Annotated in this window: 54 protein-coding genes and 1 pseudogene (1 of these 55 cut by a window edge); 18 read left to right on the top strand and 37 right to left on the bottom strand. The window is 50.7% G+C overall.

The window, feature by feature from the left end; all coding sequences use genetic code 11:
* The 6 genes from Q4579_RS12925 to Q4579_RS12900 all read right to left on the bottom strand — a co-directional run.
* Window positions 1-664: the beginning of an anti-phage deoxyguanosine triphosphatase gene (locus Q4579_RS12925; protein WP_303564791.1), read on the bottom strand. Its footprint begins 704 nt before the window's first position; the window shows 664 of its 1368 coding nt (coding positions 1-664); the start codon lies at window positions 662-664; its stop codon lies off the left edge, out of view.
* On the bottom strand, window positions 664-1248 hold the full coding sequence (gene yfbR, locus Q4579_RS12920) for a 5'-deoxynucleotidase (protein WP_211647444.1): 585 nt from the start codon (window positions 1246-1248) through the stop codon (window positions 664-666). The genes Q4579_RS12925 and yfbR overlap by 1 nt, the downstream gene beginning before the upstream one ends.
* A gap of 104 nt (window positions 1249-1352) precedes the next feature.
* The gene (locus Q4579_RS12915) at window positions 1353-2567 is read right to left on the bottom strand and encodes a pyridoxal phosphate-dependent aminotransferase (RefSeq protein WP_211647445.1); all 1215 of its coding nucleotides are present in this window, start codon (window positions 2565-2567) and stop codon (window positions 1353-1355) included.
* Window positions 2568-2871: 304 nt separating this feature from the next.
* Window positions 2872-4746 (bottom strand): MFS transporter, encoded by a 1875-nt coding sequence (locus Q4579_RS12910; protein ID WP_303564789.1) that lies wholly within the window; start codon window positions 4744-4746, stop codon window positions 2872-2874.
* 17 nt (window positions 4747-4763) lie between these two features.
* A complete protein-coding gene (locus Q4579_RS12905; protein ID WP_303564787.1) occupies window positions 4764-5360 on the bottom strand; it encodes a TetR/AcrR family transcriptional regulator in 597 nt (198 codons plus the stop codon).
* A gap of 166 nt (window positions 5361-5526) precedes the next feature.
* The gene (locus tag Q4579_RS12900; RefSeq protein ID WP_303564785.1) at window positions 5527-5937 is read right to left on the bottom strand and encodes a TM2 domain-containing protein; all 411 of its coding nucleotides are present in this window, start codon (window positions 5935-5937) and stop codon (window positions 5527-5529) included.
* Between the two features lie 291 nt (window positions 5938-6228).
* Here Q4579_RS12900 and Q4579_RS12895 point away from each other — a divergent pair, with 291 nt between their 5' ends.
* Window positions 6229-7092 carry a Tim44 domain-containing protein gene (locus Q4579_RS12895; protein WP_303564783.1) on the top strand — a complete coding sequence of 288 codons (864 nt, stop codon included), beginning with the start codon at window positions 6229-6231 and terminating at the stop codon, window positions 7090-7092.
* Window positions 7093-7257: 165 nt separating this feature from the next.
* Window positions 7258-7503: a TIGR02647 family protein gene (locus Q4579_RS12890; protein WP_303564781.1), complete on the top strand. Its 246-nt coding sequence runs from the start codon at window positions 7258-7260 to the stop codon at window positions 7501-7503.
* On the opposite strand, the gene Q4579_RS12885 is transcribed toward Q4579_RS12890, so the two are convergent.
* On the bottom strand, window positions 7480-7746 hold the full coding sequence (locus Q4579_RS12885; RefSeq protein WP_303564780.1) for a YkgJ family cysteine cluster protein: 267 nt from the start codon (window positions 7744-7746) through the stop codon (window positions 7480-7482). The genes Q4579_RS12890 and Q4579_RS12885 overlap by 24 nt on opposite strands.
* Before the next feature lie 246 nt (window positions 7747-7992).
* On the opposite strand from Q4579_RS12885, the gene Q4579_RS12880 reads away from it, so the two are divergent.
* Entirely contained in the window at window positions 7993-8430 is a 438-nt protein-coding gene (locus Q4579_RS12880) for a YcgN family cysteine cluster protein (RefSeq protein ID WP_303564778.1), read from the top strand.
* On the opposite strand, the gene Q4579_RS23070 is transcribed toward Q4579_RS12880, so the two are convergent.
* From Q4579_RS23070 to Q4579_RS12870, 3 genes are all read right to left on the bottom strand, one after another.
* Window positions 8315-8923: an arsenate reductase ArsC gene (locus Q4579_RS23070; protein ID WP_368501988.1), complete on the bottom strand. Its 609-nt coding sequence runs from the start codon at window positions 8921-8923 to the stop codon at window positions 8315-8317. The two genes, Q4579_RS12880 and Q4579_RS23070, sit on opposite strands and share 116 nt — an antisense overlap.
* A gap of 80 nt (window positions 8924-9003) precedes the next feature.
* Window positions 9004-9954, bottom strand: a complete 951-nt coding sequence (dusC, locus tag Q4579_RS12875; protein ID WP_303564776.1) for a tRNA dihydrouridine(16) synthase DusC — start codon at window positions 9952-9954, stop codon at window positions 9004-9006.
* A 97-nt stretch (window positions 9955-10051) separates the two neighbouring features.
* The gene (locus Q4579_RS12870; RefSeq protein WP_303564774.1) at window positions 10052-10753 is read right to left on the bottom strand and encodes an NAD(P)H-binding protein; all 702 of its coding nucleotides are present in this window, start codon (window positions 10751-10753) and stop codon (window positions 10052-10054) included.
* Between the two features lie 136 nt (window positions 10754-10889).
* Between Q4579_RS12870 and Q4579_RS12865 the strand changes: the two genes are divergently transcribed.
* Window positions 10890-11546 carry a UPF0149 family protein gene (locus Q4579_RS12865; protein WP_303564772.1) on the top strand — a complete coding sequence of 219 codons (657 nt, stop codon included), beginning with the start codon at window positions 10890-10892 and terminating at the stop codon, window positions 11544-11546.
* A 48-nt stretch (window positions 11547-11594) separates the two neighbouring features.
* Here the strand turns inward: Q4579_RS12865 and dsbB are convergent, their stop codons facing one another.
* On the bottom strand, window positions 11595-12125 hold the full coding sequence (gene dsbB, locus Q4579_RS12860) for a disulfide bond formation protein DsbB (RefSeq protein WP_303564770.1): 531 nt from the start codon (window positions 12123-12125) through the stop codon (window positions 11595-11597).
* A gap of 153 nt (window positions 12126-12278) precedes the next feature.
* Window positions 12279-13868, bottom strand: coding sequence for a Na(+)/H(+) antiporter NhaB (nhaB, locus tag Q4579_RS12855; protein WP_303564769.1), 1590 nt, complete (start codon window positions 13866-13868; stop codon window positions 12279-12281).
* A 438-nt stretch (window positions 13869-14306) separates the two neighbouring features.
* Between nhaB and fadR the strand changes: the two genes are divergently transcribed.
* Window positions 14307-15158 (top strand): fatty acid metabolism transcriptional regulator FadR, encoded by an 852-nt coding sequence (fadR, locus tag Q4579_RS12850; protein WP_211647464.1) that lies wholly within the window; start codon window positions 14307-14309, stop codon window positions 15156-15158.
* Window positions 15159-15262: 104 nt separating this feature from the next.
* On the opposite strand, the gene Q4579_RS12845 is transcribed toward fadR, so the two are convergent.
* The 3 genes from Q4579_RS12845 to Q4579_RS12835 form a co-directional block, all read right to left on the bottom strand.
* The gene (locus Q4579_RS12845) at window positions 15263-16795 is read right to left on the bottom strand and encodes a SpoVR family protein (RefSeq protein ID WP_303564768.1); all 1533 of its coding nucleotides are present in this window, start codon (window positions 16793-16795) and stop codon (window positions 15263-15265) included.
* An 87-nt stretch (window positions 16796-16882) separates the two neighbouring features.
* Entirely contained in the window at window positions 16883-18154 is a 1272-nt protein-coding gene (locus tag Q4579_RS12840) for a YeaH/YhbH family protein (RefSeq protein ID WP_303564766.1), read from the bottom strand.
* Between the two features lie 30 nt (window positions 18155-18184).
* Complete coding sequence (locus Q4579_RS12835; protein WP_303564765.1) at window positions 18185-20119, bottom strand: PrkA family serine protein kinase; 1935 nt, start codon at window positions 20117-20119, stop codon at window positions 18185-18187.
* 541 nt (window positions 20120-20660) lie between these two features.
* Between Q4579_RS12835 and Q4579_RS12830 the strand changes: the two genes are divergently transcribed.
* Window positions 20661-21041 carry a VOC family protein gene (locus Q4579_RS12830; protein WP_211647468.1) on the top strand — a complete coding sequence of 127 codons (381 nt, stop codon included), beginning with the start codon at window positions 20661-20663 and terminating at the stop codon, window positions 21039-21041.
* A 69-nt stretch (window positions 21042-21110) separates the two neighbouring features.
* Here the strand turns inward: Q4579_RS12830 and Q4579_RS12825 are convergent, their stop codons facing one another.
* Window positions 21111-21983, bottom strand: a complete 873-nt coding sequence (locus tag Q4579_RS12825; protein ID WP_303564764.1) for a D-hexose-6-phosphate mutarotase — start codon at window positions 21981-21983, stop codon at window positions 21111-21113.
* A gap of 104 nt (window positions 21984-22087) precedes the next feature.
* Window positions 22088-23083 carry a type I glyceraldehyde-3-phosphate dehydrogenase gene (gap, locus tag Q4579_RS12820; RefSeq protein WP_211647470.1) on the bottom strand — a complete coding sequence of 332 codons (996 nt, stop codon included), beginning with the start codon at window positions 23081-23083 and terminating at the stop codon, window positions 22088-22090.
* 345 nt (window positions 23084-23428) lie between these two features.
* Here gap and msrB point away from each other — a divergent pair, with 345 nt between their 5' ends.
* The gene (msrB, locus tag Q4579_RS12815; RefSeq protein ID WP_303564761.1) at window positions 23429-23818 is read left to right on the top strand and encodes a peptide-methionine (R)-S-oxide reductase MsrB; all 390 of its coding nucleotides are present in this window, start codon (window positions 23429-23431) and stop codon (window positions 23816-23818) included.
* Between the two features lie 41 nt (window positions 23819-23859).
* Here the strand turns inward: msrB and Q4579_RS12810 are convergent, their stop codons facing one another.
* Window positions 23860-24729, bottom strand: coding sequence for a DUF2989 domain-containing protein (locus tag Q4579_RS12810; protein ID WP_303564874.1), 870 nt, complete (start codon window positions 24727-24729; stop codon window positions 23860-23862).
* Window positions 24730-24983: 254 nt separating this feature from the next.
* Between Q4579_RS12810 and Q4579_RS12805 the strand changes: the two genes are divergently transcribed.
* Window positions 24984-25280, top strand: coding sequence for a YeaC family protein (locus tag Q4579_RS12805; protein WP_211647472.1), 297 nt, complete (start codon window positions 24984-24986; stop codon window positions 25278-25280).
* 34 nt (window positions 25281-25314) lie between these two features.
* Here Q4579_RS12805 and Q4579_RS12800 read toward each other — a convergent pair whose 3' ends face one another.
* The 3 genes from Q4579_RS12800 to sppA form a co-directional block, all read right to left on the bottom strand.
* Window positions 25315-25995 (bottom strand): glutathione S-transferase family protein, encoded by a 681-nt coding sequence (locus Q4579_RS12800; RefSeq protein WP_303564759.1) that lies wholly within the window; start codon window positions 25993-25995, stop codon window positions 25315-25317.
* A 106-nt stretch (window positions 25996-26101) separates the two neighbouring features.
* Window positions 26102-27115, bottom strand: a complete 1014-nt coding sequence (ansA, locus tag Q4579_RS12795) for an asparaginase (protein ID WP_303564757.1) — start codon at window positions 27113-27115, stop codon at window positions 26102-26104.
* Between the two features lie 119 nt (window positions 27116-27234).
* Complete coding sequence (gene sppA / locus Q4579_RS12790; protein ID WP_303564756.1) at window positions 27235-29088, bottom strand: signal peptide peptidase SppA; 1854 nt, start codon at window positions 29086-29088, stop codon at window positions 27235-27237.
* A 271-nt stretch (window positions 29089-29359) separates the two neighbouring features.
* On the opposite strand from sppA, the gene Q4579_RS12785 reads away from it, so the two are divergent.
* From Q4579_RS12785 to Q4579_RS12770, 4 genes are all read left to right on the top strand, one after another.
* On the top strand, window positions 29360-31375 hold the full coding sequence (locus tag Q4579_RS12785) for an NADPH-dependent 2,4-dienoyl-CoA reductase (RefSeq protein WP_303564754.1): 2016 nt from the start codon (window positions 29360-29362) through the stop codon (window positions 31373-31375).
* A gap of 285 nt (window positions 31376-31660) precedes the next feature.
* Window positions 31661-32209, top strand: coding sequence for an NAD(P)H nitroreductase (locus tag Q4579_RS12780; RefSeq protein ID WP_303564753.1), 549 nt, complete (start codon window positions 31661-31663; stop codon window positions 32207-32209).
* Window positions 32210-32328: 119 nt separating this feature from the next.
* Window positions 32329-33267 carry a sulfotransferase gene (locus Q4579_RS12775; protein WP_303564751.1) on the top strand — a complete coding sequence of 313 codons (939 nt, stop codon included), beginning with the start codon at window positions 32329-32331 and terminating at the stop codon, window positions 33265-33267.
* A 149-nt stretch (window positions 33268-33416) separates the two neighbouring features.
* Window positions 33417-35393: a DNA topoisomerase III gene (locus tag Q4579_RS12770; protein ID WP_303564749.1), complete on the top strand. Its 1977-nt coding sequence runs from the start codon at window positions 33417-33419 to the stop codon at window positions 35391-35393.
* Here Q4579_RS12770 and Q4579_RS12765 read toward each other — a convergent pair.
* Complete coding sequence (locus Q4579_RS12765) at window positions 35380-36762, bottom strand: sensor domain-containing diguanylate cyclase (protein ID WP_303564747.1); 1383 nt, start codon at window positions 36760-36762, stop codon at window positions 35380-35382. The two genes, Q4579_RS12770 and Q4579_RS12765, sit on opposite strands and share 14 nt — an antisense overlap.
* A 527-nt stretch (window positions 36763-37289) precedes the next feature.
* On the opposite strand from Q4579_RS12765, the gene Q4579_RS12760 reads away from it, so the two are divergent.
* Window positions 37290-37553, top strand: coding sequence for a hypothetical protein (locus Q4579_RS12760; RefSeq protein WP_303564745.1), 264 nt, complete (start codon window positions 37290-37292; stop codon window positions 37551-37553).
* A 51-nt stretch (window positions 37554-37604) separates the two neighbouring features.
* Here the strand turns inward: Q4579_RS12760 and Q4579_RS12755 are convergent, their stop codons facing one another.
* Entirely contained in the window at window positions 37605-39485 is a 1881-nt protein-coding gene (locus Q4579_RS12755) for a DUF3413 domain-containing protein (protein ID WP_303564744.1), read from the bottom strand.
* Between the two features lie 30 nt (window positions 39486-39515).
* Window positions 39516-39734 (bottom strand): YejL family protein, encoded by a 219-nt coding sequence (locus Q4579_RS12750; protein WP_211647482.1) that lies wholly within the window; start codon window positions 39732-39734, stop codon window positions 39516-39518.
* Window positions 39735-39810: 76 nt separating this feature from the next.
* Here Q4579_RS12750 and yejK point away from each other — a divergent pair, with 76 nt between their 5' ends.
* Complete coding sequence (gene yejK, locus Q4579_RS12745; protein WP_303564742.1) at window positions 39811-40824, top strand: nucleoid-associated protein YejK; 1014 nt, start codon at window positions 39811-39813, stop codon at window positions 40822-40824.
* Window positions 40825-41513: 689 nt separating this feature from the next.
* Window positions 41514-42632, top strand: coding sequence for an aspartate-semialdehyde dehydrogenase (gene asd / locus Q4579_RS12740; RefSeq protein WP_303564741.1), 1119 nt, complete (start codon window positions 41514-41516; stop codon window positions 42630-42632).
* Between the two features lie 110 nt (window positions 42633-42742).
* On the opposite strand, the gene sodB is transcribed toward asd, so the two are convergent.
* Complete coding sequence (sodB, locus tag Q4579_RS12735; RefSeq protein ID WP_211647484.1) at window positions 42743-43327, bottom strand: superoxide dismutase [Fe]; 585 nt, start codon at window positions 43325-43327, stop codon at window positions 42743-42745.
* Between the two features lie 424 nt (window positions 43328-43751).
* Here sodB and Q4579_RS12730 point away from each other — a divergent pair, with 424 nt between their 5' ends.
* Entirely contained in the window at window positions 43752-44093 is a 342-nt protein-coding gene (locus Q4579_RS12730) for a Grx4 family monothiol glutaredoxin (RefSeq protein WP_303564740.1), read from the top strand.
* A gap of 56 nt (window positions 44094-44149) precedes the next feature.
* Here Q4579_RS12730 and Q4579_RS12725 read toward each other — a convergent pair whose 3' ends face one another.
* The 4 genes from Q4579_RS12725 to rnt all read right to left on the bottom strand — a co-directional run bounded on the left by Q4579_RS12725 (window position 44150) and on the right by rnt (window position 50410).
* Window positions 44150-45472 (bottom strand): Na+/H+ antiporter family protein, encoded by a 1323-nt coding sequence (locus tag Q4579_RS12725; RefSeq protein ID WP_303564739.1) that lies wholly within the window; start codon window positions 45470-45472, stop codon window positions 44150-44152.
* Window positions 45473-45772: 300 nt separating this feature from the next.
* Complete coding sequence (locus Q4579_RS12720) at window positions 45773-48169, bottom strand: VolA/Pla-1 family phospholipase (RefSeq protein ID WP_303564738.1); 2397 nt, start codon at window positions 48167-48169, stop codon at window positions 45773-45775.
* 39 nt (window positions 48170-48208) lie between these two features.
* Window positions 48209-49456, bottom strand: a complete 1248-nt coding sequence (locus Q4579_RS12715; RefSeq protein ID WP_303564736.1) for an outer membrane protein transport protein — start codon at window positions 49454-49456, stop codon at window positions 48209-48211.
* Between the two features lie 288 nt (window positions 49457-49744).
* Window positions 49745-50410, bottom strand: coding sequence for a ribonuclease T (gene rnt / locus Q4579_RS12710; protein WP_303564734.1), 666 nt, complete (start codon window positions 50408-50410; stop codon window positions 49745-49747).
* 173 nt (window positions 50411-50583) lie between these two features.
* Here rnt and Q4579_RS12705 point away from each other — a divergent pair, with 173 nt between their 5' ends.
* Window positions 50584-51480 (top strand): OmpA family protein, encoded by an 897-nt coding sequence (locus Q4579_RS12705; RefSeq protein WP_303564732.1) that lies wholly within the window; start codon window positions 50584-50586, stop codon window positions 51478-51480.
* Window positions 51481-51536: 56 nt separating this feature from the next.
* On the opposite strand, the gene Q4579_RS12700 is transcribed toward Q4579_RS12705, so the two are convergent.
* Together Q4579_RS12700 and Q4579_RS12695 are read right to left on the bottom strand one after the other, a co-directional pair.
* Entirely contained in the window at window positions 51537-51980 is a 444-nt protein-coding gene (locus Q4579_RS12700) for a DUF2753 family protein (RefSeq protein WP_303564730.1), read from the bottom strand.
* A gap of 14 nt (window positions 51981-51994) precedes the next feature.
* Window positions 51995-52606, bottom strand: a complete 612-nt coding sequence (locus Q4579_RS12695; protein WP_303564728.1) for a superoxide dismutase — start codon at window positions 52604-52606, stop codon at window positions 51995-51997.
* A gap of 183 nt (window positions 52607-52789) precedes the next feature.
* Here Q4579_RS12695 and Q4579_RS12690 point away from each other — a divergent pair, with 183 nt between their 5' ends.
* Entirely contained in the window at window positions 52790-53134 is a 345-nt protein-coding gene (locus tag Q4579_RS12690) for a hypothetical protein (RefSeq protein WP_303564726.1), read from the top strand.
* A gap of 54 nt (window positions 53135-53188) precedes the next feature.
* Here the strand turns inward: Q4579_RS12690 and gloA are convergent, their stop codons facing one another.
* The 6 genes and pseudogenes from gloA to Q4579_RS12660 form a co-directional block, all read right to left on the bottom strand.
* Window positions 53189-53584 carry a lactoylglutathione lyase gene (gene gloA / locus Q4579_RS12685; RefSeq protein WP_303564724.1) on the bottom strand — a complete coding sequence of 132 codons (396 nt, stop codon included), beginning with the start codon at window positions 53582-53584 and terminating at the stop codon, window positions 53189-53191.
* A gap of 16 nt (window positions 53585-53600) precedes the next feature.
* Complete coding sequence (gene nth, locus Q4579_RS12680) at window positions 53601-54242, bottom strand: endonuclease III (protein WP_211647494.1); 642 nt, start codon at window positions 54240-54242, stop codon at window positions 53601-53603.
* A 107-nt stretch (window positions 54243-54349) separates the two neighbouring features.
* Window positions 54350-55054 (bottom strand): electron transport complex subunit E, encoded by a 705-nt coding sequence (locus Q4579_RS12675; protein WP_303564723.1) that lies wholly within the window; start codon window positions 55052-55054, stop codon window positions 54350-54352.
* A gap of 5 nt (window positions 55055-55059) precedes the next feature.
* Complete coding sequence (gene rsxG / locus Q4579_RS12670) at window positions 55060-55692, bottom strand: electron transport complex subunit RsxG (protein ID WP_303564873.1); 633 nt, start codon at window positions 55690-55692, stop codon at window positions 55060-55062.
* 11 nt (window positions 55693-55703) lie between these two features.
* A complete protein-coding gene (gene rsxD / locus Q4579_RS12665; protein ID WP_303564721.1) occupies window positions 55704-56750 on the bottom strand; it encodes an electron transport complex subunit RsxD in 1047 nt (348 codons plus the stop codon).
* A 2-nt stretch (window positions 56751-56752) separates the two neighbouring features.
* Window positions 56753-57025 (bottom strand): annotated as a pseudogene (locus tag Q4579_RS12660) (electron transport complex subunit RsxC); the annotation flags it as partial.

The raw sequence follows: 57025 nt of genomic DNA, 5'->3' as shown, positions 1-57025 counted from the left end.
GCTGACTGTCGGTGTCAGAAAGCACAGCAAGCACCCAGTCAAAGGTTTCCAGATCATCCCGGTACAGCCCTTTGGCTGGATGCCAGTCTTTGGCCCTTAAATGCCTGAACTGACTGATCTCCGGTGGCAGTTCTGTGGCCCGGGTATCGCTGAGAAAAGCCGGATATTTCAGCAAGCCAAGCAGTGTGCGACGCGACAGGTTCATGCCGAAGTTTTCGGTATACGGTTCAAGGAGGGTCACGATTCGGAACGTCTGGGCATTGCCTTCAAAGCCCCCGTGATCACGCATCATGTAGTTCAGCGCGACTTCGCCGCCGTGACCAAAGGGCGGATGGCCGATATCGTGTGCCAGACACAGGCTTTCCATCAGGCTGTTGGAAGGCAGTAAAGGGCGAAACTCAGGTTGTTTGATCTTCAGTTGCGCCACAATGCCGGTGCCAATCTGCGACGCTTCAAGCGAATGGGTCAGACGGGTGCGATAAAAATCGTGGTGGCCAGCACCATGGACCTGCGTTTTTGCCTGCAGGCGCCGAAATGCAGCGGAATGCAGGATTCTTGCCCGGTCCCGCTGATAAGGGGTGCGGTGATCCTGTCGCCGCTCTTTCTGTTCCTGGCTCTTTCGGGTTTGCCAGATTTTGGCGATGGGTTCAAACTTGTCGGGCATCAGCTGATTTCATCCAAAGTCAGGTTAAAGCTGGTGGCAAAAGTGGTCAGGAAATAATCCATTTCCGGCGTTTTTCGTGCTTCGAGTGTTTCTTCTAAGCGCTTCTTTGCCTGTGTAAATTCATGATTGCCAGCACTGAGCTCCTCTAGACATTTCAGATAAGCGCATAGGGTATCGGCTTGTTTGACGATCTGATAGTCCGACTGGTTAATCTGCTCACTCACCAGTAAAGGGGCATAGTCTTCCTGAAATTCTTCCGGCAGCATGGCAATCAACCGGTGTTCGGCGGCACGTTCGATCTTCTTGTATTCTTCGGCAATGGCCGGGTTGAAATATTTGACGGGGGTCGGCATATCGCCGGTCAGGACTTCGCTGGCATCATGAAACATCGCCAGCAGCGCAATCCGCTCCGGGTTCAATTGTCCGTTGAAGTGCCTGTTTTTGATTAAAGAGAGCGCATGGGCGACGAAAGCAACCTGAAGGCTGTGCTCCGAGACATTTTCACTGGCAACGCAGCGCATCAGCGGCCAGCGCTGGATGAGCTTCATTCGTGCCAGATGTGCAAAAAAGTGGCTGGTTTTCATAAGGCTTCCAATTCATCGGTATCTTTTTAAAGCTATCAGATTTTCAGCTGCCTAGAAAACAACAAAGCCCCGAATGTCGGGGCTTGATGGAGAAGTCTGTGAGTTTACTGCCGATAGCTGTGCAGGAAGCGTTCCAGCCGGCTGATAGCCATTTCCAGATCATCGACTCTGGGCAAGGTCACAATTCGGAAGTGGTCCGGCTTTTTCCAGTTGAACCCGGTGCCATGTACCAGCAGTACTTTTTCCTGCTGCAGGAAATCCAGCACCATTTTCTGGTCGTCGACAATATTGAATTTCTTCTGATCCAGTTTCGGGAACAGGTACAGTGCGCCTTTGGGTTTCACGCACGACACGCCTGGAATCTGGGTGAGCATGTCGTAAGCCTTGTTCCGTTGCTCCAGCAAGCGACCACCCGGTAGAATCAGCTCATTGATGCTCTGATAGCCTCCCAGTGCAGTTTGCACGGCATGCTGCATGGGGACGTTTGCACACAGGCGCATGGATGCCAGCATGTCCAGACCTTCGATATAGCGTTTTGCCAGATGACGCGGACCGGACAACAGCATCCAGCCGGCACGGAAACCACACACGCGATAAGACTTGGACAGGCCGTTGAACGTCACGACAAAAACATCTTCCGCCAGGGGAGCAACGGAAGTGTGCTGAGCACCGTCATACAGAATTTTGTCGTAAATCTCGTCTGCAAAAATAATCAGTTTGTGCTGACGGGCAATTTCAATCACTTCCAGCAGAAAATCCCGGCTGTAGACAGCACCGGTCGGGTTGTTTGGATTAATCAGAACGATCCCACGGGTTTTCGGCGTAATTTTACTGCGAATGTCGTCCAGATCCGGATACCAGTCTGATTCTTCATCACAGATGTAGTGCACGGGGTTGCCACCGGAAAGGGAAATCGCTGCCGTCCAGAGCGGATAGTCTGGTGCGGGCACCAGGATCTCATCCGAGTTATCCAGCAGCGCCTGCATCGCCATGACAATCAGTTCTGACACGCCGTTACCGATATAGACATCTTCAACATCAATATCGAGCAGGCCGCGCTTTTGATAGTACTGCACAACTGCTTTCCGGGCTGAATAAATGCCCTTCGAGTCACAGTAGCCTTGTGACGTCGGCAGATTTCGAATCACGTCCACCAGGATTTCATCCGGTGCATCAAAACCGAACGGGGCAGGGTTACCGATATTGAGTTTCAGAATTTTGTGGCCTTCTTCTTCCATGCGCTTGGCATGTTTCAGAACGGGACCCCTAATGTCATAACAAACATTGTTGAGCTTGGTTGACATCCCGATGTTGTGCATGTGGTCATCCTGCAAAAAGTGAACAATTCCGACAAATTACACCAAAACCGAGCTGTAAATAAAGACTAAACAGGAAAAAATTATGTCGATTGGCTTTATTGATGTCTTTTGCAGGATAAAAAACTGAAAGTGTGAAACTTGGAACATGCCGGGAATTCAAGGAAATATCACGCTGAGATTGGGAATAGACCAGGCATTAACTTTGATATTATTAGGTATTTCGGGATAAATGACTATGAAAGTGCGGGTAAAAAGAGAGGGAACGGAAAGCGCGATAGATTGCGCTTTCCGTTTTTCCAGACGATCAGCGCGCTTCTCCCCGCAATGCCATGACGGTTTCACGGAGGTTGCCGCTGGTGGCTTCCTGCGCATTAACAGGCTCGCCGGCAACGATGGTGACACGTGACCAGAATCGCTTCGGCCATTTGACCAGCGCTTTCCCGCCTTCACGACTGAAATAACTCCCCCACAGGCCCTGAAGTGCCATTGGAATGACAGGCGCAGGGGAGCGCCGCAGGATCAGATCAATGCCGCGCATGAAGGGGCCAATCTCACCGTCGTGGGTCAGTTTGCCTTCCGGGAAGATACACACCAGCTCCCCCTGAGAAAGATAGTACTCGACTTCTTCAAAGGCCTTCTGGATGGAGCGTCGGTCTTTTGCGGCAATCGGAATGACTTTACAGGCGCTGCAAAAGGTCTTAATCAGCGGCATCTTAAAAATCGCTTCATCCATAATAAAGCGGATTGGGCGCGGACAGGCACCAGCCAGTAACAGGGCATCCATATAGCTGACATGGTTACAGACAATCAATGCCCCGCCTTCTTTGGGAATATGCTCCAGTTGGCGATGGCTGACGCGGTACATGGTGTGACTGACAATCCACACCAGAAAACGCCAGAAAAAGTCCGGTGCCTGCAGGTAGATATAAACCAACACCAGTAGATTCATACCGGCCAGGAACAGGAAGAAATATGGGATGGACAGTGAAAGCACGGACAGGAAAACAATGGCTGTGATCGCACTGCAAACCATGAAAATCGCATTCCAGATGTTGTTCGCAGCAATCACCTGAGCCCGCTCTTCCGGCGCTGCACGGTTTTGCATCATGGCGTACAGAGGCACAATGTAAATCCCGCCGGATACGCCCAGCATGGTGAGCGAAAAGAACACACGCAGTAAATCCGGCTGGGTCAGAAAGGCCCACAATGAGTCAGACATCGGCGCAATATCCGGTGTGGCTAAGGCCAGATCGGCACCGAAAATCGTGATCCCCAGACAGCCCAGCGGAACAATGCCTGGCTCAATCCGGTGGCCAGACAAGCGATCACACAAGAGCGAGCCGATGGCAATTCCGATAGAAAATAGCGTCAGCAGTACGGAAACCGCCGCCGCATTACCACCCAGATGCAGTTTGGCAAAGTTGGGGAACTGGGTCAGATAGCTGGCGCCGAGGAACCAGAACCAACTGATCCCAAGTACACATTGCAGCACCAGTTTGTCTTTCGCCGCAATTGAAAGTGTTTTTTTGGTCTGGCGAATGGGTTGCCAGCGAAATGGTGCTGGTGTGCCGCTGGGTTTCGCATCCGGGATAAAGCGTGAACTGAAGTATCCGAGTACTGCAAAGGAAACCACGGCGACCGCCGCAATGATTCTGGCTTGTTCCTGATTGGCAATGATACCGGCAAGCAGTGTCCCCAGCAGAATGGCCAGAAATGTCCCGGTTTCCACCAGTGCATTGCCGGAAACCAATTCTTCTTTTTTCAGGTGCTGAGGCAGCAGGGCATATTTGGCCGGACCAAAGAAGGCAGACTGTGCACCCATCAGAAAAAGCAGCAGGAGCAGAACGAGATAATTTTCTGCCCAAAATGCGATGGCAGCCATCGACATAATCAGGATTTCTGCCAGTTTGACTTTTCGCATGATGAAGGCTTTGTCGTAGGTATCTGCCAGCACCCCTGCGGTGGCCGAGAAGAGAAAGAAGGGCAGAATGAATATACCGGCAGCAAGATTAATCGCGAAATCTGATTCAAACGGTAAAGCGTTCGGTGCAGCAAAGGCAATGAGAATCAGCAAGACATTTTTATAGATATTGTCGTTGAATGCCCCCAGTGCTTGCGTCAGAAAATAAGGGAAAAAACGGCGCTTTGATAGCAGCGCAGCCTGAGACTGACTGACCATGTTCCTGAAATTCCTCTTTAGACTTGCCAGACACTGAGATAGGTGTCGAGCAGGTTATCAATCAGTGCTTTGCCATCCACAGGGGATGACGTGAACAGTTTATCGTCAACGGTCAGCAGTGTGATACCGTGGACTCCGGCCCACAGGACCCGGCTGGCTTCCGTGACGGCTTTTTCCGACTGATCAGGAATCAATTGACGAATCAGCCCTTCCAGCATGCTGGTCATGCTATTGATACGTTCGCTTTGCCAGTCGGGCAGTTCTTCCCCATTCATGGTGTGCTGAAAAATGAGTTGCCAGCGATACGGATGGGCTGAGGCAAAATTCAGATAGCAATATGCCAGCTTGCGCAGGGCATCTTTGGTTGAATTTGCTTTTTGCATTTCTTTTTCAGCTTCGGCAAAAAGCTCATCCAGTGTTTGAGCGACCGAATGGAGAAGCAGCAGGTTGTAATTGCCGAATACGTTGACTAAAGTGCTGGGCACGTAGCCGATCATTGCTGCGATTTTTCTTAAACTCAGCTCGTGATGCGGATGTTCACTCAGGAATTTTTTGACTTGCTCCAGCGTCATGCTGATCAGTTCTTCCCGTGTGTGGTCGTTTCGTCTTGCCATGATCTTCCCTACATGGTACTTGGTTTGGTATTCATTAAAGGCCAGTCTGTGATGACAACCGTCAGCTGAATGACTTCATGTGTTCAAAGTAAGTATAGAATATAGAACAGTGTTCAATATTCTAGGGGTTACAAATATTCTTCGTCAAGGCCGGGGTTCAAGGCGATTATCCGTTTCTTTTCGAATTCTCGACGGAGACCTGTTCATTGAGCGTCCAAAAGTCGATGAGGACGCCGATGAGGAAAAAGCCAAACGTCAGTAGATAGAGGATGCCGGTCAGCCATTTCCCCATATACATTCGGTGGACACCGAAGACACCCAAAAAAGTCAGCAGCAGCCAGGCAATGTTGAAATCCAGTGTGCCGCTTTGAAAGCGTAAATCGGCTTCTTTATCCATACCCGGAATGAGGAACAGGTCAATCAGCCAGCCGATGCCCAGTAACCCAAGGGTCAGAAACCAGAGGGTACCTGTGACTGGTTTGCCGTAATAAAAGCGGTGTGCGCCGGTAAACCCAAAAATCCAAAGTAAATACCCAATCAGTTTACTATGGGTGTTCTGATGCATTCTCTCTTGCATGCCGGATGCCTCGTTGATGCCATTGATGAGAAAGTTCCCTGCTAATACTAGGTGTGAATGAGCCAGAGGAACAAGCCATTTCATTTACTTAGCCGTAGAAGATCGCATTGTTTGATAGGTACGGCAAGCTTGCGGGGAACAAAGTGGCTCAGAGAGCGATGCTGAAATCAACAGCCCTGCTAAATTTGGTAACAATTTGGTCAAGTGATGTGGATTGACTTTACAAGCCCCCCGGCTAGGATGCATAAGAACGGGTAAATCACGCATTAAAAAGGCAAAGGTAAAGGATTCATGAAACGCTTTATCACCATGTTTGCGCTGTTGATTGCAGTATCATTTACTGCTCCTCACGCAGAAGCGAAAAAATTTGGCGGCAGCAAGTCGCTGGGTAAAAGTTACAAAACGGCGCCGGCTCAGAAACAGCAGCCGCAGCAAACAGATACAATCGGCAAGCAAACGCCAGCGTCTTCCTCGTCTAAAAAAGGACTGATGGGCGGCTTATTGGGTGGTTTGCTGGCGGGTGGCCTGCTGGCAGCATTCTTCGGTGGCGCATTTGAAGGGATCCAGTTTATGGATATCCTGATCTTTGGTCTGATTGCGTTCCTGATTTTCAAGTTCCTGAAAGGAATGCGCAAGGCAAAGCCAACAGCGATGGGGCATCAGCAGGCGTATGCGGGGGATTCTCCGCAGCAGAACGGTCAGTTCCGTCAGCAGGCTGAGGGTTTCCAGAGCGGCGCGACAGCGCAACCTCAATATCAGTCAACAGACAGCGATGTTCCGTTTAACCTGCCGCCAGGGTTTGAGATGAGCGCATTCCTGAACGGTGCCCGAGAGCATTACCGTACATTGCAAGGCGCATGGAACCACAATGAACTGGAAACGATTCGTGAATATGTGAGTCCGGCGCTGTTTGATGACCTGAAAGCAGAGCGTGCGAAACTGAGCGGTGAGCAGCACACTGAAGTCATGTTTGTGGATGCTGACTTGGTTCGTGCGGACTACGATGCAAACACAGCGCATCTGAGCGTGAAGTTCTCTGGTCGTTATCAGGATCGTCAGGAAGGTGTTGAAGAAGAGATTACTGATATCTGGCACCTGGAGCGCGACCTGACCGCGCCGAATGCACCTTGGTTAATTGTGGGCATTCAGGCTTAATCGCACTCACGAGACGGTGAACAAAGAACCGCTGATGCCGAATCTGGTTTCAGCGGTTTTTTATCGCAAAAACAAAAGAATCGCTGATTTTTTTGATCGATCCCCCTGTGTTCTGCGCCGCCGCTCACTATGATTGAAGAATATCAATGAAGAAGAGAGGTTTCTATGGCATTCACCCCTGAATTGATTCAAGAACTTGACCTGTTGGTTAAGTTTCCCATGCACAGTGACATGGAGGGCATTAAAGTTCATCAGGATGCTGGCACCGCCATGATCTCTGCCGCCCAGCGGTTGTATGAGAAGGGATTGGTCACTCAGCCAGACGGTGGCTATCTGACGCATTCAGGGCATCAGGCACTGGAACATGCGAAATCTGCGATTCGGATTTTATCCGGTAAAATGGACGTCTGAAATCTGTTCAAGCTCTGTCAGGTTTGACAGGGCTTGCGCGTTCGTTTTCCCGCAAAGGTCCGGGCAGGGTTTGAACTGATGGCAAACGGCGGGTCTTTCGGTTTTACCGAAAAGTTTGCAGAGGTTGTTTTCATTGAGTTGAATGCATCGAACACCAGCGGGTTTGCCATTCGGCATGCCCGGAATGGGCGAAGAAATACTCGGGGCAATACAACAGGCGCCACACCCTAAACGACAATCCATCACGACCTTCTATACTTCAGTATGCATGTGAGAGCCTGCGTTCGGAGAACAGCCTGCTCAATTGGCGGTGCAAACTATCATTCCGGGCGGCAGGGATCAATGCTCAAACTGTCTTTCTCAGCGTATTCGCCAATCAATTTCCGGTCAAAGGTTGCACTTTGGTCGGCAGACAGTTATAAAACCGCCTCTTTTTTCTTCCGGGGAGTGTGCCCCCGAAGGCGTGATGAATTCCAGCAGTAGGGCAGAGTGATGACGGCATTTTGGCAAGAGAAAGACCTGACAGCGATGACAGACTCGGAATGGGAGTCCCTGTGTGATGGCTGCGGTAAATGCTGCCTGCACAAGCTGATTGATGACGACACGGATGAAATCTATTACACCAACGTAGCCTGCAGTCTGCTTGATGATCAAACCTGCTCCTGCAAAGATTACCCGAATCGTTTCGAGTCCGGCGAAGAATGCCTGAAACTCACCCGCGAGCGCATTGATGAATTCAGCTGGCTGCCGGATACCTGCGCTTACCGCCTGCTGGCTGAAGGCAAGCCGTTACCGGAATGGCACCCGTTAATCACTGGCTCCAAAGCAGCCATGCACGCCGCCAATCAGTCAGTCCGCGATAAAGTGGTGTATGAAATCGACGTGATTGATTGGGAAGATCACATTCTAAATCATCCCAATCGGTAACTGCGCAATGCCCCTTAAACTCTGCCCCCCAAGGTTTCCTGACTGAGTTTTTGTTTGATCTCATTCGGGTCATGGTGTCGAGGGGGAGCCGGATCATTGTATCGATATGATGTTTCAGGAGCTGGGTTGTTTCTTCACAGGCTTTTTCCTGTTCCTGAGGGTTGCAGCTGACTGCCAAAGGGTTCGGTAAATCCCAGTTGATTCGGACGCCGCCGCCCAGCCAGTTCGGGCAGGGTTCGTGGTGTAGGGTATCGCAAACGGAAATGATGATATCCGGATGAAAGCGGGTCATTTCTTCCCATGATTTACTGCGGAAATCATCGGGATTCAAATTCATTTGTTTTAGGTAGGTCCTGATTTCCGGTGAAATGTTACCTGTGGGATCGGTGCCTGCGCTGGCGACTTCAAAACGGGCAGGTAAAAAGCGCCTCGCCACAGCTTCAGCCAGGATGCTTCTGCACGCATTATGGCGACAAATAAGCAGTACTTTCATGGCTTCACAAATCCTCTGCGGGCCGTCCTTTCGTTAAAAATAGACTAAATCAGGCCCGTGAATTTTTGTGACAGCGGCAATTAACGGATCAGTGCATCCTGAGCGGATTTTAAGACATCAACAATGGGAGCTGCGCGGTTATGGCGGCGGATGTCGGCAAACAGATCTTTTGCCTGCGGGTACTCATGGCGCAGGTAGGCAAACCACTGTTTCACCCGGTTCGGGTAGTACAGGCCTTTGTCGCCTTTGATTTCGTACTCCGAGTATTTCAGCAGCAGTGTGAGTACATCTTCCCAGATCATATGGGTGTGATTATATTTGACGACATTACCCAGATTTGGAAGATTCAGTGCGCCCCGGCAGACCATCAGCGCATCCGCTTGTGTGGCAGCCATGCACGCCAGCCCATCCTGATGATTCCAGACTTCGCCATTGGCAACCACTGAAATGGCGGCCTTGGTTTTCACCTGTCGAATGTAATCCCATTTGATGGCTTCTGCTTTGTAGCCATCGGCTTTGGTACGGGCGTGAATCGTCACTTCATCAGCTTTCGCGCTGGTAACGGCATCGACAATTTCAAAACAGTGGGCCGGATCATCCCAGCCTAACCGGACTTTAGCGGTCACCGGCAGACGTGGATCGACGGCTTCGCGCACACTTTTTACGATCTGGTACATGAGCTCAGGCTCTTGCAGCAACACGGCGCCCCCGCGGCTTTTATTGACCGATTTTGCCGGACAGCCGAAGTTGATATCAATGCCCGGCGATCCTAAAGATGCCGCCAGATCAGCATTTTCGGCCATCCATTCAGGTTCCTGCCCCAGTAACTGAACGCGTACAGGCGTGCCTGCTTTGGTTGTCCCGCCCTGTAATAACTCCGGGCAAAGGCGATGGAAGACACTTTTGGGCAAACGTTGATCGATGACGCGCACAAATTCGGTCACGCACAGATCATAGTCGTTGATATCGGTCAGCATTTCCCGCATCAGGTGGTCAAGGACACCTTCCATCGGGCCAAGTATCAGTCTCATAGCCTCAGAGCACAGCAGTCATTTCAAAGAGGCGTGGATTGTAATGTGGAAAGGGACAATTGTCACCCGATGCGCGAAACCGGCTTCAAGCCGGAGGTCAGGATTCGTGCTGTGCGCCGCCAAAGGGCGGGCGTCTGAGTGCATTGCTGCGAATCATCCGGGCCTTCTCCGGGGCTGTGTTGAGTGACTCAATTCCCAGCCGGAGCATCGCTGCTGCGACATCTTCAGCAGCAATCGGAGTCAGTGAGGACAATGGACCCAATAAGAGGGGAGAAAGTGTGTCCAGAATTTTCAGTACCATTTCTTCACCGGGCCGGGGTGGTGTGCGTTCACCGGTCAGTGGTCCGGGGCGCACGATAATACAGTGTGGGAACCCTAACGCAGCGACGGCCTGTTCCATTTCGGCTTTACAGCGCAGATAGAAAGAGGGAGAAAAGCGGCTGGCACCCAGGCTGGATATCACCACCAGAGTCTCAACACCAAGTTGGCGCATACTGCGCGCGACGGATTTGACCAGGTCAATATCAACGGCCCGCAGCCCATCTTTACTGCCGGCACTTTTCAGGGTTGTCCCTAAGCAAATCAGCCCAAGCTGCGGGACCGGATCCTGATCGTCCCATTCTGTAATTCTGAGTTCCGGGTGAACCAGCTGAATCAGATGTTTACTGCGATAAGGTAAGGCGGAACGTGACAAGGCATAGACGTTGCCGATCGTTTCACTGCCCAGCAGTAGGTGTAAGAGTTCATTGCCGACCAGTCCGGTGGCCCCGGCAATGATAGCGCTGATGGGGTGTGACATCCCGGTTACTCATTTTAAAAAAGTGTCCGTGTATTTTTGCGCTGATTCGACTGAAAATTCAACATAAAATCGTCACGTTGGCGACATTTTTGGGATGCGTTATACTCGCCGCGATACCAAAAGACAGGAAAAGACCATGACCACACTGATCGCCCTTTCTCCGGACTGGGAAGGAATGCCGCCTGAATTTATCGAAGGTGCATTACTGGCAGCCAATGCAAACCCCAGTGCTATGGAACCGGAGCAATGGTTACCGGTTCTGATGCATGGCGGTGTGTCGGAAGATGAACCGACGTCTGTCAGTCATGAAAACAAAGCCGCGATACTGTCGCATTTTGAAAATCAGTATCTGCACATCAAAGCTGGCGAATACAGCTTGCCTGAGACCTTACAGTGGCAGGATGCTGAAGGCGTCACGGAAGCGATGGGACACTTTGCGGAAGGGTTTCTGGCCGTATGGCCATATGTAGAGCCAAATTGGGCTGAACGGAACATGTCTGATGGCACGGCGCGGATGCTGTCAGCTTTGCTGACGACGTGCATGCTGATGATGGATGAGGCGGATACGCTGGCGCAGATGCAGGAAGCGGGGATTGAAGGGATGCCTGAGCCCGAGGCCATGTATGCCAGCCTGCCGCTGATGATCACCGAAGTAGTCATGGCTGCCGATGAGCTTCAGCAGGGGGGCAGTGCGGCGCAGTCGGTCAATCCTTACAAATCAGTCGGCCGGAATGATCCATGCCCGTGCGGTAGCGGCAAAAAGTTTAAGCAGTGTTGCGGCAGTCATCAGTAATCAGGCAGGAGGCATCAAGCCTCCTGTTGTTTCATCGCGGATGCTGAATCAGTTGTGAGAGTGTAATTGAGCGCCGGTTTTGACAAACTGAGACAGTACAATCACGGCCCAGGCAATCAGATTGGCGGCAAAAATAATCACCAGCCACTGCGGCATCGACTGGCCCAAGAATTGCCAGACCACTTTGCTGCAATCCCCATAGGCTTCAAATAACCATGGTATCCACTGATTCAGCGGTGCCCAGGAAGGCAATTGTACAAACAGATCGCAGGTCGCAAAGGGAGAAGGATTAAACTGATAACCGACATGCTCCTGAGCCAGCGAAAATCCACGCCAGGCACTGTATCCCCAAATGGCCAGACCCGCCCAGCGAAACACCGGTTTGTCTGGTGCAATCACACCCACTAGCGCAGCAATCCCGATGCCAAACATCGCAATGCGTTCATAAATACACATCACACAAGGCGCAAGGTTCATGGCGTGCTGAAAGAACAGTGCACACCCTTCAAAGAAGATGACAAATAGCAGTAACAGGAGCCAGGACAGGCGTCGCTGGCTGAAGGTTTTTAACAGTTGCATGTATGTCTCTCGTCTGTGTTCCCCTTCGAATCCAGGCAAACAGCACGGATTTAGGGAATAAAAAGCAAAAGGGTTGCTTGCGCAATGGCAAACAACCCTTGTTTCTCAGTAATTTGCTTTAGCTATGACAACGTAGAGAACCAGAAATTCCCTTTAGTGTCCAGCAGCAGGCGCCAATTGTGGAATCACCTCACTGGCTGCGGTAAGCCAGCCCTGCTGGTACATCCAGTCTGTCATGGGCACCAGCGTCAGTTCAATCCCCGCCAGACCAATCAGAGACAGTACCAGCGTATACGGCAGGGCCATATACACCATGCGACCGTAAGATAAACGAATCAGCGGTGCCAGTGCGGACGTCAGCGCGAAAAGGAATGCTGCCTGACCGTTCGGCGTGGCGACGGATGGCAGGTTGGTTCCTGTATTGATGGCGACTGCCAGCATATCGAAACGCTCGCGATCCAGCATGCCGTCGATCAGCGCAGATTTGACCTCGTTGATGTATACCGTGCCAACGAAGACGTTATCCGACACCATGGAAAGCAGGCCATTCGCGATGTAGAACATGCCCATCTGCGAACTGCCATCCATTTCCAGGACAGCGGTAATGATCGGGCTGAATAGCTTCTGCTCGATAATGACGGCAACGATGGAGAAAAATACGGCCAGCAGTGCGGTAAAGGGCAGGGCTTCCTCAAAGGCTTTTCCGAGTGAATGCTCTTCGATGATGCCGGTAAATGCGGTGGCCAGAATGATCACGGTCAGACCGATCAGGCCAACAGCAGCAAGGTGCAGGGCCAGACCCACAATCAGCCAGACAGCGATGATGACCTGAATCCAGAGTTTGGCCACATCCAGATTGGTGCGACGTTTGCGTTCTTCGTTGTCGAAATCAATCAGAATCTTACGGACATTTTCCGGCAGCTTCGCGCCGTAGCCACAGATGCCAAATTTCTCAACCAGCACACAGGTCAGCATGCCGCAAAAGAATACCGGAATGGTCACCGGCGCCATGCGCAGGAAGAACTCACCAAACTGCCAGCCAGCCTGATTGGCAATGATCAGGTTCTGCGGTTCGCCAACCATGGTCATCACACCACCCAGTGCGGTTCCCACACCGGCATGCATCAGCAGGCTTCGCAGGAAGGCACGGTAGTTTTCCAGATCGTCGCGGCTCAGTTCATGAATATCATGGTCTGACGTATGGTCATGCGCTGCATGCGGCTCCTGACCGGACGCGACTTTATGATAGATACTGTAGAAACCCGTGGTCACGCTGATCACGACAGCAATCACGGTCAATGCATCCAGAAATGCCGACAGGAATGCAGCCATAATACAGAAAGACAGGGACAACAGAACCTTAGAACGGATACCGATCAGGATCTTGGTGAAAATGAACAGCAGCAGCTGCTTCATAAAGTAGATACCAGCCACCATGAAGATCAGCAGCAGTAACACTTCAATGTTTGCCACCAATTCATGCTTGACCAGTTCTGGTGTGGTCATCCCGATGGCAACTGCCTCAATTGCCAGCAGACCGCCGGGTTGCAGCGGGTAGCACTTCAGGGCCATCGCCAGTGTGAAGATAAATTCCACCACCAACAACCACCCGGCGACAAAAGGGTCAATCAAAAAGAAGACGATCGGGTTGATCACCAGGAAGGCGATGATGGTGAGCTTATACCAGTCGGGCGCTTTGCCCAGAAAGTTTTTAATAAACGCGTTCCCTAGCGTGATAGCCATGTTGTTAATCTCTTGTTATTTATTGATGCCATCCTCAGCACGCAAAAAATCAGCCTGAACGACACATCGTTTGGCTGTAGCGTATTGAATTTGATAGCAGGCCGCTTCCATTCAAGGCTGTCTATTTGATAGGCTGCCTTTGTGTTATTGGCCGCAATTTTAACTGATTGTATAAATTGATTGTTAAGCTGTTAATATTTCGTAACACAAAATTATGGCATTGACGCAAGCGTTCAACTACCAAGGTTTAGATTGTAACAGAAATATTTTGAAATATATTCGTTAGAACAATAAGTTGGGATGCGGCTCTGAAAGCAGCAGAATCCTCCGTTGTTAACCAGCTTCAAATCTGCTGGTGGCAACGTTTCTTCTCGGCCATAACTAGTGGTATGATGAGTTAATAAAAGATAGCAAGAAGCAAGATTGGAAATCTAACTGATGGTTATAAAGGCTGACAGCCCAGCAACGTTTGCTGAAAAATACATCATTGAGAGCATTTGGAATAATCATTTCCCGCAGGGGTCAATTCTGCCTGCTGAACGTGAGTTATCCGAGCTGATTGGTGTAACGCGCACAACTTTACGCGAAGTGCTTCAGCGCTTGGCTCGAGACGGGTGGCTGACAATTCAGCACGGTAAACCCACCCGTGTGAACAATTATATGGATACATCCGGACTGAGTATTCTGGATACGCTGATTACGCTGGACGGCCAGGATGTACAACGTGTTCTGGAAGATCTGCTTTCGGCAAGAACCGATATCAGTAGCGTGTATATGCGCTATGCGGTGAAGTCAAACAGTGAGAAAGTCAGTCAGTTACTGGATTATGTGATTCATTCCTGTGAACACCTGCTGGCTGCAGAGAGCTTCGAATCTTTCGTAGAAAGCAGCGATACAAAAGCTGAGTTACTGCTGGAAGTGAGAAAGATCGTCGATAAATACGGCAAAGATGATCCGGAACTCTGTGAGCAAATCTGCCGGGCGCGTGCGTTTAACTATTTTGATTACCGCATGTTCCAGGGTATGGCGACACACTCAGGAAACATCCTGTATGTACTGACCATCAACGGCCTGCGTAAGATTTACACCCGGGTTGGCGGTTACTATTTTATGAACCGTGAAGCCTGCGAGCTGGCACTGAGTTACTACCGTGATCTGAAAGCTTTCTGTGATAACCATCAGCCTGAGCTGGTGGCAGATCGGATTCGCAAATATGGCCGTGACAGCGGTGCGATTTGGTACAGTAATCGGGTAGAAATCGCTCGCTTTTTGCACGAAGAAGAGCAGTAAATTCGGGCTCGAGAAGAATTTGCAAAAAACTGACATGGGTCAGCACCCAACAGAAAAGAGAGGCAATTGCCTCTCTTTTTTTATCAGTCGAACATAGAACAGGGTCAGATATCAGCGGTGTAGCTGCTTCCCCGGACGGGGCAGGCCGCCAGAATATGACTTCTGCCATCGCTGAGCTCTTCTTCCAGAATGACGTCAAATCCCCACAGTCGATGCAGATGCTTCAGCACCTCGTTATAGCTGTCTGCCAGCGGGATACGATTGTGCGGTACATAACGCAGGGTCAGTGAACGGTCGCCCCGCAGCGCGACGTTCCAGACCTGAATGTTCGGCTCATTATTGCTCAGGTTGTACTGTGACGAGAGCTTTTCACGAATGGCCCGGTATCCTTCTTCATTATGAATGGCATCAACTTCGACATAGTTATTTCTGTCATCATCATCGACAGCAAAAAACTTGAAGTCCCGCATGAGTTTCGGAGATAAAAACTGACTGATAAAGCTTTCATCTTTGAAGTTTTCCATGGCGAAATGCAAGGTATCCAGCCAGTTTTTCCCGGCGATGTCCGGGAACCAGTATCTGTCTTCATCGGTTGGGTTTTCACAAATGCGCCGGATGTCCTGGAACATGGCAAATCCCAGTGCATACGGGTTAATCCCGTTGTAATACGGGCTGTTGTAACTTGGCTGGGCAACCACATTGGTGTGGCTGTGCAGGAATTCGATCATAAACCGGTCTGTGACCAGTCCTTCATCGTACAGATGATTCAGGATGGTGTAGTGCCAGAAGGTGGCCCAGCCTTCATTCATTACCTGAGTTTGCTTTTGCGGATAGAAATACTGGCTGACTTTTCTCACAATCCGGACAATTTCACGCTGCCATGGCTCCAGTAGCGGGGCATGTTTTTCGATGAAATACAGAATATTTTCCTGCGGATCCGAAGGAAAACGGATTTCTTCATGCTCATGGTCTTTTTCTGCATGGGTCGGGATGGTTCGCCAGAGGGCATTGACCTGAGTCTGAAGATAATCTTCCCGGGCTTTCTGCCGGGCTTTTTCGACAGCCAGTGAAATCTTCTGGGGTCGTTTATACCGATCCACACCATAATTCATCAGTGCATGGCATGAGTCGAGTAATTTCTCGACGTTTTCTTCACCATACTTTTCTTCACACTCGGTGATGTATTTTCGTGCGAAGAGGAGGTAATCAATAATGGAGCCTGCGTCTGTCCAGGTTTTGAACAGATAATTACCTTTGAAAAATGAATTGTGCCCATAACTGGCGTGCGCCATCACCAGGGCTTGCATGGTAATGGTGTTTTCTTCCATCAGATAGGCAATACAAGGCTCGGAGTTAATGACAATTTCATAGGCCAGCCCCATCTGACCGTGCTTATAACCGCGCTCCGTTTCAATGAAACGTTTCCCGAAAGACCAGTGATGATAGTTAATCGGCATCCCAATACTGGAATACGCGTCCATCATTTGTTCGGCAGTAATGATCTCAATCTGATTCTGATAAGTATCCAGACGATAATGATTGGCCACCCGCTTGATTTCTTTGTGGTAATCTTCAAGCAGTTCGAATGTCCAGTCCGGACCATCACTGAGTGCCTTTTGTTTGGTGTCTGTTACCATAACCTACTCCCACATCGGCCAATTCGCTCAGTCCCTGAGTGTCTGCAAAGCGGGCGAGGTTGCATGTCGCCCGTTTCAGTTCTCGGATTAATGGACTTGTTTCTTAAACAGCTCCCGGAAGACCGGGAAGATGTCATCCACGCCCCGAATATTCTGCATGGCGAAGTTGTCATGACCTCCCAGCAGCGATTCGTATTCCCGCCACAGTGTCTGGTGTGCTCTGCGGGTAATTTCGATATAAGCGTAGTAACGAGACACCGGAAGAATATGCTTGTTCAGCAATTCACGACAACCCGGTGAGTCATCAGCCCAGTTATCCCCATCCGATGCTTGTGCAGCATAGATGTTCCATTCCGAAGGCGAGTAACGTTTTTTCACGATTTCATCCATCAGGCGGAGGGCGCTGGATACAATGGTGCCCCCGGTTTCCTGTGAATAGAAAAATTCGTGTTCATCAACTTCTTTCGCCTGCGTGTGGTGTCGGATAAACACCACTTCCACATTTTTATAGGTTCGGGTCAGGAACAGATAAAGCAGAATGTAGAATCGTTTCGCCATATCCTTCGTCGCCTGATCCATGGAGCCGGAGACGTCCATCAGGCAGAACATCACAGCCTGGCTGCTGGGCATCGGACGGCGTTCGTAGTTTTTGTACCTCAGGTCAAAGGTGTCAATAAAAGGCACACTGCTGATGCGCTCACGCAAGGTCTGAATTTCTTCTTTGACCCGCTGCTCATCAAAAGGCTGTGCTGGTTCTGTACTTTGTAACCGATCCAGTTCCTGCTCCAGTTCACGAAGTTGGCGACGTTTGCCTGCGGTCATTGCGGTACGGCGTGCCAGTGAATTCTGCAAGGATTTCACAATGGCAATATTGGCCGGAACACCACTGGACTTATAGCCAGACCGGAACGTTTTCCACTCCACAATCTTGTTGAACTGGTTTTTCTTCAGATTCGGTAATTCCAGATCTTCAAACAGCAGATCGAGGTACTCGTCTTTGGAAATCTGGAACACAAAATCATCCTGACCTTCCCCGTCGGGGCTGGCCTGGCCTTCTCCCGAGCCCCCTGAACCAGCGCCCCCCTGGGGCCGCTCAATGCGGTCGCCAGGGCTGAACTGATCATTGCCGGGGTGCACGATTTCCCTGTGCCCACCACGTCCCTGATGGAAAGCTGGTTCACGGATGTCGCGCGAAGGGATTGAAATACTCTCGCCGCTATCGACATCCGTGATGGAGCGCTTATTTACTGCATCAGCAATCGAGTCTTTGATCTGTTGCTTGTGCCGGCGTAAAAAGCGCTGCCGATTCACCGTACTCTTATTTTTACCGTTGAGCCTGCGGTCGATAAAATGCGCCATAAGCTCTCCCCCTTAATCATCATCCATCTATTACGATGACTTCCGTACGCGCAGATACCATTCGGACAGCAGGCGTACTTGTTTGCGGGTATAGCCTTTTTCCATCATACGAGCCACAAAGTCGTCGTGCTTCTTCTGCTCCTCCGTGGAGGTTTTCGCATTGAACGAGATGACTGGCAGTAACTCTTCGGTGTTCGAGAACATTTTCTTCTCGATCACGGTGCGCAGTTTCTCGTAGCTGGTCCAGTTTGGATTCTTGCCTTCATTACTGGCCCGGGCACGCAGCACAAAGTTGACGATTTCGTTTCGGAAGTCTTTCGGGTTACTGATTCCGGCAGGCTTCTCGATTTTTTCCAGCTCGTTATTCAGGGCCGCACGGTCGAACAACTGACCGGTTTCCGGATCTCGGTATTCCTGATCCTGAATCCAGAAGTCGGCATAGCTGACATAACGGTCGAAAATGTTCTGACCATATTCAGAGTAGGATTCCAGATAGGCGGTCTGAATCTCTTTGCCGATAAATTCGACATATTTGGGAATCAGGTAACCTTTCAGGTGCTCCAGATATTTTTCTGCAAATTCCTGCGGGAACTGTTCCCGTTCAATCTGCTGCTCAAGGACATAGAACAGATGAACCGGATTCGCTGCGACTTCTGAGTGATCAAAGTTGAAGACCCGGGACAGAATTTTGAACGCGAATCGCGTCGACAGGCCAGACATCCCTTCATCAACCCCTGCGTAGTCGCGGTATTCCTGATAGGACTTGGCTTTCGGATCCGTGTCTTTCAGGGTTTCACCATCATACACCCGCATTTTCGAGTACTGACTGGAGTTTTCAGGCTCTTTCAATCGTGACAGCACTGAGAAGCGGGCCAGAATATCCAGCGTACTTGGTGAGCAGGGCGAATTGGCCAGTTCACTGTTCATCAACAGTTTTTCGTAGATCTTAATCTCTTCCGACACACGCAGACAGTAAGGCACTTTCACGATGAACACACGGTCCAGGAAGGCCTCATTGTTTTTGTTGTTACGGAAGGTTTGCCATTCCGATTCGTTGGAGTGAGCCAGAATGATGCCTTCATAAGGTAAAGCAGAAAGCCCTTCGGTTCCGTTGTAGTTCCCTTCCTGAGTCGCCGTCAGCAGTGGATGCAGCACTTTGAGGGGGGCTTTAAACATCTCCACGAATTCCATCAGACCCTGGTTGGCCTTACACAAGGCACCGGAATAGCTGTATGCATCCGGATCATCCTGAGCAAAGTGTTCCAGCTGACGAATATCGACTTTACCGACCAGAGAAGAGATATCCTGATTGTTTTCATCACCAGGCTCGGTTTTCGCGATCCCGACCTGATGCAAAATGGACGGACGCACTTTCACCACTTTGAACTTGGTGATATCCCCACCGAATTCTTTCAGGCGTTTGGCCGCCCAGGGCGACATAATCGTGTTCAGATAGCGCTGAGGAATGCCGTATTCTTTGTTCAGAATTTCGCCATCCTCTTGTGGGTCAAACAGGCTGAACGGATGGTCATTGACCGGGCTGTGCTCACCGTTTGCAGTCAGTACATAAATCGGCACTTTCTGCATCAGGCTTTTCAGCTTTTCAGCCAGAGAAGATTTACCGCCACCCACAGGACCCAGTAAATAGAGAATTTGTTTACGTTCTTCAAGGCCTTGCGCGGCGTGTTTCAGATAAGACACGATTTGTTCAATCGCTTCTTCCATGCCATAGAAGTCTTCAAACGTTTTGTAGCGCGAGATGACTCGGTTCGAGAAGATACGGCTCAAGCGTGGATCTTTTGCGGTATCAATCATTTCCGGTTCACCAATGGCCATCAGAAGACGCTCTGCAGCGTTCACATAGGCACTGCGATCGTTACGACAAACTTCAAGGAATTCCTGCAATGAAAGCTCTTCATCCTTGGCTTCTTCATAGCGATGACGATAGTGGTCAAAAATACTCATGGTATGCCCCCTGAATCGTTCTTCAATCATTTAGAAAGGACGAAATCATCTATCTTTCACATCCCTCACAACTAAGACTAGACCTAACGAATGAATTTGCTTTAGTGAGTGATTGGTTTTGCTATAAATTTCGTTGAAATGTGCGGTCGGACCGGGCAAAAATGAACCTGCCCTCAGAGCTACTATCCTCCTATCAACAGGGATCTGCAAGCCATCTGCTCAAAAAAACATCAACCTTGTTCCCCTGATTCCGGAGCGTTCAATCGGGGTCTGAATGAAAAGTGTGTTCGGGGGGCGAAGGTGTATTCTTTGGCGGTTCATCGGGTGAATGGTGTTCATTTCGGGTGAAAGTGGTACAAGGGGTGCATATTGCAGTGAAAGATGTCTTTTTTGAGGGGAGCTGATTTTTATACCTGACTGTTGCAGCGATAGGACGCTGCGCCTCAGGAATCCTCATATGCTTAAGCTGTGCTTATTTTTTGAGCTAAATCAACAGCTCTGGCGTAAGCTAGAAAAGTGTAGCTTGAGGGGAGAGTGATTCATGCCAATTTCTCGGGTTGATACGGTGTCGATCCCAGTTTCGGATCAAAGTCAGGCGCTTCTTTTTTACCGTGATGCGCTTGGATTCGAGTTGATCAGGGATCATCAGGCGGACCGTCATAAACGATGGATCCAACTGGCACCAAAGGGCGCAGAGACGACCATTAGCCTAGTCATGCCTTTCGGGGGAATGCAGGCCGGTTCCGTTCAGGGACTGGTGGTTCATACGGACGATATCACGTCGACCTATGATGAACTGACCAACCGGGGGGTGAGCCTGTCAGAGATTGTCACCTTGATGGGGGGGCGGTTTGCAACCTTCAATGACCCGGATGGCAATGGCTGGGTGCTGATTGAAGCGGACGGCACCATGCAAGCCTGACCGGGCCCCAGATACCATACCGCCACTGGAAATTATTCTGTCAGGCTCAATTGATCTGAGCCTGATGTCTCACTCGGCGCCAATTTCGGTGGTGAGATGATGCGATTGTCCCGGTTCAAGCACGATCCCTGTCCCTGAAAGGGCGGATTCCACACACACCATCGTGGTGTAACCTTCCGGGGTCATATCGACCATGCTGGCAGCGCCCGCTTGCCAGGGGTTCCAGACGACGGCGCTATCGTGTCCCTGATTCCGGATTTTCAAACGTCGGTACAGTTGTGGGTCTTCCAGATGAATGGTCGATTCAGCTCGATTGTAGATGCGGTCAACTGCATCATCGAACTGTAAGGTGCCATTTGAAGGAAGACGCTGCTGGTTTGCCAGGCCATCCAGATACTCATTCCCCAGTCCGGACAAAGTCGTTTGCATGATGTCACCAACCATCAGATACGTGTGCAGGGCACCGGACATCCGCCACGGACGCAGGTCTGTGTTGGTGCTGGTCAGTTGCACTTTCAACGTTTTATCCAGTTCAAAATGAAGGCGATTATGAAAGCGATAGGGCCAGATGGCCTGTGTTTTTGGAGAATCATGCAGCGTCAACGTTACTGTGACATGGCTTTTCTGGTCGTTAAAGCTTTCGAGTTCCCAAAGGCTGGTGCGGGCAAAACCGTGGGATGGGGTAGCCGCTTTCCCAAACCAGGGCCAACAGATTGGAATCCCGCCCCGCAATGCAGAGGAACCTGAATAATCGGCGGCTTCACTCATCCAGATCATCGCCTGATGCCCTGTGGGCTGAAAGCTCAGGAGATGGCCGCCAAACAGAGAGATCGCAGCCTGACACTGGGGATGAAGAATGCGTATCACGTCGATACCATCCAGCCGGCACAGGCTGATGTGTTCTGAAAGCACAGTGGTGGTCGGGAGCTGACGTAAATCCATAGCGGGTTCCTTTTTGAGCCAATCTTAGCAGAGAACTGATTTTACAGACGAGCAGATAGCAAAAAGGCGGCTATCAGCCGCCTTTAGAGTTCACAGTCTAAGGATTACTTAGAGATGTGCGCTACCAGATCCAGTACTTTGTTTGAGTAACCGATCTCGTTGTCGTACCAAGATACAACTTTCACGAAAGTATCAGTCAGTGCGATACCTGCGTCTGCATCGAATACAGATGTACGTACTTCACCGATGAAGTCCTGAGAAACGACTGCATCTTCGGTGTAACCCAGTACGCCAGACATTTCAGCTTCAGAAGCACGCTTCATTTCAGCTTTGATTTCTTCGTAAGTTGCAGGTTTTTCCAGGTTTACAGTCAGGTCAACAACAGAAACGTCTGCAGTTGGCACGCGGAACGCCATACCAGTCAGTTTGCCGTTCAGCTCAGGAATGACTTTACCAACTGCTTTTGCTGCACCAGTTGAAGATGGGATGATGTTCTGAGAAGCACCACGACCACCACGCCAGTCTTTCGCAGAAGGACCGTCAACAGTTTTCTGAGTTGCAGTGGTTGCGTGAACAGTCGTCATCAGACCGTCTTTGATGCCCCACTTGTCGTTCAGAACTTTCGCGATCGGTGCCAGACAGTTTGTTGTGCAAGACGCGTTAGAAACGATGTCCTGACCTGCGTAGTTTTCGTGGTTCACACCCATGACGAACATTGGCGTGTCATCTTTAGACGGGCCAGTCAGTACAACTTTCTTGGCACCTGCTTCGATATGTTTACGCGCAGTTTCGTCTGTCAGGAAGATACCCGTTGCTTCAGCAACAACATCAACACCGATGGCATCCCATTGCAGGCTCGCTGGATCGCGTTCTGCAGTCACACGGACAGTTTTGCCGTTGACAATCAGGTTGCCGTCTTTGACTTCAACAGTGCCTTTGAAACGGCCGTGAGTTGAATCGTACTTCAGCATGTATGCCATGTATTCAACATCGATCAGGTCGTTGATACCCACAACTTCGATGTCATCACGCTCTACAGAAGCACGAAAAACGAAACGACCGATACGGCCAAAACCGTTAATACCTACTTTGATAGTCATTATGTTGCTCCACAACTTAATTTCTAATGAAAGATAACTGGTAGTAAAATTACATAATCTCACGCGGGTCTGCAAGCAAAAACAGACCTCAAATTGTCTTTAATCAAAAAACTTTCGGATTTTTATTACAATCCTGGCCGATGGCTGAATAATGCATCTAAAACTGCTGGCAAAGTAATCGACAGTGTTGCTTAGTTTTAAATTTGTACCCGAAATACAGGGAAATATGCTTAAATGTGATGCTTTGGTGTAAAAACCTTTCGAGCAAAAGTATGTGCTATTTCTGCAAAAATTGGCAAATTTAAAGTCAGTAAGGCTTGGAAAAATGTGTTTACAGGAAAGTGAATGACTTTTAAATCAGACGCTTATTGGAAAGATTTATTATCTGAAGAACAATATTATGTGTGTCGGGAAGGCGGAACTGAAGCGCCATTTTCCGGCACCTTATTGCATCATAAAAAAACAGGGATATATCACTGTACTTGCTGCAAGATCGCCTTATTTCATTCTGAACAGAAATATGATTCAGGTTGCGGTTGGCCAAGCTTTGATGCGCCAGTTGATCAGAATGCGATTCGATATTTAACGGATCACAGTTATGGAATGAGCCGCACAGAAATTCGTTGTGCAGGCTGTGACAGTCATTTGGGCCATGTGTTCGATGACGGGCCAGTGACGACAGGGCAGCGCTATTGTGTGAACTCAGTATCGCTCGCGTTCAGCGACAAGAATTAACCTGCAGATGCCCTGTTATGGTGACCGGATTTATCCTGAAATCAGGCGGAAGAATCCGGCGCCTGCAGGCTTGGCAGTGTCGAGAGACTTCTCTCGACTGTAATCCGGTTAAAGTGCCCGCTACTCAGACTCTGAATAATGCTGTCTGCCAGCAAATCAAGATAGGCTTTATCTTCAGGCGCCAGTGGATAGAGGCGAGCCAGCTTCTCTGTGCTGGCAACGGGTAGCCGCATCAGGCTGCCGACACGGGACCACAGGTATGCTTCTGCAATCTCACCTTTCTGATGAGCCTGAGTGGCCAGGGTCAGGATAATATCCGGCTTCACTTGTTTTTCCCCGTGATAAAGCTCTAACGCTGTGAGCAGCAACTGACGGGTTTTCTCTTTGTCGCTGTCGCTATAAAAAGAGGCCAGTGCCAGTTGTAGTTCTGGTGTTTGTAGCTTGCCGGAGCCTTCCAGTTTCAGAAATTCTTCTTTGGCTTCATGATTCCCCCGACTCCAGCGATCGTAAATGATTTCCGGTTCCTGAGAGTTTGCCAGCGCCAGAGTGAGCGCATCAATCGCCTCATAGCTGTTGACCAGTGCGGTTGCCCGGTTCGATTTGCGCTCTTTGTATCGGGTCGGCTCAATTTCTGCCGCATATTCAAGACAGGCCTGATAGCTTCGGGTGTACTCAAGCGTATGGAATGTCTCGATATCTGTTGGTGTTTTTTGTTGCTTGTACCGTTGCCAGATCAGGTCAGTACGCTGGATGCGGCATTGGCCATCATTGTTATTCAAACCCTCACATATATCAGGGTGTGCTGCGCAGAGACTATCTGTGGTCTTAAACTCTCCCTGACAAGCAGAAAGTAAAAACACTGTTGATAATGAAAACAATACGTTACGGGCATGAATGCCAAAGGTGGTCATGTATGGTGCGTGGCTCATTGGTTGGATCACTGCAGTCAAGAATACCTTAATAAGAGGCGGCAGAAACGGCATTCGCACAAAGAAAACTGTGACATTGCTGCAGTGTGATCACGAAAACAAAAGAAAACGAAATGATCATTGCGACTTGACTGACTGAATCAGGGCATTATCGTTGCACGGGTGTTGAATGAAGGTGAAGTCACCGCGGTTATTTGCAGCCATCTGCAGAGGATGGCGTAAGAGGAGTATAGGTAATGGATGTTCAACAGATTCTGGCAGCGATGACCCCTGAAGTTTATCAGCGTTTGCTGGCAGCCGTTGAAACCGGGAAATGGGCTGACGGCACACCGCTGACAGAAGCGCAGCGGGAGTCGACGTTACAGGCTGTGATGTTGTATCAGTCGCGCCACAACACGGACGCCGAACATATGTCCGTTGCTGCGGGAGGTGACATCCGCTTTAAATCGAAAGCAGAGCTGAAGCGTGATTTCGCGATTGAAGATGAAGCGCCCGTCGCAGACATCGCCCGTTTCCCATTGCAGGGGAACTAGCAGCACGGGTTGTCATGCATTTATCTGGTGCCGGTCATGCTTTGTCCGGCACTGTGACCACAACGGGTGGACAATAATAAACGCTCAGTTCGTGATCTTCTTCTGTCATGAAATTGGCGATCCAGGGTTCTTGCCCGACACTGGCCAGATAGGCATCCAATTTGGGGAAGTGCGGCTGAAGCCTTAACCCTGCCATCCAGCCACTGCGAAAGATACTCCATAAACTGATTTCGGCCATGGAAAAGTGCGTCGAGATAAATCCCTCATCAGGAATCTGCTCTTCCAGATAACGCAGCACTGGCGGTAAATGGTGATGCAGGCAATCTTCAATGGCCTCCTGATCGACTTCTTTTTCCAGAATCTGACCCCGCAGAATGCGCTGATAGAACAGCACGCCTGCCAGTAAGGCACTCAGGCGGGTATCGACGTACTCTTCCAGCCAGCGGATCCGGGCGCGCTCGCCAGCATCACCGGGATAAAGCGGGGGCACGGGATACAGATCATCCAGATAATGGGCGATGACTGTGGAATCAATGACAGTCTGGCCTTCATGCTCAAGAACAGGCACTTTTCCCATCGGATGACGTTTATGCGCCAGCTCTTTTTCCAGATACGGATTGAGCGGCTGGAGTTCATAACTCAGTCCCTTGTAAGACAGGGCCAGCATGATTTTTCTGACAAAAGGAGAAATGGACGCGCCATGCAGAATCATCATCAGCGTTGCTCATCACCAGTCAATGAAATTGGTATAAGTGTAGCTGAGATATAAAAAGAGCCGCGTCAGGCGGCTCTCAGATTATCCGGATGGATGAGATGTTCTGTCAGCGGCTCAGTTCGCCACGCAGATCCTGTTGCATCAGCGCACGGACCTGTTCAGTCGGTAATTGCTGGCTGAGCAGATAATGCAGCTTCGCCAGTGCCGCTTCACGGGTCATGTCAAAACCGCTCAGGACACCAGCGTCGGCCAGGGCACAGCCGGTGGCGTAGCCGTCCATGTTCACTTTGCCAGAAAGGCATTGCGTCAGGTTCACAACAATCACACCACGATCACTGGCTTCTTTGAGCTGGGCCAGCAGATCCGGGTTTTGCGGCGCATTACCAACCCCGAAGGTCAGCAGAATCATGGCATTGACCGGTTGGCGCAGGGTATTTCGGATCACTTCAGGTGAAATTCCCGGATACATGGTGATCACACCAATAGGTTGCGGGGTGATTTGCTGAACCCGGAATTCACCTTCAGGTTGTTGATTGAGAACGGCGCTTTGTTTCACCTGAATGTTAATCCCCGCTTCAATCAGAGCAGGCATGTTCGGTGAGATAAAGGCGTTAAAGCCGTCCGCATGTGCTTTGGTGCTGCGGTTTCCCCGGAGTAACTGGTTATTGAAAAACACAGTGACTTCATTGATCGGGTAATTGGCAGCAAGGTGCAGGGCATTCAGTAAGTTGCTTTGTCCGTCAGAACGCAGTTCCGCAAGCGGGATCTGAGAACCGGTGACAATCACAGGTTTGCCCAGATTTTCCAGCATAAACGACAGGGCAGAGGCGGTATAGGCCATGGTGTCCGTACCATGAAGAATGACAAATCCATCAAATTTATCGTAATTGGCCTGGATATCGTCTGCAATGCGTTGCCAGTCTTCAGGCGTCATGTCTGAAGAATCGATCAGCGGGGCATATTCGTGGATGGTAAAATCCGGCATTTCTGAGCGGTGAAACTCAGGCATGCTTTTGAGTTGCTGCTCCATAAAACCAGCCACAGGGATGTAGCCATGGTCAGATTTCTGCATGCCTATGGTGCCGCCTGTATAGGCGATGTAGATATGTTTTTTTGTCATTTGAATTCAGGTACAGCGTTATTTTGATGGTGCCAGCATTATACGGTGAATCGGGCCGAAAAAAAGCCCGGCATCGCCGGGCTTAACAAGTCAGATGTGTGACTGAACTGCGGTGAGGTCTATTGCCCTGTGCTGCTACAGTTCAGACAGAAAGCATATTGCCCTTTGGGATCGTTCAATTGGTTCAGTCCGGAGATATCTGTCGCGATCTGCTTCAGCGCAGGCTGGAAGACACTCGGTACCTGAGACGCAACCACCTGACCAATCGCAGCACTGGCTTCCGAGGTCATCTCCTGCATGAACTGCTCAAGCGGAGAGAGCGGAATATCAATCCAGCGCAGATCATAATCGTCCAGTTTCGCCAGTTTGGCGGCTGAGACGATAGCGTCATCGAAATCACCCAGACGATCGACCAGACCCAGTTTCAGCGCATCCTGACCTGTCCAGACCCGGCCCTGAGCAATTTTGTCGGTTTCTTCCAGAGACAGATGACGGTTTTCACTGACCAGGCTGATAAAACGCTGGTATCCGTTCTCGATGCCTAATTGGAACACCTGAGCAACATCATCCGGCAGGCCACGTGTAATTCCAATGCCGGCAAATGGGGTTGTTCCCACGCCATCGCTGTAGACGCCCATATTTTCCAGGCCTTTCTCGAAGGTTGCCAGAATTCCGAAGATGCCGATTGAGCCGGTGATTGTTGTGGGTTGCGCGATGATCTCGCTGGCACTGGAGGAAATCCAGTAACCGCCGGAGGCCGCCAGACTCGACATCGAAACAACCACAGGTTTGCCGGCCAGCTTAAGTGCGTCGACTTCGTTTCGGATCACTTCAGAGGCGAAGGCGCTGCCGCCAGGGCTGTCTACCCGCAGGATCACAGCCTTGATGCTATCGTCCAGACGAGCTTCGCGGAGCTGAGCGGCCGTGGTGTCACCGCCAATGCTGCCCTGACCCTGCTGGCCGTCGACGATTGCGCCACTGGCCACCACCACTGCGATGCCGTTTTTACTCGGCCCGAAAGGACTGGCAACAGTCGGCAGATAATCGTAGTAACTGATCTGGTTAAACCCGTGATCGCCATCGGAACCGAATTCTTTGATGAATTGCTGGCGGAGCTGAGTCCGGCTGACCAGTTCATCCACCAGTCCCATTTTCTGGCTCAGGCGGGCAAAGTCGCCCTGAACACCTTTCAGCGCTTCAACCAGATCAGGGACATCCGGCGTCAGCACGCTGGCATCAATCTGACGGTTGCGGGCGACATCCTGTGTATAGGCCTGCCACATCTGGTTCAGCCACGCAGTATTCGCTTCACGTGCTGCATCAGACATGTTGTCGCGCGTATAAGGTTCTACAAAGGATTTGTAAGTGCCGACCCGGAAAACATGGGTGGTGACATCCAGTTTTTCCAGCAGAGACTTATAATAAAGCGAATAGCTGCCGTAACCGGTCAGCAACACACCGCCATCTGGCGACAGGAAGACTTTATCGGCATAACTGGCCAGGTAGTACTGGCTCTGACGGTAATGATCGCCTACCGCGTAGACAGGTTTTCCGGCCTGCTTAAACTCTTCAATCGCTTTGGCGATATAACGCAGTTTCGTCAGATTGGTTTCCGGCATGCCTTTCAGATTCAGAATCAGGCCGGTGATGTTCTCGTCTTTGGCGGCGGCACGTATGGTGTCGACCACATCAAACAGCACATTTTCCTGAACAGGAACTTGTCCCAATGCGCTGTCAACGACCTGATCAAATGGGTTCACATAAGAGCGCTTCTCAACAATCGGACCATCCAGATCCAGCACCAGTGCAGCTTTCTCTGGTAAGACGGGTTCATCTGAACCTTGCTGAAAGATAAAAATAATCACACCAACCAGTGCGAGAAAAATCAGATTGAAAAATAACTGTCGGGTAAAGCTGAGTAATTTCCAGCCCCCGCGCAGCACTTTAGCAATGCCTTTGAGTAATACTTTCATGGTTTTTCCCGAAAATGAATCTTCATGCCTATCCTACCTGAGACCGGACTTGATTACCTAATACTATACCAAGGGCAGAGTCAGGCGCTGGCTCAGGCATTCAATGGCTGAGTTTGACGACATAATGATTGAATGCGACCTAAAAAGCTTTTGGCGGAAATTACGTCATCAGTGATGAATGTTGATAATATGTAAACGGCTGTTTGAATGACCGTTAACCCTATGCTATAAGTGGTCTGACCTTCTATAAAAACGAAAGAGATAGGAAGCTATGGACAATGTCACCTACCCGCATTTGCTGGCACCGCTGGATCTGGGCTTTACGAAGCTGAAGAACCGAGTGTTGATGGGGTCTATGCATACCGGACTGGAAGAAGCCCACGATGGCTTTAAAAAACTGTCTGCCTTTTATGCCGCCCGCGCCAGAGGTGGGGTGGGGTTGATTGTCACCGGCGGTTTTGCGCCCAATTTCAGGGGGCGGCTCACGCCACTGAGTGCTGAATTCAGCAGCGGCCGCGCGGCCAGAGCGCACCGGACAATCACTGAAGCTGTTCACCGTGAAGGCGGTAAAATTGCCCTTCAGCTTCTGCATGCCGGTCGGTACGCGATGCACCCTTTCGCGGTGAGCGCATCGGGGATTAAAGCGCCTATCTCAAAATTCACACCGAAGGAAATGAGCCGGCGTCAGATCCTGAAAACCATTGATGCGTTCGCCCGCAGTTCTGAACTGGCGCGGGAAGCGGGTTACGATGGCGTGGAACTGATGGGCTCGGAAGGGTATTTGATCAACCAGTTCATTTGTCAGCGTTCGAATCACAGAACCGACGAATGGGGCGGCAGTTACGAGAATCGCATGCGTTTCCCGGTTGAGCTGGTGAAGGCGGTCAGGGCTCGGGTGGGCCAAGACTTTATCATTATTTTCCGTCTTTCCATGCTGGATCTGGTTGAGCAGGGCAGTACATTTGATGAAGTGGTACAACTGGCTCAGGCGCTGGAAGCGGCTGGAGTGACCATTCTCAACACTGGTATCGGCTGGCATGAAGCGCGTGTCCCGACCATTGCGACTCAGGTTCCCCGGGCTGCGTTTAGTTGGGTCACCGAAAAACTGAAAGGACAGGTTTCGATTCCGCTGGTCACCTGTAACCGAATCAATACTCCGGATGTTGCTGAATCCATTCTGGCATCTCATCAGGCCGATATGGTGTCAATGGCTCGGCCGTTTCTGGCAGATGCTGATTTTGTGGTGAAAGCCGAGCAAAACCGTGCGGACGACATTAATACTTGCATCGGTTGTAATCAGGCTTGTCTGGATCACGTGTTTGCAGGCAAGCGGGCCAGCTGTCTGGTGAACCCTCAGGCCTGCTATGAAACAGAGCTGGTGCTGACCCCGGCGGCTCAGAAACGCAAAGTGGCTGTGGTGGGTGCGGGTCCGGCAGGTTTGGCATTTGCGACGGCTGCAGCAGAGCGTGGGTTCGACGTTGACCTCTATGAGAAAAATGATCATATCGGCGGGCAGTTTAATCTGGCGATGCAGATTCCCGGGAAAGAAGAGTTCCGGGAAACCATCCGTTATTTCTCCCGGCGTCTGGAACAAACCGGGGTGAACGTGAAACTGGGTCAGTCCGTATCGGCAGCCGATCTGAAGGGGTACGACGAAGTCGTGGTTTCTACCGGTGTGAAACCCCGGATCCCGGAAATTCCGGGCATGGCGGATAGCGACAAAGTGATTGATTATCAGACGCTGATTCGCGATAAGATCCAGTTAGGTCAGCGGGTTGCTGTGATTGGTGCAGGGGGGATCGGCGTGGATGTGTCCAGCATGTTGACCGAACCGGAAGATGCTTCTCTGGCGCACTGGCTGAAGGATTGGGGCATCGATACCTCGATTACTCAGGCTGGCGGACTGTGCCAGCCAGAAAGTGAGCACAGTGCCCGGCAGGTGTGGCTGATGCAACGACGTTCCGGAAAAATGGGTAAAGGGCCGGGCAAAACAACAGGCTGGATTCATCAGAAAGTGCTGCAAAAACGTGGTGTGGAAATGCTCTCCGGCGTCAGCTACGACAAGATTGATGCGCAGGGACTGCATATCACGGTCGAAGGTCAGCAGCGTATTCTGGAAGTCGATCACATTGTGCTTTGTGCCGGCCAGACCTCAGTCGAAACCTTGTCGGCACCGCTGAAAGCGGCTGGTTTGAACGTGCATGTAATTGGTGGTGCTGAATTTGCCGGTGAAGTGGATGCCAAGCGTGTGATCCGCCAGGGTACAGAACTGGCTGCACGGTTATAAACGGCAACGTTTTCGAATGAACAATCGGCTCCTGCGGGAGCCGTTTTTGTCTCTGTGCTTCGAAACTGCGGATATGTTATCTTATACCAATCGCAGTCAATCACTGGTCATCCTAGCTTGTTCAAATGTTCGATCACTGCGTTAGATTTTTTGATTGTAGAATAAATACTTATCTAAAAATCTGCCTTGTTCTCAAACATTTTCCCTGCGCTATTTCTGATCATTGATTTACTTTGATTGGTATTACCAAACAAGAATCGTTATCACCGAGGTAGAAAGTTTTTTATGGATGCATTATCACTGCTGCTGAATCGCCGTTCACTGCCGAAAATGACAGCACCGGCACCTCAGGGAGACGCACTGGAGAATATTCTTCGTGCCGGGCTTCGTGCGCCGGATCATGGTGCGCTGACCCCATGGCGGCTGATTGTTTCTGAAGGTGAAGGCCTGCAAAAGCTGGCGGATATTCTGGTCGCGGCTGCAACGGCAGACAACGCCGAGGAAGCCGTGCTGGAAAAAGCATCAAAAGCTCCTTTCCGCGCGCCGATGGTGATCACTGTGGTCGCTAAAGTGCAGGCCAGTGACAAAATTCCTGTGATTGAACAGCACATCTCTGCGGGCTGTGCAGCTCAGGCGATGCAAATGGCCGCCGTGGCACAGGGATTTGCGGGTTTCTGGCGCACAGGCAGCTGGGCCTATCATCCGGTCGTTCGTGAAGCGCTGGGTGTAGAGGGCGATGATATGATTGTTGGCTTCCTGTATCTGGGCACGCCAGGCTGTCGGGAAGTGAAAGCGCCGGAGCGCGATCTGACTCAGTTTGTCGAATATCTGTAATCGGTTGAAAGACTGTTAAAGGCAGCGGTTCTCGCTGCCTTTTCTGTTTGCCCGCCAGCAAAATGGTCGTTTTTTGCTAGTTTTGAGTTAAGTCCACAAAAAATGACCAGGATCCGACCATGGCTCGATTATGCTTTTTGCTCGGGATTATGCCGCGTTCCGGCACGAACTATTTTGCCAATCTGCTGAATCTGCATCCGCAATGCTTTCACAACGCGCCTGTCTATGAAGATTTTCTGCTCAGTCAGTCGGGGTATCTGAACACTTACTGTCAGCAGGTCAAACGCCACTGGAGTTCGCGCTGGGATCCACAGCGGCATATTCTGACGGAAGCACACCTGATGCGGCATCTTGGTTTGGGGCTGCAACAGTTCTTACTGAGCGGACCGAAACAGCAGGCTCTGAGTGAGACAGATTTGGTGGTGGCCAAAACGCCGTCTGTCCGCGAGCTCCGGTACTTCTTCAAGCTGTTTCCGGACAGCAAATTGCTCATTCTGGTCCGGGATGGCCGTGCAGTGGCTGAATCCGGTGTCCGTTCGTTTGACTGGGACTTTGAAAAAGCCGCTTATGACTGGGGGACATCCGCCCAAAGAATTCTGGACTTTATGGCTGAGCATCCTGAACGGCAGCATCAAATCAAGCGGGTGAGTTATGAATCGTTGTTGACCGATGCAGAACAAACGCTGAAATCTGTGTTTGAGTTTCTTGCTCTGGATCCGGATGCGCTTTCGATGGATGCAGTTCGGCAGATGCATGTGTCGGGGTCATCAGAGCAACGTGAGCAGCAATCGGCTGTGACCTGGACGCCGATGGCAGCGGATCAGAATTTCCAGCCACTGGCACGTTTCCGGCACTGGCGTCCACACAGACACCGCCGGTTTGAATGGCTGGCCGGACAGGCGTTATATGATTTAGGTTATCTTGCGCATGCCCCAAAGTTTACCCTGTGGGAACAGATCCTTCAGCGCGGTATGGATCTGAGCTGGGGGATTCGAGTCACACCGAAAACGCTGCATCATGCAGTGGTGCATCGTAAATTGATTCTGAAAACCTATTAGCGTCTGCAGCGTCTGCAGCGTCTGCGTGCTGTACTTTGTGAGCCCACACCGGCTTTCTGTCAGGATACTGTTTTTATATCCAGTAAAGATTGTCACTGAGTGTTGAATTCTTTATAGTGCGGGAAGTTATTCTCAGCTTAAACAAGTTCATGACCCGCTTATACATCGCTGAAAAGCCAAGCCTGGGCCGTGCTATCGCCGCGGTATTACCTCGTCCTCACAAGAACCATCAGGGATACATTGAAGTGGCCAATGGCGACATTGTGACCTGGTGTATCGGGCATCTGCTTGAACAGGTTGAGCCGGACGCCTATGACCCGCGTTATAAAAAGTGGCACCTGGATGATTTACCCATTATTCCAGAGCAATGGCAGCTTGCACCCCGAAAGTCAGCGAAACAGCAGCTCAGTGTTGTCCGGAAGCTGGCTAAGCAGGCCACTGAGGTCATTCATGCCGGCGATCCGGATCGTGAAGGGCAGTTGCTGGTGGATGAAGTGATCGATTACGTTCAGCTGGCCGCCGGGAAAAAAGCAGGCATGAAACGGCTTTTAATTTCGGATCTGAACCCAGCGGCGGTGAAGCGGGCGCTCAGTCAGCTCAGAGAGAACAAAGACTTCATTCCGCTATCAGTTTCGGCGCTGGCGCGTTCCCGGGCTGACTGGCTGTATGGCATGAATATGTCCCGCGCTTATACCTTGCTCGGACAACGGGGCGGTTATCAAGGCGTTCTGTCGGTCGGGCGGGTACAGACCCCGGTGCTGGGTCTGGTCACCCGGCGCGATGACGACATTTCCAATTTCATTCCCGTGCCATTTTATGATGTGTATGCGCTGATTCCCTATCAGGATATGGTCATTCGTGCGCGCTGGCAACCAAGCCAGGCGTGTGAGCCCTGGCAGGACGAAGAAGGGCGGGTACTGAACCGAAAACTCTGTGAAAATGTCGTTGCCAGAATTCAGGGCCAGCCTGCGCTGGTTTCCGATGCTGAGCGAAAAGAAACGCGCCAGGCACCTCCTTTGCCTTATTCCCTGTCTGCTTTACAGATTGATGCGGCCCGGCGCTACCAACTGAGCGCCGCCGATGTGCTGGCTTGCTGCCAATCGTTGTACGAAAAGCATAAAGTGATTACTTATCCGCGCTCTGACTGTCGTTATCTGCCGAAAGACCACTTTCATCAGGCGACGGATGTGGTGAAAGCCGTGGCTGCGACGGCACCCGTCATGAGCAGTGCCATTCAGGGCGCGGATTTAACGTTGCGTTCGAAAGCCTGGAACGACAGTAAAGTTGATGCGCACCATGCCATTATTCCGACACCGAAGGCGGTTCAGCCCGGAGCACTCAGTGATCGGGAAGCCAAGGTGTATCAGCTCATCGCACGCCAGTACCTGATGCAGTTTTACCCGCCGGCCATTTATGCCGAAGCCAAACTGACGTTTACCATTGCCGGAGGCATTTTCATTGCCCGGGGAAGGCAACTGATGCAATCTGGCTGGAAGGCGTTGCAGGGGAAAGAAGATGCAGAGAATGAACAGGATTTGGCTGCAAAGGTCCCGCCGCTTGATAAAGGCACGACATTAACCTGCGAGAAAGGGGAGATTAAAGACCGGGTCACTGAGCCGCCTAAACACTTTACCGAAGCGACCCTGCTGCAGGCCATGACCGGAATCGCCCGTTTTGTGGCGGATAAGTCGCTGAAAAAAATTCTTCGTGAAACCGATGGCCTCGGGACGGAAGCAACCCGGGCCGGTATTCTGGATGTTTTGTTTAAACGGCAGTTGCTCTATCGTCAGGGCAAAAACATTCACGCTTCAGAAGCGGGCAAAGCCCTGGTTTATGCCTTACCGGAAGCTGCGACGTATCCGGATATGACGGCGCACTGGGAGCATCAGCTTCAGGACATGGCCGACCGGAAATGTGCCTATCAGCCTTTCATGGAAGCGTTACAGGCACAAATCCAGCATTTGATGACTCAGGTGAAACAAGGTGAGGTTCCGCCAAGTCTGCGTGCGTTGCAGGCCGTAGCGCCGTCAGCATTCAAAAAGAAAGGCAGTCGGCAGAAGCGGGGCGGGACCGGTAAAAAAGCGTCGGGTGCATCCCGGCAAAGCAACCGGACTAGTCGGCCATAAAATACTGGTTACGCCCTAATGCTTTGGCATGATACAGGGCGTTGTCGGCCAGATTAAACAGTTGCTCTGCGCTGTTCTCTGCGTCAGGGATCAACGTGGCAACACCGATACTCACTGTGATGCCATCCGGTTGCTCTTCGTGGGTGGGTACGGCCAGCGCGCGGACGGCATGCAGCGCGTTTTCTGCCGAGACAATGGCTGCCTGAGCATTTTGCCCGGGTAACAGAATCACAAATTCCTCGCCGCCATAACGAGCAAAGAGTGCGCCTGCGCGTCGTTCAAGCGAGCTGAGGGTTTGTGCGAGGCGTTTCAGGCACTGATCCCCCACAGCATGGCCGTATCTGTCATTGAAATGCTTAAAGTGATCCACATCGATCATCAGCAGAGACAACGGGAGTTTGTGGCGTTTGGCCCGTCGCCATTCCAGAGGCAGGGTTTGATCAAACACACGCCGGTTCGGCACCTGAGTTAACGGATCCTGACGGGAAGTATGTTCTAACTGACGGTTCAGTTGCTGTAATTCCAATGTCCGTTCCGTGACACGCTTTTCCAGCTCAGCATTTAACTGGCTGAGTTTTTCTTCGGCCTGCCTTCGCACCAAATGCTGAGAAACAATGAAACTGAACTGTTTTAACAGCTGCGCATGATATTCAGCCAGCGGTGCTCCGTGGATCAAATTGTCATAGGCGATCCAGCCGACGCGCTGTTCGTTGTCCCACAGCGATGTGTACGCACTCCAGCCTTCCCCGACTGCTTCCAGATTGTGATAGAGCTGAGTCCGGTGATTAATCGCCAGATAACCGTTTTGTGCCTGAGGATGCTCTGTAAACCAGAGCGGTGGAATGAAGGCTTCAAATTCACGCTCATCCACGGTATGACCCTCAATATCCGTGCCATAGGTCCCTTTCATTTTATTGTCACCGGCCAGCAGGAAAATGGCAATTCTGTCGATTTGCATGACTTTCTTTCCTTGGTCGACGGCCTTAAAAAGCAGTTCGTCCAGTGTCGATGTCCGCCAGAGCATAAAAGAAAACTCGTGCAGACCCTGCAGCATATCCAGCAGGGGGCGCTGCGTGTGTTCAGGGGGCAAGCTTGCCTGGTGGCGGGCCAGTTCATCGCTCAAATGTGCTGTGAGAGGGGCAAAGTAATCCGGCTGCAGCGGATTGATCTGATTTTTTATTTCCAGAACCAGCAGGCCGACCCATTGATTATGCTCGGTTAACGGCAGCCAGAGTGCGGTGGATGACCCGGAGGGATCCCAGTGAGGTGCATGCGTTTCTAACTTCAGGTGGCTCAGTTGTTCCAGCAGGGCTTGATTTGGCGAGTGGGTGTTGAGTTGTTGCCAGCCATGTGGCTGGCGAACGAACATTGTACAACCCACCGATGGAAAATGGTGCCTGAATAACCGATCAAGTGCTTCGAAGGGGATTGAACCCCCTGAAGTCGTTCGCCAGATCGCAAAATAAGCCTGATAAAAAGAGTCCATAGAGTGAGCATCACAAGGGTTAAGAGAAGTCCGTTTTGAATCATTTTATTGCTTCCAAAGTATGAAGAAAGCGCGCCGTGTGAAAATAGTGATGTGAAAATAGTTGAAGGCAGAAATGTTAAGACAAGCTTTTCATCAAATAAAACACTGATTCATACCCCTGAATTGCACCAATTCTGTGAGGAGGGAGGGGAAAAGGAGGGTGAGAGAAAAATACAGATTGCCCAATAGTATAGGGTCAGCTTGCCAGTGGTTTCATGCCTCTGCTGTGAAGCCAGCCAAAGCGATCGAAGCTTGTGAGTCCTGTGGTGTCACTTTTGAGACGGGAAGAGCAATCGACTTTCACTATTTTTACCTGAGAGGGACTGAAGAATGGGTATTCCCTTAGGGTGACAAGCATGAAAAAACGAATGATAGGGTTCGTATGGTGTGTGGCCGTCGGATTACTTTCTGGCTGCAGTGGCACACGCCATGAGCAACTGGCGGAATTGGGGTTTGCTAGAAACTATCTTGACGGGTATCAGGATGGCTGCGACAGCAGAAAAGAACAGGCGACTACATTTTACAATGGCTTCCGGCAGGATCCGGAACGCATGCAAAAAGAATCCAAATACGCGAATGGCTGGAATGATGGCTACGAACAATGTTATGCCAGTAACCAAACATATCATTGATTGGTGAAGGCAGGAAAAGTGAGCAGGGCAGTGTTGGCTGCCCTGTCCGGTTTACGGATTCGGCTGATAGAAGCGCTTCAACTCGTGCAGGACCTGCATCAGTGTCGACAGCTTGGGTTTACCGTCATCTTTCATTTTGTAGTCAGGGTCGTACACGGTGTAGTTTCCGTATCTGTCGACAATGGTCGTACTTTCCGGCTGTACGACAACAATATCTGACGTGTCTCCTGCCAGCACCCAGCGGCGTTTACTGCTGTTATCAAACAGGCTGATCCCACTGCTGTAAAACTCTGGAACTGTGGTGGTACTCAACAAGGTTTCCATCAAGGTTGGAACAATATCCAGATGGCTGGTAGCCCGCGTGATCTGTGCAGCCTGACTGCCCGGCCAATGGATGATAAGCGGAACTTTCAGCTGATACTGGCTGTAGTTGGTCCCGGAACCCCACGAATTCGTGCCGGTTTCGTTAAACTCCATCCCATGGTTTGCTGTAATCACGACAATGGTGTTGTTCAGTAAATTTCGCTCAATGAGGCTGTCGAAAATTTGAATCAGTTGTTCATCAACGTAATAAGCGGCATTCCGGTACGTATTTTTCAGCAGTTCTGCCGGTGAGGCATTCGATTGATGATTCTTGACTGATTCATCGGCAGATGTCGTCAGCGATGGCTGAAATTGAGCCAAGTGATTTTCACCGGTTTCTTCGTAGTTTTGCACGTCAGTCAGTTCAAGGTAGCCAAACCATGGATTGCCTGCGGTTTGTTTGCTTAACCAGCTTTGCATGTCTGCAATCGCAGCCTGATCCCCTGTTTCGTCATGGGCTAACTCAGCGGCCAGGCTCAATTGTGCTTGTGTAAAAACAGTTTGCTGATAAATCGGGTCTGCAAATCCGGACCCACTGAACAGGCCAAACTGGTAACCCCGTTTGTGCAGGGTATCCAGTAACACGGGTTGATTATGTTCTGCCCGGATACTGTTACTGTAAGCACCGGGCAGTCCATAGAAGAGCCCGAACGTCCCCAGTGTACTGTCATTACCTGTGCTGTAATGATTGGCAAAATTCAGGTTCTGATGTGCAAACGCGTTGAGATAAGGCATGGTTTCCGCATTGACCATGTCGCTGCGTAGGCCATCGACCATAATCACCAGCAGATTTTGTCCGGTGCCTTTGTCGCTGAAAGAAAGCGGCTTGAGCGGATAACGGATGTTTTCGCTGTTCTCAACACCTTGCTCTTCACGCAGACGTGTATATTCCTGCCGATCCAACAGGCCGTGGCGCTCCATAAAGGTTTTGGCCGTCATTGGGTAAGACAGCGGGAAATTTGAACGCTGTGCCGTGACCGGGCGGTAGAGATTGGCATCCGCCCAGATGTAAATCAGGTGACTGGCCAGAAAACACAGGCCAAAGACGGCTGCAATCGGCACGCCAACATGTTTGCGGGTCAGTTTGCGTAGCTTTCGCCATAACCATTCAGACAGGAATAACTGCAGCAGAAAAATGGCGGGTACCACAATGAAGAGGTATTGCCATTTTGCATTGAGATCGGTTCGTTCACCACTGAGCAGTAAATCCCAGACCAGTGGGCTGATGTGGAGTTCCAGGCTCTCATAGGCGTGCGTATCCAGCAGCAGCACGGTTTGGCCGATCGTTCCTACCAGTACCGCAAACAGGCGCATCAAACGCTGAGAGGGGATCAGAAAACTGGCAGGAAACAGGATCAGAACATAGAAGCCAAAGACCAGAAATCCAAAATGGCCGACCCAGCTCAGGCCAAGATACAGCTGCCCCATCAGGGATTCCGGCCAGTCCGAATGGATGATGTACCGGGTGCCTAACAGCATGGCGGCGATGATATTGAAAAAACTGAACCAGTGTCCCCAGCTGATCAACTGAGACACGGTTTCTTTGTAGTTGTTTCCGCTGGCGACCATAGACCTGTGTTCTTCTTCTCTGATGCTGGTTTAATCTTTTTTGATTGAGGTCAGCAGAGCTTGGGCGAATTTTTCAGCAATGGCTTCACGCTGTGAAGCAGGAACATCTGCATTGATGACATTTGTAGCAACATTTCCGACAATCATCAGGGCTAATTCCGCGGATGCGCCGTGTTTTTCAAATACTTCGAACACATCATCCAGGATTTGTTCCACTTTTTCATTGCTGTATTTTGATGTAATTGGCATATCAGGTCTTGTTTTAAGGTGAAGAAAGCGACTTATAATACCCTACACTTTAGATTTACTGAAAAACTTTTCCATTATGAGTCTCACGCTTTCTAACGTCATCCTGCATCAGTTCATGAAAAATGAACAAGATGAACTCTCCGTTCAGCTCCGGGAGCAGGAACTGGAGCATACCCCGAACACCACGGAACTCGTTGCCGAGTTACACCGTGTTTACAGCAGCAAAGGGGCCAAAGGTTTTGGCCGGTTTGCTGAAGACAGTGAATTTGGCTACTGGTTGAAACAGTGCCGTCAGGGCGAGCTGGATTTTCTGTCATTTTCCAATCAGGCTGCGCAGCGCCTGCAGGCCGAGCTGATCAAGTATCCCTTTGCTGACGCCGGCACACTGGTTCTTGCTCAGTATCAGTCACTGGCGACCGATTATCTGTTTATTGGCTTGCTGCCAACTTGTCACAGTATGAAGGTGACCGACCAACTTGATATTAGCGCAACAGACTATCTGGATGTCAGCAAGATGGAAATTGTTGCCCGTATTGATTTGTCATCGTGGGAGACGGATCCCGAATGCAATCGCTATCTGACTTTTATCAAAGGCCGGGTTGGCCGAAAGGTGGCCGATTTCTTCCTTGATTTTCTGCAGGCGGAAGTGGGGCTGGACGTCAAAGTTCAGAATCAGGTACTGATGCAGGCCATTGAGGATTTCTGTGCGGATTCACGCATGGATAAAGAGGAAAAACAGCAATATCGCAAACAGGTTTACGATTACTGTAACGGTCAGCTGCAGTCTGGTGAAGAGGTAGCGGTTAAGGAACTGGCGGGTGAATTGCCACCTTCTGACGAGGGCGTCGATTTTTATCAGTTCACCTCCAATCAGGGGTATGAGCTGGAAGAAACTTTCCCTGCAGACCGCACAGCGATGCGCAAGCTCACCAAATTTGTGGGGTCAGGGGGCGGATTAACCATCAACTTTGACAGCATGTTACTGGGCGAGCGAATTTTCTACGATGCGGAAACCGATACACTGACGATCAAAGGTACACCGCCAAACTTGAAAGATCAGCTCAATCGCCGGTTAAACAGCGATAGCTAAGTGGTTCGGGCAGCAAGCAAAAAATTGTGCGCTGCCCGAATTGAAGCTGTCAGTTATTGAGGTTTTATCAATCTTCCCACTTGTGTTTGACGCTGATTCAGTTTGTTCCTGCTGTTTCCTGTTCTCTGCTCTATTTCCTTACCGATTCCTGATGTGATGTTTCAGGTTGCGGGCTAACTTCTGAAGCGGCTTGTATCTGATTTTTCAATCTTGACCCCTTTTATCTGTTAAGCGTGCAAAAATTAAAGGTTACTGGCTAGTTTTGATGTGTTCTTTACAAGGTAAGGTGGTAAAAATACCGTCAATGAGAAAGTGGGGAAATCAGATTGAAATCGCTTTAAATCTGGCATCAACAGCGAGTTGTTCTGCATCCAATTAGCTAAATACTCTAAAAATCTCAAAGATGCCCTGATACCAGGCTGTGTAAACACTTTGACATAGGTTAGTTTTGGCATTTTGTTGCGTTAGGGGGGGCTTTGCTTTATGGTATTTAACAATATTCGTTTCATAGCAACCCCGGGTCACTTGAGTGAATCGGTTGCTGTGAGAGTGGCTTTTTCATGTGATTGAATTGTATGCGGCTGTCAGTGAGTCACTGATGGCCATTCTTTGACCTGAAGCATGCATGTGGCTTTTCTCCGTCCCTTTTAGGAGGAGCCCAATCATGTCAACAAGGAGTGTAGCAAACTATGATGAAAGTTGGTTTGATCGGTTGGCGAGGCATGGTCGGTTCCGTGCTGATGCAACGTATGGTGGAAGAGAAAGACTTTGACCATATTGAACCTGTTTTCTTTTCGACCTCCCAGGTAGGTATTCCTGCGCCGAATTTCGGGAAAGATGCGGGTGTTCTTCATGATGCGTTTGATATCGATGCGCTGAAGAAACTGGATGCCATCATTACCTGTCAGGGGGGGAGCTATACCGAGAAAGTTTATCCTGCTCTGCGTCAGGCAGGCTGGAAAGGGTATTGGATTGATGCGGCATCCACACTGCGTATGGATGAGCAGACCATCATCACACTTGATCCGGTCAACTTTGATCAGATTCAGCAGGGTATCCATTCTGGCGTTCGTTCATTTGCAGGTGGTAACTGCACCGTCAGCCTGATGCTGATGGCTGTAGGGGGCTTGTTCAAGGCGGATCTGGTTGAGTGGATGACCTCTCAAACGTATCAGGCCGCTTCCGGTGCTGGTGCGAAAAACATGCGTGAACTGATCAGCCAGATGGGTGTGATTAACGACAGCGTGACCAGTGAACTGGCGAATCCGGCAACTTCTATTCTGGATATCGACCGTAAAGTGGCGCAGACCATGCGCTCTTCAGATTTCCCTGCTTCTGAATTTGGCGTACCGCTGGCTGGCTCACTGATCCCTTGGATTGATGTGAAGCGTGAAAACGGTCAGAGCAAAGAAGAGTGGAAAGGTGGTGTCGAAACCAACAAAATTCTGGCAACGGGCAACAATCCGATTGCGATTGATGGCACTTGTGTGCGTATCGGTGCGATGCGTTGTCACAGCCAGGCACTGACCCTGAAGCTGAAGAAAAATGTTCCGCTGGATGAAATCGAAGGCATCATTGCGTCTCACAACGACTGGGTCAAAGTGATTCCAAACGAGCGTGATATCACAATGCAAGAGCTGTCTCCGACGAAAGTGACTGGGACTTTGTCTGTACCGGTTGGTCGTTTGCGTAAGCTGGCGATGGGCGATGACTACCTGAATGCTTTCACTGTGGGTGATCAGCTGCTGTGGGGGGCCGCAGAGCCGCTGCGCCGTACACTGCGTATCATCTTGGCGGAAAAAGCTTAAGTTTCTTGTGTCGCAGGGAGTGGGGCTTCCTGCGAAAAAATAGAAACGTGAATCGAAGAAGGCCCGCACAATAGTGCGGGCCTTTTGCTTTGAATCACTTGCAAACTGTCTTAGGCAGCCAGGTTCTTCGCAACGAATTCCCAGTTCACCAGTGCCCAGAAACCATTCATGTAGTCTGGGCGCAGGTTACGGTAATCGATGTAGTAAGCGTGCTCCCACAGGTCAACAGTCAGCAGTGGCGTTACACCAGCTTCAGTCAGTGGAGTGCCTGCGTTCGAGGTGTTCACGATGTCCAGAGAACCGTCCGCTTTCTTCACCAGCCAGGTCCATGAAGAACCAAAGTTGTTGATTGCAGAATCTGTAAATTTCGCTTTGAAATCTGCGAAAGAACCGAAAGCTTTCACGATTGCATCTGCAACTTCGCCAGTTGGCTCACCGCCGCCGTTCGGGCTCAGGCAGTGCCAGTAGAAGGTGTGGTTCCAGATCTGAGCTGCGTTGTTGAATACACCGCCAGTTGACGTTTTGATGATCTCTTCCAGAGATTTATCAGCGAACTCAGTACCTTCGATCAAACCGTTCAGTTTCACAACATAAGTGTTGTGGTGCTTACCGTGGTGATATTCCAGCGTTTCTTGAGAGATGTGTGGCTCAAGTGCATTTTTCTCGTACGGTAGAGCAGGTAGTTCGAATGCCATTACTCGATTCTCCATATTGATGGTGTGGGCGGACCCACGACATTGCTTCCGTTGGTAGGATTGACACCTACCTCACTTCAAACTGTCTGTTATTGTATACAAGCGATAGGCTTGCGTGTTTTCAAATTATTTTAGCAAGTTTTTTCTTTATTAAAAGTACCCTGAACGAAAAAGCTTGGCTTCGGGCTGCTGTGGCTGAATCGGGTTCAGAAAATATTCAGATAAGTATATCCCAGTCCCTTCTGGATGCATGATGTGGTCAGTGTGCTCTGACCCGCCGTTGCGGTTCCGAGTTGGAAGGGATCGCAGGTGAAAGTTGCCTTGTGTCTTAACCACACTGGGATTAGGCGTTTTTTTCCTTGGCGTGACAAAGTAGAATGTGGGTATCACACTTATTGAAGCGCAAAAGTCGTTAGAGGAAGCTATGGAAACCATCGACAAAATCAAACAACAGATCGCTGAAAACTCAATTCTGTTGTACATGAAAGGATCACCAAAACTGCCAAGCTGCGGTTTTTCTTCTCAGGCTTCTCAGGCACTGATGGCTTGTGGCGAAAAGTTTGCTTATGTTGATATCCTGCAAAACCCGGATATCCGTGCTGAACTGCCTATCTACGCACAATGGCCAACGTTCCCGCAACTGTGGGTGGAAGGTGAGCTGGTTGGTGGTTGTGACATCATTCTGGAAATGTTCCAGAAAGGTGAACTGCAGCCATTGATTAAAGAAGCGGCAGGGCGTCGTGACAGCGAAGAAGCGTCTGAATAATTGATTGCTGAGTAAAAAAAGACCCCGCAGATGCGGGGTCTTTTTGTTTTCGTGGTTTATAACACCATGGATGCCAGCCAGCCAAAGGCAATCAGCGGCAGGTTATAGTGGACAAAGGTCGGGACTACAGTATCCCAGACGTGTTCGTGCTGACCATCGGCGTTTAATCCGGCGGTGGGTCCCAGTGTTGAATCGGACGCTGGTGAACCGGCGTCACCCAGTGCCGCAGCAGTGCCAACCAATGCAACAGTTGCCAGCGGTGAGAAACCAAAGCTCAGGCACAGTGGTACATAAATGGTTGCCAGAATCGGAATCGTCGAGAAGGATGAGCCGATCCCCATGGTCACCAGCAGGCCAACGATCAGCATCAGCAGGGCCGCCAGACCTTTATTATCGCCAATGGCATGAGACAGCGAACTGACCAGAGTTTCGACACCCCCGGTTGCTTTCATCACAGAGGCAAAACCGGCTGCTGCAATCATGATGAAGCCAATCATGGCCATCATATGGACGCCTTTGGTGAATACATCGTGGGTATCTTTCCATTTGATGACGCCAGCAATGGTAAACACCATGAAACCGGCTAACCCACCAATGATCATCGACCCACTGTACAGTTGCACACCCAATGCGGCCACAATCGCTCCGGCGGCGACATAGACATGCTGCATGTTGATTTCAGCATGTTCCGGTTCATTGGCCAGAATCAGTTCTTCTGAATACTCGCGTGGCTTGCGGTAGCTGACAAAGGTTGCCAGAAGTAAGCCAAACAGCATGCCTGCAGCCGGCAGAATCATGGCATAAGGCACCTGACTGGCGGCGACATCCAAACCATTGTCATGCAGGTTTTTCAGCAGGATATTGTTCAGGAAAATGCCACCAAAACCGACCGGCAGCACCATGTAAGGCGTCACCAGACCAAATGTCAACACACAGGCAATCAGGCGGCGGTCAAGTTTCAGTTTGGCGAACACATGCAGCAAAGGGGGAATCACAATCGGGATAAATGCAATGTGGACCGGAATCGCGTTCTGCGACGAAATCGACAGCAGCAACAGAATGGCCAGGACGGAGTATTTCACGCCGGTCGCTGCCGCCGCATTATGGTGGCCACTGATGCGTTTGATGACTTTTTGTGCCAGTACATCTGTGATCCCGGAGCGGGAGATCGCCACGGCGAATGTCCCCAGCATGGCATAACTTAATGCTGTGGTTGCACCGCCGCCCAAGCCACCTTCAAAGGCGCCAATGGTGTCGGTCAGGGAGAGCCCTCCGACCAGGCCGCCGAGGATGGCACTGAAGGTCAGCGCGACCACGACGTTGACTCGCATCAGCGCCAGCACCAGCATGACGCAGACGGAAATAACGACAGGATTCATAAAACAACTTCCATTTTAAATTCGTGTGATTGCATTGATGAATAATCATGCGATCCAGGCTAAAACGAGCAAGCCGTCTAGTTTGCTGAAATTTTCATACATGTCGAGAAGAAATTGTGCTCAAGGTAGAGTTTTTCACCTGAGAAGACCAGGCAGGGGAGTGGAAGGAACCTGAATGTCTGTTGTTGGCATGAACATCTGTGGTGATACAGGCTGCGAACTTTAGGTGTCCTATTCATTTTTCATGCAGAAACAAAAAGAAAGGCCAGCACTGCTGGCCTTTGTCGATTTGCCGACCGGTTAAGGTGTCGGGTTGATGTTGGATGCATCGCTAATGGTCAGTACTGTGCCATCTCCATTTAGGATTGAACTGACCTGACCTTGCATTTCGGCTGTTAAACCATCGCCATTTAACAGAGAACCATGCGAACCCGTGTTGTTAAACAACACAGCATTCCGAACGATCTGGCCATTCACCGACGTTGTGGTCGGAGCCAGGCTCATGGTTTGAAGCAACGGGAGGGTTCCGCCAAATGGCGAGTAAGGCAGCAAGATGCTGGTTCCTGTCACGACTGAGCCTGCGGTACCTGGCTGTGCCAGCATATTTGGAATCGTGGCATCATCTTCGACTTGAGTCAGGTAAACCGGTAAGTCCGCCGAGACTTGCAGTGAAGTATTAATCGGGTCGACGGTATCCAGCACCCCTTGTGCAACATAAGCGAATAGGCTGAACTGGCCGTACGCAGTTGCTAGCGTTCCTTCTGGATCTCCTGCGCCGACCCGATTTGCTTCAAATGCCTCGAAACAGGCTTTAGGATCGCTCAGAGACTGACTGGCACAGAACTGCTGGAACTTTGGGGTGGATGCGAGCAGCAGTTGACCTTTGATCGAATTGCCAAACGTACCTGACTGAAGTAACAGGTAAGGAATACCAGCCCCCGGATTCGCCAGCGCGACTTTGTTAATCGCGAAAGCGGCATCACCGGCAGGGTCGTTCAGGGTTCGGTTCGCGGCATCAGCGACATTGATCCCGGTGATTGCTCCCAAAGAATGTCCGACGAAGCCAACGCCCGCCATTGGATTTAATCTTGCTAACACGCCGAGTGTTGGATCTCCAGCTGCCATGCGTTGAAAGACAGTTGTAATCCCAAGACGCAGGTTCAATACGTCAATGGTGCTCTGGCGCAGGTTATCCCGTGCGACTGTGAGTGCTGCCAGGTTTAGGTATAACGCTGGGTTACCATCCGGACCTGAAGCACTACCGACGCCTGTAATGCCACGATCGCCATGCAGTGGATGGTCAATCGCGAAGATTGCATGACATTCAGTACCAATCAGACTGTCGGCTAGGGCTGCAACCGTATCTTTTGTCGATGTAATACCGTGCTGATAGATGGACACTTTGCTTGAACCGGTTTGGCAAGTGGCCGTATCTGATGACAAGACAAGCGTATATTCAACGGTATCGACTGCTTTCAGTTTTGGCACAGGACTATAACGGGTAATCAGTCGTTCTTCATCCAGTTGCGAACCATCGGCCAGTTTTAAAGTTGAACCTGTAAGCGCCTGCAGTACTCTGACCTGAGTTTCGGGATCGGTTTTCACGGCAGCTAAATCTTCTGTCGTGATCTGCAGTGCCGCCAGTTGTTGGACAATCGCCGCTTTGTCGGCATCAGAGCCGTTGTTCAGCACATAGCTGATTTTTGCCAGACTCGGCATACCGCTTTGCCAAGGTGTATTGCTGAATTTGGTGGGATCTTTTTCCAGGAAGTACGGCAGTTTGATTGTTCCGGTGTAGATTGGATTGCCACCTGGTGTGGTGGTGCCAGTATCGGTTGGCTCGCTCATCTTGAACAGATCTTGCAGATCACTCTGGCTGATGCCATCAGCAATAGCGCTGCCTTGCCAGATATTCTCGGCACCATTAGTTAACGCGAGCGCAGAAGCGGATTTTGCAGCATAGAGCACTTCGCCAACCGAGGCGGTGGTGAACCAACTGGAGAAAATAATCTTATTCTTTGGTGCACCTGCAGCTGCAGCCAGCGTGCTTTCTACCGCGTGCGTGATGGCCTGAGGTTTCTCCAGTGCAGCATCCGGCACTTTACCGACACTCTTCAGGACCGCATAAGAGTTAGACAGGCCGACAGGATTCCCTTTGCTGTCTTTCAGATCACTGGTGACTGCAAACATATAGTGGCTGGCCGGATCTAGAGGCTTTGTCAGGATCACGGTCAGTGTGGTTCCGGAAGCGGTCACCATGAAGTCGCCATTCTCTGCCGACAAGACTTTCGGTGTGGTTGTATCTGCAGGGTTGGTTGGATCACCAGACTGAATCAGATAGAAGCTGTCTGCAGCAGTTTCTGCGGCCAGATCGTTCCCGGTAAAGTTAATGTTGATGGGCTGAGTGGTACTCCAGCCGTCTGTCTGGCCCCAGGCGTAGGCCGGGTCACTGATATTCGCCACTTTAGCGCTGCTTTCTGTCGCGATGGTGCCATCGTCTAGATCCATGGCAATGAAGCTTGGCGTAACAACCTTTTTTTCAGCCGAGAGCAGATCAAACTCGATTTTGGTTTCGGCATTCAGGCTGCTTTTGATATCCGGATCGATGGTTGGTGTACCACTCAGGCCTTTTTCATCCCCACAACCGTATAGTGCAAAGCTGGAAGCAACCAGCAGGGCAAGTAATTTCTTGTTCATTGTATTTCCCTAAAATTCTGTTCGACGGTGATAACTGGCTTAGAAACGGTAATTGGCCTGAGCTGCACTGATAATCGCGCCGCCGCTGGACTCAAAGTTCTGCCCTTCTTCAGAGAACGAAATCTCTTTAGCGATGAGGTAAGCCAGACCGATGTCTAAGGATAAATCCGCGTTGAAGTCATAGGTTGCACCTGCAGAGAACCAGTTTCGGTCCGTATCCGGAATACTCAGAGTTGGCTTGCCGGCCTGCTCATCAAAGGCGTAGCCGCCACGGATGGTCCATTGCGGGTTGATTTTATAGGTAGCACCAATCGCATATCGGAATGTGTCGTCATAATCTTCTTCTTTCAGCAGGCAGAGTCCGGCATTGCCGTTATAGCCCGGGTTACACTGATTGCTGGTTGCGCGCAGTTCTTCGAACTTGCTGTACTGTGTCCACTGAACGCTATAATGCACAGCCCACTGGTTATCGAGCTGGTGGAAGCCAGAGAATTCAGCAATCGCGGGTAAAACGACGGTCAGATCACCCGGCACCGTATTATTGGGAATCCCGGTGATACGGCCTGTGAAATCGGTAAAGTCCCCTTCAAAGTCGAGGTCCGTTTGTGAGCGGTAACTCAAACCGAAGCGGTTGTCGCCATTCAGCTCGAAGAGGGCACCCACGTTCCAGCCAAAGCCCCAGGTGTCACCTTCCAGTTTGACGGTTTTATCACTGGGTTCTGCGCCAGGCACTGCAAGAGCAAGATCACCAAAATGACGGTTCAGCTCTGCGGTGGCAAAGATGGCACTGATGCCCGCGCCAAGGCTGAGCTGATCGTTGACACGATACGCAATACTTGGGTTGAAGTTCACTGTAATCAAAGATGTCTCACCAGCAAGTGAACCAGCATGAAAGCTTTCATCGTATTCAGTCGTGACCCCATAGTTTGAGAAGACGCCCAAACCAAAGGCAAGTTTGTCATTGATTGGCTGGATGTAATATCCGGCAGGGACAATACCAATGGGGGCGACGTCTTTCGCGATTTGATCGCGGTCGACACTATCCACATCAATCGACGGGTCCACAACGCTGATCGCGCCAGAGAGCGTCCGCTGTTTAAACAGAGTGGATGCCGCGGGGTTGCGTGCCAGAACAGATGCGTTATCTGCGATGGCTGCTTCACCGGCAAAAGCTCGGCCTAATCCACTGGCTGAGTGTTCTGCGACCTGGAAACCAGCACTCTGAGCCTGGAGGGACGTCAGCGCGGCTGCCACGGCGAGTGCGGTTACATGAATTTTTTTGGACATTATGCTGCCTCTCTTGTTGTTTATTTTATCGGTACGCGTTGCGTGCTTCTATCCATGAAGGAAAGGTGAATCTGCTTATATGACTGGAGTATAAGGATTCGAAAACCCAATGTTAACCATATGTAACAGGCAGTTTGCAGGTTAAACTGCTTTTTTGCACAGTGTATTATTTAAGTTTGTTTTAAACAATTGTTTTAGGCTGGAGATCGGATGGCATCTGAATGATAGAAAAGGCCCAGCAATGCTGGGACTTTGGTAAGAGGTCTGATGAGTATTAGTGCTTGTTTGTTAATGCTCAATTTCTTCATCTGTTTGAAGTGCGGCGACAGGCCATCCGCCTAATTTCTTCCATTTGTTAACGATCTCACAAAATAATTCTGCAGTCCGCTCTGTATCATAAAGCGCGGAATGGGCTTCTTTATTACAAAATGGAATACCAGCGGCTTCGCAAGCTTTTGCAAGGACAGTTTGTCCCCATGCCAGACCGCTCAATGCTGCCGTATCAAAGGTTGCAAACGGATGGAAAGGGATGCGTTTCAGGTTCGCCCGCTCAGATGCCGCCATCACAAAACTGTGATCAAAATTGGCATTGTGCGCGACCATAATTGCACGAGAGCAGCCTTCGGCTTTTTGCTCTTTACGGATGACTTTGTAGATTTCTTTCAGCGCTTCTTCTTCGGACACGGCACCACGCAACGGGCTGAAAGGGTCTTTGATCCCATTGAAATCCAGTGCTTCCTGATGAATGACAGCACCTTCAAAAGGGCTGACGTGGAAGTGCAGAGTTGTCGCTGGTTTCAGCCATCCTTCTTCATCCATCGTCAGTGTCACTGCACAGATCTCCAGCAGAGCATCTGTACCGGCATTGAATCCGGCCGTTTCGACATCGACGACCACAGGGAAGAAACCACGAAAGCGACTTTTCAGGGTATGTTGTGTGTTTTCTTGGCTCATGAGATTGCTGCTGATAAAAATGAGGCCAGCATTATGTCAGATCTGTTCATGAAGCTAAACCCTCATGCTCAGACGCGAATACATTGATACAGAGCCATAAAGCGAAAACTGAATTAAAGATTTTGCGCGAAAATCCGATACAATATTGAGTTCTTGCAAGTAGGTTTGACCGGATGAAAAAAATGACGTTGCCATTAAAGCTGGGGGCTTTGACTTTCTCACTGCTGAGTGTCTGCTCACAGGCATGGGCAGGAAAGTACTATGTTGCGACCCCGGCAGAATCGGCCTGGAAGATGGCAACAGCGACGCCATTGGAGTGCCAGCTTCAGCATGACATTCCGCATTTTGGTCTAGCGTCCTTTACCTCCCGTGCCAGTAAAAAAATCAATCTGGATTTTGAACTGAGTATGCGTCGTCCGCTGGGCCAGACAAGCAATGTTACGCTGGTCTCAATGCCGCCTCGCTGGCGACCGGGAGAAGTTGCAGAGCCGCTGGCAAAACTGAAGTTTTTCAAGCAGTTCGATGGTTATGTGGGCGGGCAAATGGCCTGGACCATGCTGTCTGAACTGGAAGAAGGTAAAATTCCGACATTCAGCTACGCCGACTGGCAGCACCGCAACGAGCGTGTCGACGTTGGTTTGTCTGCGGTGGCATTCAGTGCGGGGTACAGTGCCTTTAGTACGTGTCTTGCAAATTTGCTGCCGTACAACTTTGAAGATATTTCCTTTACTGTGCTGCATTATGACAAAAACAGCGATGAACTGAATAAAGCGTCCCGGAAACGACTGGCGCAGATCGCGGATTTTATCAAGTACAGCGAAGATATCGATCTGGTGCTGGTGGCCACTTACAACGACTCATCAGGTGGCAAAAATACCAATCAGGTGCTCTCTGAACGTCGTGCTGAAAAGCTGGAAGATTACTTTGTGTCGCTGGGGCTACCGAAAGACCGTATTCAGGTTCAGGGATTCGGTGAGCGTCGCCCTATCGCAGACAACAGCACGCCTATCGGACGAAACAAAAACCGTCGGGTGGTCATTTCGATGGGTCGCAGTTCCAGCATTCTGTAACATGAACAGGGCCTGCGACCCATGCCGACGTTGTCGGGTGGGTGCAGGCGTTTCACTCACTGTAAACGGAAGCGGGCGATGAGTTCGCACTGATTCGAGGTGGTAATATGCGCCACCTGCTGGGCTACCCGAGGATTCGGATGCCGCTTGAGGAAATCAATCAGTGCGGATTTACAGCAGCCCAATGAACTGATGAAGGCTTCACATTCACGGTGAGGGCATTGCGGAATCAGCGCCATAATCTGTTCCGAAGCCAACTGCAAATATTTGAGTTCGTAGTCTTTATCTCCCTGCTTACGCCAGAAGCTCGCCATGTTATGGCAGGCAGTGACCTTAATTGCCAGCAACTCTTCCAGCTCATCCAGGGTTCCTTCAATGGCTTCCAGTTGCTGCGATTCGGCCAGTGCGAGCTGATAATGAATCACAGACATCATCGGCTTCTCGGCTTTTTCAGCTTCGGCGGCCAGTAAGGTATGCATTTCCCACCGTGACACGTTCATTGTGTTTCCTCCTGTTACTGTTGGAGCGTCTCCAGATAGTTCTGTTCTACCTGCTCCCAATCGACCACATGCCACCAGGCATCAATGTATTCAGGTCGTTTGTTCTGATACGACAGATAGTAAGCATGTTCCCAGACATCCAGCGCCAGAATGGGCGTACCCCGTTTTTCGACCACATCCATGAGTGGGTTGTCCTGATTTCCCGTGGTGGAGATCTCCAGTCTGCCATCGACCACAGACAGCCAGATAAAGCCGGAACCAAAATGGGTGGCAGCCGCTTCGGAGAATGCAGCCTGAAAATCATCAAAGCTGCCAAAGTGGCAGCGAATGGCTTCCGCCAGTAATCCGCCAGGTTGGCCGCCGCCATTCGGTGACATGCAAATCCAGTACAGATTGTGGTTATAGAAACCGCCCCCGTGGTTGCGAACCGCAGGGCTGTGCTCTGAAACCCGTGAAAAGATCGATTCAAAACTTTGTTCTGCCAGCGGTGTTCCCTGAATTGCACTGATGAACTTGTCGAAATAGGTTCTGTGGTGACGGCTGTAATGCACTTCCATCGTTTTGGCGTCGATGTAAGGTTCGAGTGCATCGTATGCATAGGGCAGGGCCGGGAATTGAAATGACATGGGCTGTCCTCCTTGTATGAAAGATCTAAATAGTAATGAGATCGTTTATCATTATCAATAAGTTTAATCCTGAATGCGCTGGGATCTCAACATTGAAGCTGAGAGGGATGCAAAAAACGCTAGATTGATAAAAGCGAAGGTGAAACAGATAGAAAATCTATCGAGAAAAAGCGTGGTGTGCATATGAAATGGCAACTGATGGCGATAGCCATAATTCTTTCAGTCACTTCTGCGGTTGCAGAAGAAAAAAATATTACCAACAGTGGATTGGAGATGCTGAAAGAAGAAATTGCAGCAGCAACTCAGGCTCAGTTAGTGACAAAAGAGCAAGCTGAAGAAATGGGTCTGAACAAAGCTGCAACCTATGAAGTGTTCAGTACGGTGAGTGCGGATAATCTTACGGAAAACGTGCTGGAAAAACTGAAAGCGTCGAAAATGCCATATTACTCTGTTGAGGTGATGGAACCCGGCAACGAATCGGAGAATTATCGTGCTGAGGTCATTGAGTATTTTGGCAAGGTTGAATAACCAGCGGGTATCACAGAGCGTTGGAGAGTGGGCAGGTATCCTGCCCACATGCTTTCAGGCTTCGCGCTGGATCAATTCAATCTGATAACCGTCCGGATCCCGGACAAACGCGATATGTGTGGTTCCGCCTTTCACCGGACCCGGTTCGCGGGTCACGTTTCCGCCCGCTTGCTTGATGGCGTCACAGGTGGCGTAAATATCCTCAACACCAATGGCAATGTGACCAAACGCGGTGCCCATGTCGTATTCTGAGGTGCCCCAGTTATAGGTCAGCTCAATGACAGCGCCTTCCGACTCATCCGTGTATCCCACGAAAGCCAGCGTATACTGATAGGCTTCGTTTTCTGATTGTCTCAGCAGCTTCATGCCCATCACGTCTGTATAGAATGCGATTGAACGGTCCAGATCGCCAACCCGGAGCATCGTGTGTAAAATTTGTCCGTGAGCCATGTTTGTCTCCTCAGGTTTATTCGTTCGGATAGACTTTCTCTTTGAATTCACAAAGATCTTCAATAATGCAGCTGCCACAGCGGGGTTTTCGGGCAACACAGGTATAACGACCGTGCAGGATCAGCCAATGATGCACGTCGACTTTAAATTCTTTGGGCACCACTTTCAGAAGCTTTTGTTCTACCTCGTCGACATTCTTGCCCATGGCAAATTTGGTGCGATTCGACACCCGGAAAATATGGGTATCAACAGCAATTGTCGGCCAGCCAAATGCGGTATTGAGAACGACATTTGCGGTTTTCCGGCCAACGCCAGGCAAGGCTTCCAGCGCTTCACGGTTTTCAGGGACTTCACCGCCGTGTTGCTCCACCAGAATCCGGCAGGTTTTGATGACGTTTTCAGCTTTAGAGTTGAACAGGCCGATAGTCTTAATGTATTCCTTCACACCTTCGACACCCAGAGCCAGGATGGTTTCAGGCGTGTTGGCGACCGGATAAAGTTTGTCGGTCGCTTTGTTGACACTGACATCCGTTGCCTGCGCTGAGAGCAGCACGGCAATCAGGAGTTCAAAGGGGGTGCTCCAGTTGAGCTCTGTTTCCGGATGTGGGTTTTCGGCACGCAATCGCTCAAGGATTTGAACGCGTTTCTGGTTATTCATGCTCGCTTCCTTCGTTCAGCAAGGCAGGTTCCGGCAGCTGAGTCTGTAGGGATGCCGGAAACCTGTGTCTGAATCTATGTCTGCGGTGGTTCGCAAGACAACAACATTTAATTCGCGGAGGTAATTCGCACCCGCTCGATTTCTGGCTTCTGCTCGGCGACTTTGGTTTTTTCTGCACGCTTCTTGTCGATGATGTTTTTCAGCGCGATCAGAAAACCGACGCCGATGAACGCCCCCGGCGGCAGCATGGCCAGCAGGAAATTATTGTCGGTACTGAAGACTTCGATTCGCAGCACAGCAGCCCAGTCGCCGAGCAGCCGGTCTGCGCCATCAAACAGGGTGCCATTCCCCAGCATCTCCCGGCCAGCCCCCAGAACAACCAGCACCGCCGTCATGCCCAATCCCATCCAGAGACCATCTATTACGGCAGGCATCGGGGCATTTTTAGAGGCAAATGATTCGGCCCGGCCAATGATGATGCAATTGGTGACGATGAGGGGAATAAAAATCCCCAGCGACAGGAACAGCCCGTAGGTGTAGGCATTCATCAGTAACTGGACACAGGTCACCAGGGCCGCGATGATCATGACAAAAATGGGAATCCGAACTTCACTGGGCACCCATTCCCGAATCAGCGAGACAATCAGGTTTGACCCGACCAGAACCATGGTGGTGGCAATGCCAAGTCCCAGTGCGTTGGTCACTGTGGCTGAAACCGCCAGCAGCGGACACAACCCCAGTAACTGTACAATCGCAGGGTTGTTGTGCCAGAGGCCATTGGCCATTAACTCTTTATTTTGCGCAGAACTCATGAGGCTCAGACTCCTTCGCAGTTTGCGGGTTGTGCGAACAGGGATTCCCCATGCGCATCAAAGTAGAGGGACACACGTTTGACCGCATTCACCACGGCGCGCGGCGTAATTGTCGCCCCGGTGAACTGGTCGAAGTCTCCGCCGTCTTTACGGACCGCCCAGCGGGGATCTTTTTCTCCGTTGAGCTTGCGGCCGGTAAAGCTGTCAATCCAGCGGGTGATCCGGGTATCAATTTTGTCGCCCAGTCCAGGCGTTTCCTGATGGGCCAACACACGAACCCCGGTCACTGTTCCTGTCATATCCAGGCCCACGATGATTTTGATCGCCCCGTTGTAACCATCGGGTGCGATGGCTTCAATGGCAACGCCACTGGGCTGATCTGCCTGAGTGGCCAGATAGGCCGGCATGGGCTCACTGGTTCCCAAGTGTTCCTGATCCTGAATCAGAGTACAGTGTTTATAAAGCTCATTATCATGGTTGTTTTTCGGAATGACCTGATTCAGCACCTGAAGCAGTTGCTTTTGTTCCTGCTCCTGAATCCGGGAAGCCGTGACTTGATGCGTCAGCGCAACCAGTGCCGTTGCCAGCAGGGCCGACAGCGCCAGAATGCCCCCGTTTTTTTGCATATTCTTCAGTATCATGGCTGCTCCTAGGAATGACCGTAAGTGCGTGGACGCGTGTAGTAGTCAATCAGCGGGACACACATATTTGCCAGCAATACGCTGAACGCCACACCATCCGGAAAACCACCGAAGGTACGGATCAGGTAAGTCAGAATTCCGATCGTGGCGCCAAAAATGAGCCGGCCCTTGGTCGTGGTTGAAGCCGAGACCGGATCGGTGGCAATGAAAAATGCACCCAGCATGGTGGCACCGGAAAGCAGATGAACCATAGGGGAAGCGGTGCCGTCCGGGCTGATGAGATAACCCAGGCTGCTGATTACAAAGAGCGATGCCAGCATGGCAACCGGGATTTGCCATTGAATGATTCGCAGCTTAAGCAGTATCAGGCCGCCAATCAGGAACCCAAGGTTCACCCAAGCCCAGCCAACGCCAGCCAGTCCGCTGAAGACAGGGCTATCCATGGCTTCAGTGGCTGTAAATCCGGCTTTCATTGCGGTTTTGATGGTGTCCAGTGGCGTCGCCATGGTGACACCATCGATTCCGTTCCGGAGCTGGTGGACGCTGAAACCATCTGTGGTAAATCCGGTAAAAATGACCTGAAGGCTTTCCATCAGCGTGACCGGATGTTCACTGATGGCTGCGGGCGGCAGCCAGGACGTCATGGGCACCGGGAAAGAGATCAGCAGCACCACATAAGCGACCATCGCCGGGTTGAACAGATTTTGCCCCAGACCACCGTACAGATGTTTGGCGATGACAATGGCAAAAAAGATCCCAATCACGGTGATCCACCAGGGCGCCAGCGGGGGAATGGACAAGCCAAGCAATACGCCGGTCAGCAGGGCGCTGTTGTCACGGACCTGACGAACCCTGCGTTTTCTGAGTACCAGTACCGCAGATTCTGCGATGATGGCCAGGCTGCCTGCGAACAAGACCTGAACAAGAACGCCCCAGCCGAAAAAGTAACATTGCGCAGCAAAGCCAAGAGCACAACACAAAATGACGTTGCGCATGATGTCATGGGTGCTGCGACGACTGTGCGCGTGGGGAGAACTGGCAATATTAAAAGCCACGGTTAGCTATCCTCGTCTGTTTTGTGTTGATTGTCAGCGTTTTTACTGGCGGCTTCCTGTGCCGCTTTCCGGGCTTTCGCGCGGGCAATGGCCGCAGCGACAGCTGCTTTCTTGGGATCGGCTGGCGCTTGCGTTTTTTCAGAAGGTTCTGGCTGATCGTCCGCAGATGCCGCTTCCGGTGCAGCCTGCGCCTCAGCCGCTTGGGCTGCTTTTCTTGCTTTCGCGCGGGCAATCGCCGCAGCGACAGCCGCTTTTTTGGGATCGGCTGGCGCTTG

The organism is Photobacterium sp. 1_MG-2023 (genome assembly GCF_030547945.1).
GTDB lineage: Bacteria > Pseudomonadota > Gammaproteobacteria > Enterobacterales > Vibrionaceae > Photobacterium.
The sequence above is the reverse complement of the archived record's forward strand: the minus strand, read 5'-3'. Positions and strand labels throughout refer to the sequence as shown.

What these genes read in the sequence shown, in the direction of transcription:
- Q4579_RS12765 (WP_303564747.1), bottom strand. Translation starts at nt 36,762, where the DNA reads ATGTTCGTTCGCCAGCCACATGGCTGGCAACAACTCAACACCCACTCG.
- Q4579_RS12750 (WP_211647482.1), bottom strand. Translation starts at nt 39,734, where the DNA reads ATGCCAATTACATCAAAATACAGCAATGAAAAAGTGGAACAAATCCTG.
- Q4579_RS12725 (WP_303564739.1), bottom strand. Translation starts at nt 45,472, where the DNA reads ATGAATCCTGTCGTTATTTCCGTCTGCGTCATGCTGGTGCTGGCGCTG.
- Q4579_RS12800 (WP_303564759.1), bottom strand. Translation starts at nt 25,995, where the DNA reads ATGATGATTCTGCATGGCGCGTCCATTTCTCCTTTTGTCAGAAAAATC.
- Q4579_RS12835 (WP_303564765.1), bottom strand. Translation starts at nt 20,119, where the DNA reads ATGAGTATTTTTGACCACTATCGTCATCGCTATGAAGAAGCCAAGGAT.
- dusC (WP_303564776.1), bottom strand. Translation starts at nt 9,954, where the DNA reads ATGAGACTGATACTTGGCCCGATGGAAGGTGTCCTTGACCACCTGATG.
- asd (WP_303564741.1), top strand. Translation starts at nt 41,514, where the DNA reads ATGATGAAAGTTGGTTTGATCGGTTGGCGAGGCATGGTCGGTTCCGTG.
- Q4579_RS12770 (WP_303564749.1), top strand. Translation starts at nt 33,417, where the DNA reads ATGACCCGCTTATACATCGCTGAAAAGCCAAGCCTGGGCCGTGCTATC.
- gap (WP_211647470.1), bottom strand. Translation starts at nt 23,083, where the DNA reads ATGACTATCAAAGTAGGTATTAACGGTTTTGGCCGTATCGGTCGTTTC.
- Q4579_RS12840 (WP_303564766.1), bottom strand. Translation starts at nt 18,154, where the DNA reads ATGGCGCATTTTATCGACCGCAGGCTCAACGGTAAAAATAAGAGTACG.
- Q4579_RS12675 (WP_303564723.1), bottom strand. Translation starts at nt 55,054, where the DNA reads ATGAGTTCTGCGCAAAATAAAGAGTTAATGGCCAATGGCCTCTGGCAC.
- Q4579_RS12905 (WP_303564787.1), bottom strand. Translation starts at nt 5,360, where the DNA reads ATGGCAAGACGAAACGACCACACACGGGAAGAACTGATCAGCATGACG.
- Q4579_RS12885 (WP_303564780.1), bottom strand. Translation starts at nt 7,746, where the DNA reads ATGGATTGTCGTTTAGGGTGTGGCGCCTGTTGTATTGCCCCGAGTATT.
- Q4579_RS23070 (WP_368501988.1), bottom strand. Translation starts at nt 8,923, where the DNA reads ATGAAAGTACTGCTTATTTGTCGCCATAATGCGTGCAGAAGCATCCTG.
- Q4579_RS12895 (WP_303564783.1), top strand. Translation starts at nt 6,229, where the DNA reads ATGAAACGCTTTATCACCATGTTTGCGCTGTTGATTGCAGTATCATTT.
- nth (WP_211647494.1), bottom strand. Translation starts at nt 54,242, where the DNA reads ATGAATAACCAGAAACGCGTTCAAATCCTTGAGCGATTGCGTGCCGAA.
- Q4579_RS12785 (WP_303564754.1), top strand. Translation starts at nt 29,360, where the DNA reads ATGGACAATGTCACCTACCCGCATTTGCTGGCACCGCTGGATCTGGGC.
- Q4579_RS12775 (WP_303564751.1), top strand. Translation starts at nt 32,329, where the DNA reads ATGGCTCGATTATGCTTTTTGCTCGGGATTATGCCGCGTTCCGGCACG.
- sppA (WP_303564756.1), bottom strand. Translation starts at nt 29,088, where the DNA reads ATGAAAGTATTACTCAAAGGCATTGCTAAAGTGCTGCGCGGGGGCTGG.
- Q4579_RS12760 (WP_303564745.1), top strand. Translation starts at nt 37,290, where the DNA reads ATGATAGGGTTCGTATGGTGTGTGGCCGTCGGATTACTTTCTGGCTGC.
- Q4579_RS12865 (WP_303564772.1), top strand. Translation starts at nt 10,890, where the DNA reads ATGACCACACTGATCGCCCTTTCTCCGGACTGGGAAGGAATGCCGCCT.
- Q4579_RS12830 (WP_211647468.1), top strand. Translation starts at nt 20,661, where the DNA reads ATGCCAATTTCTCGGGTTGATACGGTGTCGATCCCAGTTTCGGATCAA.
- ansA (WP_303564757.1), bottom strand. Translation starts at nt 27,115, where the DNA reads ATGACAAAAAAACATATCTACATCGCCTATACAGGCGGCACCATAGGC.
- Q4579_RS12730 (WP_303564740.1), top strand. Translation starts at nt 43,752, where the DNA reads ATGGAAACCATCGACAAAATCAAACAACAGATCGCTGAAAACTCAATT.
- gloA (WP_303564724.1), bottom strand. Translation starts at nt 53,584, where the DNA reads ATGGCTCACGGACAAATTTTACACACGATGCTCCGGGTTGGCGATCTG.
- Q4579_RS12695 (WP_303564728.1), bottom strand. Translation starts at nt 52,606, where the DNA reads ATGTCATTTCAATTCCCGGCCCTGCCCTATGCATACGATGCACTCGAA.
- Q4579_RS12700 (WP_303564730.1), bottom strand. Translation starts at nt 51,980, where the DNA reads ATGAACGTGTCACGGTGGGAAATGCATACCTTACTGGCCGCCGAAGCT.
- dsbB (WP_303564770.1), bottom strand. Translation starts at nt 12,125, where the DNA reads ATGCAACTGTTAAAAACCTTCAGCCAGCGACGCCTGTCCTGGCTCCTG.
- Q4579_RS12780 (WP_303564753.1), top strand. Translation starts at nt 31,661, where the DNA reads ATGGATGCATTATCACTGCTGCTGAATCGCCGTTCACTGCCGAAAATG.
- yejK (WP_303564742.1), top strand. Translation starts at nt 39,811, where the DNA reads ATGAGTCTCACGCTTTCTAACGTCATCCTGCATCAGTTCATGAAAAAT.
- Q4579_RS12805 (WP_211647472.1), top strand. Translation starts at nt 24,984, where the DNA reads ATGGATGTTCAACAGATTCTGGCAGCGATGACCCCTGAAGTTTATCAG.
- sodB (WP_211647484.1), bottom strand. Translation starts at nt 43,327, where the DNA reads ATGGCATTCGAACTACCTGCTCTACCGTACGAGAAAAATGCACTTGAG.
- Q4579_RS12810 (WP_303564874.1), bottom strand. Translation starts at nt 24,729, where the DNA reads ATGACCACCTTTGGCATTCATGCCCGTAACGTATTGTTTTCATTATCA.
- yfbR (WP_211647444.1), bottom strand. Translation starts at nt 1,248, where the DNA reads ATGAAAACCAGCCACTTTTTTGCACATCTGGCACGAATGAAGCTCATC.
- rnt (WP_303564734.1), bottom strand. Translation starts at nt 50,410, where the DNA reads ATGAGCCAAGAAAACACACAACATACCCTGAAAAGTCGCTTTCGTGGT.
- nhaB (WP_303564769.1), bottom strand. Translation starts at nt 13,868, where the DNA reads ATGGCTATCACGCTAGGGAACGCGTTTATTAAAAACTTTCTGGGCAAA.
- msrB (WP_303564761.1), top strand. Translation starts at nt 23,429, where the DNA reads ATGACTTTTAAATCAGACGCTTATTGGAAAGATTTATTATCTGAAGAA.
- Q4579_RS12890 (WP_303564781.1), top strand. Translation starts at nt 7,258, where the DNA reads ATGGCATTCACCCCTGAATTGATTCAAGAACTTGACCTGTTGGTTAAG.
- Q4579_RS12705 (WP_303564732.1), top strand. Translation starts at nt 50,584, where the DNA reads ATGAAAAAAATGACGTTGCCATTAAAGCTGGGGGCTTTGACTTTCTCA.
- Q4579_RS12845 (WP_303564768.1), bottom strand. Translation starts at nt 16,795, where the DNA reads ATGGTAACAGACACCAAACAAAAGGCACTCAGTGATGGTCCGGACTGG.
- Q4579_RS12900 (WP_303564785.1), bottom strand. Translation starts at nt 5,937, where the DNA reads ATGCAAGAGAGAATGCATCAGAACACCCATAGTAAACTGATTGGGTAT.
- Q4579_RS12915 (WP_211647445.1), bottom strand. Translation starts at nt 2,567, where the DNA reads ATGCACAACATCGGGATGTCAACCAAGCTCAACAATGTTTGTTATGAC.
- Q4579_RS12910 (WP_303564789.1), bottom strand. Translation starts at nt 4,746, where the DNA reads ATGGTCAGTCAGTCTCAGGCTGCGCTGCTATCAAAGCGCCGTTTTTTC.
- Q4579_RS12690 (WP_303564726.1), top strand. Translation starts at nt 52,790, where the DNA reads ATGAAATGGCAACTGATGGCGATAGCCATAATTCTTTCAGTCACTTCT.
- Q4579_RS12755 (WP_303564744.1), bottom strand. Translation starts at nt 39,485, where the DNA reads ATGGTCGCCAGCGGAAACAACTACAAAGAAACCGTGTCTCAGTTGATC.
- Q4579_RS12825 (WP_303564764.1), bottom strand. Translation starts at nt 21,983, where the DNA reads ATGGATTTACGTCAGCTCCCGACCACCACTGTGCTTTCAGAACACATC.
- Q4579_RS12720 (WP_303564738.1), bottom strand. Translation starts at nt 48,169, where the DNA reads ATGAACAAGAAATTACTTGCCCTGCTGGTTGCTTCCAGCTTTGCACTA.
- Q4579_RS12715 (WP_303564736.1), bottom strand. Translation starts at nt 49,456, where the DNA reads ATGTCCAAAAAAATTCATGTAACCGCACTCGCCGTGGCAGCCGCGCTG.
- Q4579_RS12870 (WP_303564774.1), bottom strand. Translation starts at nt 10,753, where the DNA reads ATGTCACACCCCATCAGCGCTATCATTGCCGGGGCCACCGGACTGGTC.
- fadR (WP_211647464.1), top strand. Translation starts at nt 14,307, where the DNA reads ATGGTTATAAAGGCTGACAGCCCAGCAACGTTTGCTGAAAAATACATC.